Genomic DNA, 57,671 nt, shown 5'->3' with positions numbered 1-57,671 from the left:
TCTTGTGGCTTCCGCTTCTTTAGCTTTGGTTTCTTCTTCTAATTTAATTCTAGCAACTTCATCGGCCTGCGCTTTAACTTCTGCTGCTAACTTAACTCGGGCTGCTTCTATTTCTTGAACTCGCGCTTCCTCGGCTAATCTCACTCTTGTAGCTTCTGCTTCTTTAGCTTTGGTTTCTTCTTCTAATTTAATTCTAGCAACTTCATCGGCTTGCGCTGCTTCTACTTCTCTAACTCTAGCTTCTTCAGCTAAACTCACTCTTGTGGCTTCCGCTTCTTTTGCTTTAGTTTCCTCTTCTAATTTAATTCTAGCAACTTCATCGGCCTGCGCTTTGGTTTCTGCAGCTAACTTAACTCGGGCTGCTTCTACTTCCCTAACTCTAGCTTCCTCGGCTAATCTAACTCTTGTAGCTTCTGCTTCTTTAGCTTTGGTTTCTTCTTCTAATTTAATTCTAGCAACTTCATCTGCTTGCGCTTTGGTTTCTGCAGCTAACTTAACTCGGGCTGCTTCTATTTCTTGAACTCGAGCTTCTTCAGCTAATCTCACTCTTGTGGCTTCCGCTTCTTTTGCTTCAGCGTCTTCTGCTAATTTAATTCTAGCAACTTCATCGGCCTGCGCTTTAACTTCTGCTGCTAACTTAACTCGAGCTGCTTCTATTTCTTGAACTCGAGCTTCCTCAGCTAATCTAACTCTTGTGGCTTCCGCTTCTTTAGCTTTGGTTTCTTCTTCTAATTCAACTTTGGCATTTTCTTCTGCAGTAGCCTCTATGATGGCTGCTTGTTTCGCTTTTGCTTCTTCAATTGTTTTAAGTCGAGCTTCTTTTTTCGCTTCAATTTTAGCTAAAGCTTCTGCTCTAGCTTGTGCTTTTGCTTCTGCAATAGCTGCTCTATCAACTTTCTCTGTAGTTGTTGCCTTTTTTGGTTTCGATGTTGATTTTCTTGATTTATTCGTTGGAGAAATTAACGCCCCCTCATCTTCATCATCACTATAATTATAACGCTGTCTTTTATTAAATTTATAAGCTACGGTTACTTCATGTGAATTTCCAAAAGCAGCCATATCACCCATTTCTTTCTCATAATTATACTCGATAGCAATTTGCTTGGTGATATTAAGTCCTATTCCAGCCGATAAACCATATAACGTATTATAACCGGTTTGTCCCCAAATACCTTTGGTTGTTGTAAACATCATGATACCCGATAAAACTGTTTGATCTTTTTTAAATTCTGAACGCAGCAAACCAGAAAACTTACTTCTATCTAAAAAACCACGACTATCGACAAAACCCGTATACATAATATGAGCTTGTACACTTTGCTCCGGATTTTCTTCAATTATTTGAGACGTATTAAAATTATAAGATACTAGATTATTTAGAGATACACCAAAATCGAAAAAAGTTGTCCCATAATTAATTCCTGGATTTATCGTGGCAACCATGTGAGATGGTATATTTTGCAATGATGGGTCTTGAAAATTAGTAACTACATTGGCTTCATTTATGCCGCTTTTATAAAAACCTAAATTCAAACCAAAGGTTAAATTACTATCTCTATCTAAAACAACATTGTAAGCGTAATTCAATACCCCTCCAAACGTGGTTAATACGCCATAATTTTGCTGAAATAAACCAATACCCATTCCTGTATTTTCAGATAACCTACCCGAATAACCAAACAAATAAGTTTGGGGTGCGTTTTCAAACTGCGCCCATTCTCTTTTATTTGAAAAACTAAGATATTTATTCTGCTCCCTTACAAAACTAAAGGTTGGGTTTATAACATACTTATTGAATTTTAATGAATTTCTAACGGGTATAGATAATGCAACAACGCCATCCTCTTGAGAATGGAGCATCTGTGCAAAACAGAAAAAAATGATAATATGCAGTAGGTATTTATTCATTTATTTCACAACCGTGATGGAGCCTTTTCGAATATTGTTATTTGTAGGCGTAATAATATAATAATAAACAGGATTAACTGATTTAAAATCTAGCTGATTTTCTGGCCAATTATTCTGATACTCGTTTGTTTGAAGCATCACTTTACCTTGAGAACTTAAAATAAGTACTTCTGTATTGGTGCCCACCACATATTCTTGAGGTATTACCCAGGTATCGTTAATTCCATCGCCATTCGGACTTATCAAATTAGGAATATTTGGCACGCTTGGAAAAGGTTCTGTTATTGAAAAACGATATTCGGTACTTGCAGCACAACCTTCTGTTTGTGTAATCACCACTTTATAGTTACCTATTTGAGAAGCCTCATAACTGTTACTCGTTTCATTAGGTATAAGCGTTTCATTAAAATACCATTCAAATGTAGGGTTAGCCGCATCTGTGGTAACGGTCGCTGTTAAGCTATCACCCGTTTCAATTGTATTAAATTCCGAAACATCAATACTGCTTGTAAATCCACTATTTTCAAGATCGATGGTTGCACCTGTAGTGCAACTTCCTAAATCGACGGTTACTGCATACATTCCAGCTTCATTAGTCACATACATTTGGTTTGTAGCTCCATCTATTTCATTTCCATCTTTATACCATTTATAACTATTTCCTTTAATAGCACTTAAAGTAGTTGCACCCTCACTGGAGCAATAGGGATTCCCTAAACTAGAACTTATTGATGAGGTAGAGCTTGAAGTCGCCTCACTTACTGTAACCCGATTTGAGTAGGATTCTGATGTACAGGTACCGTAATTCGTTCTGGCAAAATAAGTCCCTGGAGCATTAACAGCTAAGGTTTCTCCTGCAGCTACAAGTACAGGTGTTGAACCTGTTTCTTTATACCAATTAAAGCTTAATGATGGATATTTTAAAGGAGAGTCGTTATCTCCTGTTCCGGGATTATCGATGGTTAACAAATAACTTCCGCCAGCACAATAAGCACCTGTTGCTATTAAATTATTTATACTGAATGGCGTGTCTTGTAATTTATAATAGGCAGGAAATGCATTTGAAGGTGTACTACTCCCTGCAGGTGATGTTGTTTTAATTCGTATTTTATAAGCTTCACCTCCAGTTGTGGTAGGTAATGAAAAACTTAAAGTTGCGGGAGAAACTGTAACAGCACCTTGAGCAGACGTGAATACAACTGTTGGAGTTGTAAAACTACCTGAAGCATCTGAAAGTTCTATAATGAATTGGTTTGAACCTGTTAGTGACGCTTCCGGAGAAAAAGTAAATGTTGTATTATAACTATTGAATGAAGGATTCGCACAAGCCTGACTAAAACCTAAACTGGGTTTACCAATTACTACTTGTGCACTTATAATTTGAGTAAAAAATGCTACAAAAAAAACAAGGTTAATAAAAGTTAAGTTTCTCATGCGATAGTGTTTTCTTTTGTAAATTAAACTTCTAGAAACCTTTATCGTTATAACAAAACTTGGTGAAAAGAATTCCTAAAACTGCTTAAAAGTATTACAGAAAAGTGTAGGAACCTATTGTTTTATAAACTTCATTAAATTTAATTCATCGGTTAGATTAATCTAATGATCCTAATCCTAAATCTTCGTTTGCATAAACTCCTGCTTTTGAAGCTATTATTTTGTTAATACGTAATCTAAAATCTGGTCTTCTTTCATTTGCAAAGTCAATAAAGGTTTCTGCGTTATTACTTTTAGAATATACATTAAAAAATGAACTATTACCATACCAATTTTCTAAATCTTCATTATTAGAATCATCTTCCACAAAAATATTTCCTTTACAGTTATTGAAATACATGTTTGCAAACTTCACTTTTTCTAAGTTTTCTTGATTAATAACAATCGTGTTTTCTAGCAATACCGCTGGATTGAATCCTGATATAACACTTTTACTCATTTCTAACTTCGCATTCTGTCCTATATATAAAGCTTCTTTAACTAAGCCCATTTCTATATCAGATTTTAAGTTTTCGCTATCATTTAAAAATGTTAAGTTATTAGCACTAACATGTGTTTGTTTTTTAGTAAAGTCTACTTCTTCTCTCTTATTATAAGACGCCACTTGTAAACATCTTGCTGCAGAACTACTTGAAACATAAGGAGATCTAATTGCTAAAGAGTTATCTAATCTACATTGTGCACCATAATTAAACTTAAAGTCGTTACTATTCGATCTATACGATACTACTCTGTTTAAACAAACATCACCACCAAGCATTTCTACAGAATTACCAGCAGAATAACTAACCATTACATTCTCTACAACGGTTTTACTACCAACACAAGCCAATAACAAACCACTAAAATAATCGTCGTTTTTTATTCTTTTTCCTGAGAATTCAATTCTAACATATTTTAAGCTACCTGAATTACTTTCTAAGTTGGTTCCGCCATAGTTTGTGTTTCCGTAGGCAGATTGTGCTAAATCACTATATAAAGAAGCTACAGATCCGTTTCCAAACTTGTTATTAGGCGCATCACCTAATAAAATGATGCCTCCCCAATCTCCAGAACGTTTTACACTTCTGTTTGACGTAAATATAATTGGATCTGTTTCTAAACCGTTAGCAATAATTTTTGCTCCCTTAGTAATAGTTAAAGATGCTTTTGTAGCAAAATCACCTAATATAACCGTTCCTGGTTCTATAGTTAGTGTTGCATTGTTAGTTACAAAAACACTTCCTAATAACATATAGGTTTCTCTTTTAGATAGTTTTGTGTCTTTATCTATTGTACCAGCCAATATCTGAGTAGGTTCATCATATTGTTTTTGGTTTGGCTTAAAGTCTGTCCAGTTATATAACCAATTATTGGCACCTATAATTCCTTTTTCTTGTTGCGCATTAACATTCCCTAAAATAAAAAAGAATATTAACGTGATTTGGGCAAAGTTTTTCATAGTTTTTTTTGTTGTGCATGAAAACCTTAATAAGATTTTCCTACTTATTCATATTCAAATTTACAAAAACACCCCACGAAATACCAAATATTTCGATGAAACGCATAAAATATTCAGCTTTTATGGTCTAACGGCTCGATGAAATACATTTTGACCGTAAATAAAATGTGTTTTCTTACACGGCTTACTAGCACTTATCTCTACTCTTTTATTAAAAATGATGATAGAAACTTTTTGTTTTCATTCTCAATAAACCTAAAAAAAGCCAACCTTAGTTTATAAGATTGACTTTTGTGATATTTAATTTTGATTACATTCTATTTTAATAAAGCAGATAAAAAACCTTTTTAATGATAGACACTGTATTGATGTAGTGATTTCATTATTTCTTCATAAAAGATTATGGCTGAAACTAACTTATTAGTATCTGAATAGGGTAATATTTGTGTATGAAACTCGGTTGTTGCTTCAAAATAATCATCTGTTGCTTCAAACTGATTTTCTAAAATTTTTCTATTATCGTTATCATTAGGAATACCTAAAGTACTCATAGTAACACCAGGTTTTGAAGCAAAAGCAATGTATGGCAATGTTTTAACTAATACTTCTATACGTTCCATATACAAGACTAATAACTCACCTTTTTGCATGCGCTCCAACTCTTCCTTTTTATGGTATTTTTTAATGGTTACTTTTTCACTAATAATACTTTTGGGCTCATTCTTTTTTTGAGCAAAACTTACTCCTGCTATTAAAAATAAGACAACACTAAATAGAATAATTTTGGTTTTCATGTCTGCGATTTAGGGGGTTTAAAAGACAAAGTTATTACAATTAATCGTTAAAAACAAGCGTTTTATCGAGTATTTCAATAAATAAAAGCCTATAACGACATTATTCCTACAATTTAACTTTATTAAATGAATTAATACATTAATTTTTAATCTTTTATATATTAGCCTTTCTTAATCGCAATGCATTCCCAATAACAGACACCGAACTAAAACTCATGGCCAATGCCGCAATCATGGGTGATAATAGTAAACCAAATACAGGATATAACACACCCGCAGCAATAGGCACCCCTATAACGTTATACGCAAATGCGAAAAACAGATTTTGTTTGATATTACGAACAACAGCATGACTTAGCTTTTTAGCCTTAACAATACCCTGTAAATCACCTTTCACCAAAGTGATGGAAGCGCTTTCTATAGCCACATCGGTTCCTGTACCCATAGCCACACCCACGTCTGATTGTGCTAAAGCTGGTGCATCATTAATACCATCACCAGCCATGGCTACAATTTTACCTTGAGCTTGAAGTTGCTTAATTTCATTTAATTTATCCTCTGGGAGACATTCTGCTTTGTAGTGTCTTAAATTTAACTGTTCTGCTACTGCTTTTGCTGTATTCTTATTATCGCCAGTAAGCATGATTACATCTACTCCACTTTCCTGTAACGCTTTAATGGCTTGCACACTTGTTGCTTTGATGGCATCAAAAATACTCACATAACCAACCGCATTATTATTTACAGTGATATACGAAACTGTTTTACCCTGTTCTTGTTCATGAACTACTTGGTTTGCTAAATCACTTGGTATGGCAATCTCTAATTGCTCCAACAATTTAGCATTTCCTAAAGCGACCTTGTGCTCCTTTACAGTTCCCACAACACCTTTTCCGGCGATGGCTTCAAAATCATTTACTTTAACTATTGCGGTTTTCTGTTGTTTTCCATAAGTAACAATGGCTTCTGCTAAAGGATGCTCGCTATATTGATTTAGTGACGCCATATATTCAACTAACACAGCTTCACTAATTTCACTTGTCGAAATCACTTTTTCTACAGATGGCTTCCCTTCTGTAATGGTTCCTGTTTTATCGACAATAAGCGTATCTACTTTATTCATTTTCTCTAAAGCCTCCGCATTTTTTATCAGTACACCAGATTGAGCGCCACGCCCCACGCCTACCATAACAGACATAGGTGTTGCTAAACCCAATGCACATGGGCAAGCTATAATTAATACCGCAATGGCATTTACAAACGCAAAAACATAAGCGGGTTCGGGACCAAAAATAACCCAAGCTATAAATGTTACTATTGAAATAACTAATACAATAGGCACAAAATACTTGGAAATTCTGTCTGCCAATTTTTGAATAGGCGCTTTAGAACGACTGGCATTATTAACCATATGAATTATTTGAGAAAGTAAAGTTTCTGACCCCACTTTTTCCGCATTCATAATAAACGATTTTGTACCGTTAATGGTTCCAGAACTTACAGCATCATCAACATCCTTATCAACTGGAATAGGTTCACCGGTAATCATCGACTCATCAATACTACTACTTCCTTCAACGATACGACCATCTACCGGAATTTTTTCACCGGGCTTCACGCGAAGTAAATCACCCTTATTAATCTTATCAATAGCAATAACTCTATCTGTACCGTTCTCAACAAGTGTTGCCGTTGCAGGTACCAACTTCAATAATGCTTTAATAGCGCCACTAGTTTGACTATGGGCTCTCGCTTCTAGCAGTTGCCCTAACAAAACCAAGGTTAATATAACGGTAGCCGCTTCAAAATACACAAACACATTCCCTTCAGGTGTTTTAAAATCCGCCGGAAACACTTCAGGAAATAGCATCGCAAAAACACTAAATAACCAGGCAATACCAGAACCAATACCAATTAAGGTAAACATATTTAGATTCTGTGTTTTAAGAGAGGTCCATGCGCGTTCAAAAAACATCCAAGTGGCATAAAACACCACAGGAATTGATAATGCAAACTGAACCCAATTCCAATATTTCTGTTCTAAAACAGCGTACAAAGGGTTATTAGGTATCATTTCAGACATGGCTATTAAAAAAATAGGCACCGTAAAACCGACAGCCAACCAAAACTTTTTTAGGAGTTTTTTATATGTTTTATCTTCATCTGAAAGACCTGCTTCCATAGGTACCAAATCCATACCACAAATAGGGCACGCACCTGGCTCCTCTTTTACCACCTCAGGGTGCATTGGGCAAGTAAACTGAGTACTTGATGCCGTAAGTGTTTTTTCTTGCACTAAATCCATTCCGCAAACCGGACAGTCTCCCGCTTCATCAAATACCTTATCGCCTTCACAATGCATAGGACAATAAAATTTCCCTGCGGCATGTTTGTGTGGTGTCGCTGTATGTTTATGTTCTTTATTTTGTGTAGAACAACAAGATGTTTTTTCTTCCTTTTTAGAAGGCTCTGCTCCTGGTATCGAAATTTGATATTTACTACCTGTGCCTCCCAAAGCGTCTTGAAAAACACCCAACGAAACATGCTTATGCATTTCAATAACTGCCTCCTTTTTTTCTTTGGAAACATGTACTTGAAGTACGTTTTCTACTTGGGCCAAATCGCCTTGAACTTTAGCCTCACAGCCAGAACAAGTCATGCCATCTATGTGATATGTATGTTTCATAATTTTATGATTTTATACTACAAAGGTCTGAATCAAAATCCTGAAGTGTTTACACAATTATGGTTTTGATTTGCGAAATTTATAATTGATCTAGTTGTATACGTTTATTCCCTTTCATTTTTTTAAAATAGGAAGGCGAAAAACCAGTTACTTTTTTAAATTGATTGCTTAAGTGCGCAATACTACTGTAGTTTAAATGATTTGCAATTTCTGAAAGTGATAACTCGTTGTAAACAATAAGTTCTTTTACTTTTTCAATTCTTAAATTGATAAAATATTTCTCGATGCTTATGCCTTCAACTTGAGAAAATAGGTTACTTAATTTACTGTAATCTTGGTGTAAATTTTCTTTTAAATAATCGGATACGTTGATAGTAATATCATTGTTTTTATTTTGAACTAAATCGATAAGTACCGATTTAATTTTTTGAATCGTTTTACTGTTTACATCATCTAACAATTCAAAACCCAAAGGTTCTAGGTGTGCTTTTATTAATTCCTTTTCTGTTGAAGACACTATATTTTGAAGCGTAATTTCTCCTAACTCGATGTTTAAAACCTGAAGCCCCAGCTTTTCTAGCTCAGCTTCCACAACCATAATACACCTGTTGCAAACCATGTTTTTGATTGCTAATTTCACCATACTATTCTTTGTTTTCTAAACGTGCAATCATCTCCTTCATTTGTTTAATCTCTTTTTTCTGTGCAATGATAATATCTTCAGCCAATTTTTTAGCTTCGGGATCTTTAAATTCTACTTCGCTACTCGTCATTATAGCAGATGAATGATGCGGAATCATGGCTTTCATATATTGAATATCGCCTACAAACGTTTGTGTTCTTAACAAATATAAGGTTCCCAAAAATGTTATAGCAGAAAATGCCAAAATTCCTAGATTAACTTTAAGCTTGGGGTACATATTCCACATAAATAACAACATGGTTATAGCCATAGCCGCAATCATTAACGTGGTCATGTACACACGGGTTAAACTATTTAAAACGTGATCGGTCTCCGCTAAATTTAAAAACATAACCAAATACATGATTATAAATGAAACTGCCATTATTAAAGCAAATTTCGGATACGGGTTTTTCTTTGAGTTTGAGTGATTTTGTTCCATGTTTATTTAATTTTAAGGTTCATTTCAAAATTAAGTATTACATAAAAAAATGGGTTATATGATTTTTAGAACCATTTATAAAACTTCCATATCAGCCTAAAAATCAAGGTAAAACACTTACATTATTTTAATAAACGAGTGTCTCTATCCAACTAACAACTTCTTTTTTATCTTCTTTAGATAATTTAGCATCGCTATGAATTAATGTGTAAGACTCCAAAGGCATTTCATCATCAGTAATTTGACTCATTATCGATTTTAACTTACTCTTTTGTCTTCGTTTTGAATACTCCCCAAATGTGCTGAAATTAAGTTCAGCTTTTCCTTCGTTGATATGATCTTCCAAAAACCAAGCTACAGGTTGAATTTTATTATACCATGGATAATAGGTGTTATTACTATGGCAATCATAACAGGACACTTTTAATTTAGATTCTATATTTTTTGGCACATCAAAAACAACCATAAAATCGGAATTGGAAACATCCTTACTTAAGTTGCGTGTTGTGGGTATAAATTGAATACCCACAAACACAACTAATAAAATTATACTTATAATTTTAACTAACTTCATTTAGTTAATTTGTTGCTGTACGCTACCACATTTTAACATTTTAGCACCGAAGTATGGATTTTTAATATCTTTTACTTCACTTAACCAAGCACCACCTTTATTGTTATTTGCCATTGGGCAAAAATCTTTATAAAGTGTTTTTTCTGTACCTAATAAAGTTACTAAATCACTAATATCTGTGCTTAGACCTTCAAAATGCTCTCTTTGGTGATCGATAGTGCTTTCTACAATATGTTCTGCATGTTCTTTAGCACTTTCTAAAATTTCCATATATTCATTATGAGTGTCTCCTTTTAATTCAGACATATTAAATGCTGAAAAAGCTTTTAATAAAGCTGTTGCTCCTGCTGCTGCTTTCTCTTTACTATCTGCGACTAAACCATTTTTAATTTGAATGTAAGCATCTAAAATAGGTGTTGTTGCTGCATTTTTTTCAGTAGATGCCTCAACACTTCTTTCATGACTGTCTGAATCTCCATGCATAGTAGCATGGTCATGCCCTTCATTTTCATGGCTACTTGCTTCCATAGCATGGGTATCTTCAGTTTCTGTTTTTTTAGTTTCGCTTTTGCAAGACATCGCTGTTAATGTTAGAAATGCCATTGATAAAATACCTGTTTTTACTGATAAATTTTTCATTTTTACTTGTTTTTTAATTGTTTGAATTGTTGTTATTATAATTATAAATTGATTAAAAACGTATTGATAAGCCCCCACCTGCTCCAAAACGGTTATCATAACTTCCCATTAAGGAAACCGTTCTAGAAAGCATGTATTCTGCGCCTGCACTCCATACGGTATCTGAAGTATAGTCTGTATTTATAGGCAACGTATTTACCCAACCTAGATCTATTTTGTACTCGTAATAACCAAATACCGAAAACTTTGGAAACAACATCACACTTCTTCCTAAAGAAACACGTGGACGTAATTGATTATCGATTCGCGCATCTAACGAAAATAAATACGGCGTTAAATACCGCACCCCAACAACTGCTGTCGTGCTAAATTCATCTAAACTACCATCTATTTCGTTTTCAACATTTACACCACCAAATACACGTAAATAATCATGTAAATACCTTTCATAGGTAACTTCTGCTTCCATATTTTTATTCCAACCGTATTCAAGAGAGAGGTTAAATTGATTTCTAAGGTTAGAGCTCACTACATTAATTGCTGCTACGTTTGAAGCCACATCTACCATTCCCCATGTATATTGGTGGTTTGTTTCATCAATAAGTTTTTGTAACGGGTACGCTTCCAATCGCGCATCACGAGGCGTATCATAACTAAAAACTCGAGCCATTCCTCCCATCATGTGGTATAAAATGTGACAATGGAAAAACCAATCGCCATATTCATCACCATAAAACTCAATAGTTATTTGCTGCATGGGTGGTACGTTTACCGTATGCTTCAAGGGTGAATAATCACCATTTTTATTTAGAACTCTAAAGAAATGACCGTGTAAATGCATGGGATGATGCATCATGGTTAAGTTGTTGAATGTTATCCTAGTAACCTCACCTTTTTTAATTTTTATTTTGTCGGTTTCTGATAATGGCACACCATTCATACTCCAGATATAACGACTCATGTTCCCCGTAAGGTTTAATAACACTTCATTTACAGGTACATTTTTATCATAAGTGGTTTTATTGGGTGATTTTAAATAATCATAGTTATATTCTGAAAACATATCCATACCATCCATTTGCATGCCCGCCATGTTCGTTTCGGTTTTAGGCATGTTCATTTCCTTCATATCCGTTTTTTTATCGGTATCCGTATGGTTCATTTTAGAATGATCCATTTTAGAATGGTCCATAGCCATAGGTGTTTCCTTTGCTTCTGGCTTCATCCCATCCATATTTGAATGATCCATTTTCTTTGAATCAACCGGTTTTTCCATGTCCATTCCTTTCATTTTAGAATGGTCCATCTCCTTAGTATCAGACATTTTCATACCCGCCATATCATCCATCTGCATGCCATACTCGTTTTTCATTTCATGACGTTCATCTTTATTAGGCTGAAATTTTATGGCGTGCGCGCCCATTTTCATTTTCATTTTAGCCATTTTCTGCATCATTGCTATTTTATCTGGCTTCGCAATAACTTCGGCCGGTAAAACTTGACCTGTTCCTAAAAAAGCAGATGCCGTACCAGAACCATCTTGAGCTGTAATTCTAAATTCCATTTTTCCACTATCGGGAATAGTTACAATAAAATCATAAGTTTCCGCAACACCAATAAACGTTTTGTTGTGAGGTACCGGAACCACATCCAATCCGTCCGAGGATATTAATGTAGGTGTTTCACCTCCAAAAGTCATCCAGAAAGAGGTAGACGCTCCACCATCAATAATTCTTAATCGTACTTTTTCTCCTGGTTTAAATTCAGGATACTCGATAGTTTCTTTTCCGTTTATAAGAAAGGCAGGATAGTACACATCGGCAATATCAGCCCCTTCCATACGCTGTCTCCAAAAATCAAGTTGTGCTCCAAAAGCACCACGTGCAATTACTTTATTTAGTGGTGTAGACGTACCCTTTTTTATCCCATACCACTCATTACCACGTTTTAAATTACGCAGTACATTCATTGGCTTTTCATTTGTCCAATCAGAAAGCATTAAAACTAATTCCTTATCATACTTCAATGTTTGTTTTTTAGGTTTGATTACAAAGGAACCATACACGCCACTTTGTTCTTGTAACATGGTGTGTGAATGATACCAATAAGTCCCAGATTGTTTTAAAGCAAACTCATATCTAAAAGTAGCTCCCGCTTCTATAGGTGGCGTAGTTAAATACGGAACGCCATCAAAAAAGTTAGGAAGCAAAAGCCCATGCCAGTGAATAGATGATTCTGTATCCAGATTGTTCTTAACATTAATTACAGCATATTCCCCTTCTGTAAACTCTAAAACGGGTCCGGGAATCGTACCATTAATAGTCATGCCCATAACCTCTTTCCCTGCTTTATTAACCATCGCTTTATCAATAGTTATGCTATATTCTTTAACAGGAAGGTTATCAACATTACCTTCAACATGCGTGTTTGTTTGTGCTTCTAAGTGTATGCTTAGCATAAAGAATGCCAGTAGACACGTAAAGCATTTACTTATGTATTTTATTGTATGTTTCATTTTATTTATGTTTCATTAATTGAGATTTAAAATAGATATATTAAAACTCTAAAATAACCTCAAACGGCTATTCTTTTAACTCTTTTGAAACCTCACCACAGGTAAGCATGGCTTGACCGTAGTATGGGTTTTTAACTTCTTTCGATGTACTTAACCAATCGCCACCTTTATTGCTGTTTGCCATAGGGCAGTGCATCACATAAAGAGTTCCCTTATTTGGTTTGAACGTTATTTCAAGATTAATCACAGCATCAGATATTTGTCCAAGCGACTTTCTAAAATCGTCTAAACTACTAAAGTGATTTACGTGTTCTAGTCCCTTTTTTAAATTACCACTTAAGTCCATCCAAACAGTGTGAGATTCACCTGTAAACAACCCCATATTTACGCCTTCAACCGCTTTAAGCAATTTGTTTCCAGCCTTTTTAGCAGCCGCTAAATCGTCATTAACGAGCGCATCTGATAAAGACATATATTCCGAAATCACTGGTTTTAAAGCATCCTTTGCTTTTTGATTTACCGATATACTTTTCGTTTCCTTTTTCTTAGACGTTTCTGTTTCATTTGAAGAGGACATCGCTTCGCTACCAGGATTCATCATACTTGGTTTACCTGCTAATTGCGATGCTGCATCCACAGTAAAAGTACCTCTAACAACAATTTCATCGTCTTCTAAAAGCCCTTCTTTTATTAGATACGCATCTCCTAAAGAAGCTCCTAGTAACACTTCTCGTAATTTAAAACTCACCTTATTTGCAGTCATACTTTTAACATAAACTACAGAACGCTCACCCGTCCACATCACTGCTGTTTTTGGGATTACAATATCTTTTGAGGTTGATGTCGATAAATTATTACTAACAACCCCAGAAACAAACATTTCTGGTTTTAACTTATTTTCAGAATTTTTAACTTCAACGCGCGCTGATGCCACACGTGTTTGAGGATTGATTAAAGGATCGATAAAAGAAACAGCCCCCTCAAAAGTTTCACCTGGTAACGATTGTACGGTATAGTTTATTTTATTGCCTACTTTCACCCATGACATATCAGTTTCATACACATCAAAAAGCACCCAAAGAGACGATAAATCAGCTATCTCATATATAGGCATTCCTTGACCAACATAGTTACCTAAATCTACCTTTTTAGCAGTAATAATTCCAGAAACATCTGCAGTAATTGGGAATTGCTGAATAGGCTTATTGTTACTAATAATTTTATTTATGGTAGTTGCTCCAATTTTCCAATTACTCAACTTTTGTTTGGCAGCCTCAAATAATTCGGGTTGCGATTCCTTAATACGGTTAGCCTGTAATAACTCTTCTTGAGCAGTCACCAATTCTGGGGAATATACCATGGCCAGAGTTTGACCTCGACTTACTTTCTCACCTGTAAAATTAACGTTAAGCTTCTCTATTCTCCCTGAAATGTGAGACGATTGCGTGTACAACTTACGCTCATCAATCTGCACTTTTCCGTTCAAGGCTAATTTCTTGTTGGCGTCTTTACTTCCCACAACCATGGTTTGGATGTTTGCCAATTTCATAGCATCTTCAGTCATTTGAAATGCATTTGGGTCCATAGCCGATTCATTAGCTTCTAGAGGAATTAAATCCATGCCACATAATGGACATTGCCCAGGTTCCTTCATTTGTATTTGCGGGTGCATAGAGCAAGTCCAGATAGTTTCTGCGCCTTCTACTTCACTATGGTCGTGTTCTTCTTTTGGAGTTTCACTTCCACCAAATACCATCCATCCTAATAGTAGGCCTATAAATAGAATCCCTACCATCTTTAATATATTTTTAATTTTTGTATTCATCTTATTGCTGATTAGCTATTAAATAATCTATTGTTGATTGCGCTACAAACTGATTCTTAGTTTCTAAAACTGTTGCCGTTTGAAGCATTAACAAATCTTGATTCATTCTTAAAATTTCTTCAAAATTGATTCCAGAATTACTGTAAGCCGCTATTAATAAAGAAATGGCTTGTTGTGTACTTTCTGTTTGTTTTTTGTACAAGGCATTTAAGGTATTCGCTTTTGAAAATTTATAATTCGCCATACTGTACATTGTTTGCAGCTTATTTTTTACAGCTTGCTTATCATAGGTTGTTGCCTCTAACATAAAGGCTACTTCATTTTGCTTCGCCTTATATTTTTTTCTGAAAATGGGCAATGTTACCGAAAGCATAGGCATGATAGCATCTTGCCCATTCATTTCTAAGCCAGGAACATCGCGCTTGGAAATAATTGAATAATCTAATCCCAAACCTATCATTGGCAATCCTTCGTTTTTAACTATCTTTTTCTGAGCTTCATAAGATGCTATCATTTTATCTAAACCCAATAATTTAGGATTAGAAACAAATAAACTATCAGACTCAAGAAGCGAAGTAACATCAACCAAAGGCAAAGCGTCTGGTATATTTATTAAAGCGTTTAAATCTCTATTTAGCAAACTATTAAACTCAATTTGAAGCGGTTCATTTTGCTCGTTTAATAACTGAATTTTGGTTTCGCTATCGTTTCTTTTAATATCAATTCGAACCACATCGACCATAGCGCCTTTACCACTTTTAAATTTGCTTAAAGCGAGCTCTCTATAGTTGTCTAGAATCTCAAGATTTCTTTCTTCAATTTGTACCATCCTATTTAGTTCATAAATTTCTGCATAGGACTTCTTAATCATTAAAAAGACTTCATTTTTAGAATCTAAATACTTCTGAAACGTAGCCTCTGCCATTAAATTGGCAGCACTCTTTTTAGCTTCCAAAGTTCCAAACCACGGAAACATTTGCATGAAGCTGAAACGTGCTTCTTGCGTACCTAATCGCGTTTCAATCATCCGCCCAAAGGCACTCATGGTTAAACTAGGATCGGGTAACGAACTTACTTGAGGTGCTTTTTCTAAAGCAGCTTCAAAGGTTTTATATGCCGATTGTATTTCGGGGTTATTTTGAGTAGCCATACTTAAATAATCATTTAAAGTCTGACTTTGAACGCCCGTTGAACACAATACCGCCACAAGAATTAAATATCTTATATGTAATATCTTATATATATTTATTACTCTCATTTTCGATTTCTTTTAATTACTGTTTCTCTCCAAAAGGCTTGTAATACGGGCACAACAAACATGGTCATCAATTGAATAATCATACCACCAAATGTTGGTATCGCCATGGGAATCATAATATCGGAACCTTTACCTCGCGATGTTAATACAGGGAGCAAGGCGATAATAGCAACTGCAGCAGTCATCATTGCTGGTCTCACACGTTTTTTACCGGCTACCAAAACAGCTTCTCGTACTGCTTCTACTGTTTTTGGTTGACGCTCTTCAAACACTTGGTGAATGTAGGTTCCCATAATCACACCATCATCGGTCGCAATACCAAACAAGGCTATAAACCCAACCCATACGGCAACACTTAAATTAATGGGGTGTATTTGAAACAAATCGCGCATATTCACGTTGGCTATTGAAAAATTCAAGAACCAATCTTGTCCATATAACCACAACATGATAAAACCACCCGCAAAAGCCACAAAAACACCTGAAAAATGTATAGATGATGCAATCACTGTTTTAAACTGGAAGAATAATAACAAGAATATCACGACTAAACTTATCGGGATTACAATCGCCAATTTTTTAACTGCTCGAATTTGATTCTCATAACTTCCTGAGAATTTATAACTCACTCCTTTTGGCACCACTAATTCGCCAGAATCAATCTTTTCTTGTATCAGGTCTTGGGCATCATTAACAACATCTACTTCTGCGAATGTTTCGTTTTTATCAAACAACACATAACCTACCAAAAAGGTTTCTTCACTTTTAATTACTTGTGGCCCTCTTACAAACTCCAAGCTAATAAGCTCACCCAACGGCACTTGAACACCTGTAGGCGTTGGTACTAGTATTTTTTTTATTTTTCCCGGATCGTCTCGCAACTCTCTAGGGTAGCGAACACGAACAGGATAACGTTCCCGACCTTCAACGGTTGATGTAATTTTCATGCCACCTACAGCAGCTTCCACAACCTGTTGAACACTTTCTACACTTAGCCCGTAACGCGCTATCGCAGATCTATCAATGTTCATTTGTAAATAAGGTTTCCCAACAATTCTATCGGCAAAAACAGCATCTGCTTTTACAGAAGGAACTTGCTTCAAGATCCCTTCCAACTCCATTCCAAAATCTTGAATGGTTTTTAAATCGGGACCATATACTTTAATTCCCATAGGAGCTCGCATTCCTGTTTGCAGCATTACCAATCGGGTTTCAATAGGCTGCAATTTTGGTGCAGAGGTCACGCCTGGAAGTTTAGAAACTTTAATGATTTCTTTCCAAATATCATCAGAACTTTTAATATGAGAACGCCAGTTTCTATAAAACTCGCCATCTTCATCGGGTACTAAATCGCTTTCTTTTATACTTTGATTTAAAGCATCATTATTTGAAACAACCTTTCCGTTTTTAAGTACAAAATTTTCATCTTTATCAACCTTAAATCGAATGGGTTTCCCTTCTTCTGAAGCTATAAACTCCGGTTTATAATTGATGATATTTTCAAACATCGAAATGGGTGCAGGGTCGATTGCACTTTCTACACGACCTAATTTACCAACAGCAATGTCTACTTCTGGAATATTCGCGAGAAGCATATCTAATTTCTGAACCGTATTTTTACTTTCTTCCAAACCAGCATGTGGCATGGCAGTAGGCATTAATAAAAAGGAACCTTCATTTAAAGTTGGCATAAACTCAGACCCTATTCCTGGAAATGTTTTAGCCATGGAAGTCCAGCCTTTGCTTTCCTTAACATTCCAACCCATTTTATCGAATCCTTTAGCGACAAATCCAAAAGTGCCATTAAATCCTATCCAGATAAAAATACCAAATAGCAATGTAAAAAGTGGCACTAAGAAAAACTTCGCTTTATTATTCAAACACCATTTAAGAACGGGTTCGTAGAAATGTACAATCGCTAATAAAGCGCCTAAAATAACCCCGATTAAAACCAGTACAAATATGTAATTTACAATTAGAAGGTTTTGTGGACCCAATGGCATCCACTCTTCAGCTAAGAAAAAGGTGGCTATAAATAAGGTTAAACCAACATTAATATAGTTTGAATACTTATTGAATTTAAGCGGTAATTTGTGTTCAAATAAAGAATTTAAACCTAAAACACATAACACTAGTGGCAACCACATGTGCATATAAAAGGCCAAAAGCAAACCAGCTACAATAAGGATGATTCCCCAAGTTCTTTTTACTTTCTTTTTATCATAATTTATTCCAAAAACAAAATGTGCTAAGGCAGGCAATACAATAATACCTAAAAGGAAGGTACCTAATAAGGCAAATGTTTTTGTAAATGCTAGCGGTCTAAATAATTTTCCTTCGGCACCCACCATAGCGAAAACCGGTATAAAACTAACCACGGTTGTAGCCAAGGCTGTAGTTACTGCCGATGCCACTTCTTTGGTCGCTTCATAAATAACATTCATTAACACCTTCCCTTTTACTCCATGGTTTTCGGGCATTTCTAAATGTCGGATGATGTTTTCAACAAACACAATACCAATATCGACCATGACACCAATGGCAATAGCAATACCAGATAATGCCACTACATTGGCATCTACCCCAGCATAACGCATGATTATGAAAGTCATTAAAACACCAACCGGTAATAAACTAGATATTATGATGGACGCCCTTAAATTCATCATAAGCACAAGTACCACAATGATACTAATTAGAATTTCGTGAGAGAGCGCTGTTTCTAATGTGCTAATAGTTTCTTCAATAAGGTGCGTCCGATCATAAAAAGGCACGATAGTTAACTGACTAACCGTGCCATCTGCTAATGTTTTTTTAGGTAAACCAGATGAAAACTCTTTTATTTTTGTCTTTACATTATTAATAACTTCTAACGGGTTCGAGCCATAACGTGCCACAACAACACCACCAACAACTTCGGCACCGCCTTTATCTAAAACACCTCTTCGAGTGGCTGGTCCTAAATTTACATGAGCCACATCTTTAACTAGAATAGGCTTATTATCTTTAACACTTACCACCGTATTTTCTATATCTTCGGTAGATTTGATATAACCCAATCCGCGAATAAAATATTCGGCTTTATTAATTTCGATTGTTTTGGCACCTATGTCACGATTGGAATTTTTCACAGCCATCATGACCATGTCAATACCTACGTTATATGCTTTTAAGGCATCCGGATTCACATCAATTTGGTACTCTTTAACATACCCACCTACCGAGGCCACTTCAGAAACGCCAGACACTCCATTTAGAGCGTATTTTACATAGTAATCTTGTACCGAGCGTAATTCATCTAAATCCCAACCACCGGTTACATTACCTTCTGGATCGCGTCCTTCAATAGTGTACCAATACACTTGACCTAATGCTGTGGCATCTGGACCCAAGGCGGGTTTTACTTGATCGGGTAATAAATTGTTAGGTAGCGAATTTAATTTTTCTAAAACACGAGAGCGCGACCAATAGAAATCTACTTTTTCTTCAAAAATGATATAAATACTTGAAAAACCGAACATAGACGAACTTCGTATCGACTTGACATTTGGTATTCCTAAAAGAGAGGTTGTTAGCGGGTAAGTAATTTGATCTTCAATATCTTGAGGAGACCTGCCTCCCCATTCTGTAAAAACTATTTGTTGGTTTTCACCTAAATCTGGGATCGCATCCACAGGAACGGGATCTTTAGGCAGAAAACCGGTATTCCAGTTGAATGGTGATGTAGACACACCCCACACAATGAAAGTAATTAAGATAAGAACAGTTATTAACTTATTCTCAAGAAAATATTTTATAATTTTATTTAACATATAACTTGATTATTAAATCATTAGAAATTGGTGTTAGAAAAACACCGAATACAACAAAACATCCTAACAACATTTCGTTATTGGATGGCCGTGTCTAAAGTTTAAAATCAAATTAAATAAGTCTCGTCAAGCTTGTAGATTTGCCTTATGACGAGTGGTGAGTAGTAATCTCCAAAAGAAGAAACTTTATCTTGTGTTCCTTCAAAAAGATTAATATAAGCGTAAAAGAATGATGCAATGAATACGTGTTGATCAAAAGTAACTGTATCAAAAGAAATTTTAAGCTCATCTTGACCTTTTACAAGAACTTGCTCATCTTTACAACAATCATTTTTTACAACAGGACATCCTGAATTCGATACTGCTGGTTGCATTTCCATGCCACAAGTTTCAACCTTGTGAAAAACTGCCGTATCCATCAAAGTATCACCACAATAATGCATATCAATAGTAAATGACATTGTAGAGACAAGCACTACAAAAGCCATGAACATGGATATTATTTTATGGGACACTTCTTTCATATTAATTGCAAACTTACGAAATTTTAACAAATTATGTATAATTTAACAGAAGTTTAAATGGATTACAGTAGCTAAATTCACATTATTAAAGCAACGAATCAATTATAACATGGCTTGTAATTATTTTCTTTTAAACCAACAATAAACAAAATTCCGACTTGTTTCAAAAGGTGTTCTATGATCTTTTTCTACACATTGTATTTTATTGAAATTCGCTTTAAACAAGGTATTCATTGTAATCTCAGAATATTGTTTTATATTCAAACCACTGCATTTTTTGGGACCATTTTTAGAAAAAGTACCAACAACTAAATGTTCGCCGATATTAATATACTTTTGAACCGTATCTATGTAATTGCTTATACTTTTTTCTTCTTTTCAAAAAATGAAATGCAGCTCTGTCATGCCAAAAATCATAATTTTCAGTTGGAACAAAATTAGTGATATCGGCAACAATCCATTTCACTTGTTTTGCTTGTTCCTTTAAACGCAACTTTGCGCGTTCTAAGGCTGCCTCAGAGATGTCGAGCACAGTAATATCCTTATACCCTAAGCGCTAATAAATTATCTACTAAAAAACTATCTCCACCTCCTACATCCATAATTTTTGCAGATTTAGAAATATTCGATTCTTTAATAAATGATAATGAGGTTTCTGGTTCCATTTCATACTAACTTACTTCATCCAACGCTTTTGTTTTAAATACGTTATCCCAATGTAATTTCTTACTCATGTTATCTTATTTTAATTCCAATGCATTCGTTGTAACCTAACAGCATTCAATATAGCCAATAAAGCGACACCTACATCTGCAAAAACGGCTTCCCACATGGTTGCCAAACCACCTGCCCCCAAAATAAGCACGATAACTTTAACTCCGAATGCCAAACCTATATTTTGCCATACAATTGTTCGAGTAGAACGACCTATTTTTATAGCTTTTACCACTTTTGAAGGTTGATCTGTTTGAATAATTACATCGGCAGTTTCAATGGCCACATCACTTCCTAATCCACCCATAGCAATTCCCACATCGCTTGCTGCAAGAACGGGGGCGTCATTAATACCATCTCCAATAAAAGCTATTTTGTTATTCGAGTTTTGCTTTAATTTTTCAACTTCATTTAATTTATCTTCTGGTAGCAAACCACCTTTAGCTATTTTAATCTTCAATTCTAAAGCCACTTTTTGTGTGATAGAATTTTTATCTCCAGAAAGCATTATTATGTTCTTAATGCCAACTTTATGCAATCCTGAAATAGTTTCCATTGCATCTTCCTTTAGTTCATCTGCAATAACAACATAACCAGCAAACTCATTATCTATAGCCACCAAAACAATAGATTCTACAATAGATTCGGTTTCTTCTGAAACTGATATATTATTAGCAGTCATTAAAGCTTTATTACCAACTAATACCGTTTTTCCGTTTACAACACCCTTTAGACCTTTACCTGCTATTTCTGATACTTCAGTCGCTTTAAAACCTACATCTTGCATTTTATACTCCAAAATAGCTTTGGCTACAGGATGCGTAGATTGTGTTTCCATGGCCATTAGATAGTTCATGAATTCTTTCTCTTCGCTATGAATCACTTTTATTTTAGTGATTTTGAAAATGCCTTTTGTAACCGTACCTGTTTTATCCAGGACTAAGGTGTTAATTTTAGTCATCGCATCTAAAAACGAAGCGCCCTTAAATAAAATACCATTTTTTGAAGCAGCACCTAAGCCTCCAAAATAACCCAGTGGTATAGAAATAACCAAAGCACACGGACAGGAAATCACTAAGAAAATCAATGCGCGATATAACCAATCTCTAAACACATAATCAGGCACAAAAAAATAGGGTAATAGAGTAACACCAATAGCCAAAAAGACCACAATAGGCGTGTAAATACGCGCGAACTGCCTAATAAATAATTCAGTTTTTGATTTTCTGGCAGTAGCATTTTGAACCAAATCTAATATTCTAGCAATAGAACTGTCTTTAAATTCTTTGGTCACTTCTACTTCAATAACACTTTCTAAATTAATGCTACCTGCAAAAACGGGGGTTCCTTTAGTTATAGTTTCTGGTTTACTTTCACCAGTTAAAGCGGCTGTATTTAAAGATGCTTTTTCGGAAATTAGAACACCATCTAATGGGATTTTTTCACCTACTCTAATTTGAATTTTCTCGCCAACTTCTACTGTTTCTGGACTCACGTTAACTACCGTTTGCTTTCTAAAAACATTTGCTTCTTTAGGACGCACATCTAACAAGGCTTTAATATTTCTCTTAGCCTTAGTTACTGCTGCATTTTGAAACAATTCACCTACCGCATAAAATAACATTACCGCCACTGCTTCTGGAAATTCTCCTATTGAAAAAGCACCAATAGTTGCAATTGACATTAAAAGGAATTCCGTAAAAACGTCGCCTTTTTTAATACTTTCCCATCCTTCTTTTACAACAGGAAGACCAACAGGTAAATACGTTATGATATACCAAATTAAGCGCAGCCAATCTTTAAAAAAAGGTGTTTTAAAATAATCTAAAGCAATCCCAATCAAAAGCATAAACATACTTATAATTGCAGGTATATACATCTTTAGCCCACTTTGGTGTTGCCCATGGTTATGATGATGTCCCGATTCGGATGATGGTCTAATATCTCTTAAATTGAGTTTCTTTTTTTTCATAATTAAAAATGATTGGTTCTAAAAACGATTTTATAATACAAAGAATAGAAAACTTAATAGTCTCAATCTGTTAGCAACAACCCTTATTTTCTTGAATTGGAGGACATGCCACAGACCCATATGAGCAATAAACACAACAGTCTCCTTCTTTTGGTTTAAGCACCGTTTGGCAATTATCACATTCATAAAAAAACTGACAAGCATTTGTTGGCATCTCCTCTACTTTTTTATAGTTGCAATTTGGACAGGTAATTTCTGATTTTAATTGAATTTCCATTCGTGCTCTTTTTTAGTTGTTACTGAATAACCAGTTGAATTAATGGCTTTCTCTATGGCTGCTTCATTTGTTTGTGTTTTATCAAATGCAATGATGGCATTTCCATTTTGATAAGATGTTTTGGATTGAACAACTCCATTTATAGTATTTACGGCATGATTTACGTGTGCTTCACAACTTGCGCAAGTCATTCCACTAATTTTAAATTCGGTTGTTGTTAAATCCGATGTATTGACTACTACTTTTTCCTTTTCATTTGTGGGATAAAAAAAACCTGAATAATATGGGAAAGCCAGCATTACAACGGCAAATACCGTTACAATAGCTAAAAAGGTTTTCGACTGTATGAATTTTGGTTTTTCATCCGTTTCACAAGCACAATCCACGCTTTCTACAAATTTTAATTTTTGATACCAGGCATAACCAAGAATCAGAACAGTTAACCCCATAAGATAGGGTCTAAACGGTTCTATCCAAGAAAAAGTAGAAGCAATACCAGTAGTTCCAGCTATGAGTGCTAAAACGGGTGTAACGCAACACAGTGATGCTGTAATTGCTGTGATTACACCCGTAGCTATTAATTTAATATTCATTAGTATTTTATTTTATGCATACAAAGATGCTCTAAAATACCATGCAATGGAAGTGCATTAATACCCGCTACATTTATCGCAGATACCTTTAACAACCAAATTCACATTTTCTGAGACAAAACCCTCTGGCACTTTAATTTGAGGTATTTTATGATCTGTTAAACAAATGGTTTCATTACAATTATTACAATGAAAATGGAGGTGTAAGTCTGTCTCAATGTCACAATTACAACCTTTTTCACATAAAGCATATTTAGTAATTCCTGTACCATCATCTATTTGATGCACAATAACTTTCTCTTCGAACGTTTTAATAGTTCGATACAAGGTTGTTCTATCCGCTTTATCAAAAGCGTTTTCAATATCACTTAATGTAACCGCAATTTGTTTCTCTGCTAGAAATTTATAAATAAGCAAACGCATAGCCGTAACACGAATGTTTTTTGATGCAAATAATTTTTCTATGTTATCCATATTCCATTTTTAATGTCCGTGACCACCTTCTTCTTCACTGTTTTTTGCTTTCGCTAATACTGTAAAGGCTTCTTTTAAAACAATATCTAATTTTGAAATATCTTGAGTTTTATCTACTAAAGAAACAGCTACAAAACCTTCTTCTTCGTTTCCTTTAATCACTTCAAGCATTTCAAAGTGATGCATCATCTGGTCATCCTCTTTACTTTTTCCTTCAGATTTAAAAATATAATGTTTCCCTTCAAACCTCACAACAGCTTCTTCTGGAACTGCATATAGTTCCAAAGTCTCCACTTCAATATTGGCATTTATAAACATACCTGGTAGCAAGGCCTCATTTTCTTCTTTTAAATGCCCATGAATGGTAATAGACCTATCTGTACGCACATTATTTCCCACTAAAAACACTTCTGCTTCCATCCACGCATCGGGAGCGTTTGCGAGTCTAAAACGGATGCGTTGTCCTATCCGAATAAGCGGAATATCATTTTCATAGACTTTCAATTCTACATGCAAATCAGATGCATCTGTAATATCCATTAACACATCTTGTGGAGTGAAATATTTCCCTGTATTGATATACACTTCCCGCACAATGCCATTTATGGACGAATGTATACTAACAACGGAAGATATCTTACCGTTTTTCACGCTTGAAGGGTTAATACCAATCAACCGTAATTTACTTTCCAAAGCTTGAATATTGGCCTTATTTGTTAAATAACTACTTTTTGCTTTTTGGAATACTTTAGTCGAAGTCACTTCTTCTTTATTCAGCGTTTCTTGTCTTTCAAAATCTGATTTAAGATACTCATTGTGCGCTAATGCTTCCAAATAATCTCTTTGAAATTCAATAAATTCAGGATTTTCAACGGTGGCAATCACTTGTCCTTTTTTCAGTTTGGTTCCAGGAAGCATTGTTGTTTGTTTTAAAAACCCTCCGTACGGCACTGTTACCGAAATATTACCCTGTGGCGGCACATCTATCATCCCATTTACAGTAATTTCATGGCCAATGTTACGCTTTTCAATTTTACCAACACGTATATCTGTTTGTGCAAATTGTGCCTCGGTAAACTCTACCACGTTTTCATGTTCAGCTTCATGCATATCTTCCGCCTTGTTAGCCTGTTTATCTTTGCAGCCTGTTGCTAAAACGAGCGTCGTTAATAGCACTAATTTATATAGTATATTTTTCATCTTTTTAATTATTTGATGTCAGTTTTTCAATGGTTATAAGGGTTTGATTATATTGATTGATATAATCTAAATATTTAATTTGTATGGCTAAAGCTCTATTAATGCCTTGCACATATTCAACGTATTGAATCTCTCCCTCTTGGAAACCACGTTGCGAACTTTTTAATAATAAGTCTGATTGGGGTAAGGCGTTCAAACTATAAAAATCTAAATTTTCTTTATCCTTTCTTAAGGATTCCATAGCCGTTTGAAATTGCGATTGCGTATACTTAGTAACCGCTTCTAATTGTGCTTCTATTTCCTTTTCATGAATTTTTGCCGCTTTTATTTTTGATGTATGCGACTTAAAAAATAAAGGTATACTTAACCCTAATTGCACACCCGTAAAACGATCGCCAGAATCGAATACGGTTGGGGTTCCACTTGCAGTTACCCCATTCCCAATAAAAGATTGATTGAAATACCCTAAAGTTATATCGGGTAACATTTTTGCCGTTTCCACGGAACGTTCCTTATTTGAAATGTCTAATTTTGATTTATAGAAGTACACTAATGGGTTATTTGAAACAGCTGAACTATCTACAGATGTTTCTGAAAACATAACGGTTTTCACTTCTAAATCACCCACATAAATATCTACCAAACTATCAGAATTCAGAAGGTTTTGCAACTGTAGTTGATACCCCTTTATACTAGACCTATTGTTTTGCATTGCAATTTCAATATCGGCTAATTCTGCCGTGGCTGTTGCTTTTTCCAAGGCATTGCTTTCACCAGTTTTAAAACGAAGATTTGCCGCATACTGAAATTTTTGATAAATACTATCTTGCTGCACTAACACACGTTCTTTGCTTTTAAGATACCAAAGCCCATAATAAACCGACTTTACCTGTGCTTCCAACTCATTTTCTACAACTTTTTGATTCCATTCCGTAGATGCGATTTTCGCCTTTGAAAGCTTATTTTGGTTGCTATATACTGTTGGAAATGCAAAAGTTTGATTCACACTAAACCGGGTATCATCAGTTACAGCGCTGTTGGTTTGACCATATTCTAAACCAAAATCTGTTTTAGGAAGATTAAAACTCGCTCCTTTTAAAGCCCGTTCTTGGTCTGTTTGTAATTTTGATATTTCGATATTGGGGTTATTCCTCAACGCCGTCTCTACAACAGTTTCTAGATTATTGAATACTTTTACCTTTGGTGCCGTTTGTGCGTTTACAGCGAAAACAGATCCGAAAAAGATTAAAAACACAGGTAAACCCATTTTATTCCCTTTCATTTTCATGTTTTTTTCTGAATAATAATAAATAATAGGCAAGACTATAAGCGTTAAAAAAGTAGCGGTAATTAAACCTCCAATAACAACAGTTGCTAAAGGACGTTGTACTTCTGCCCCGGAGGTTTGAGAAATTGCCATAGGTAAGAACCCTAAAGAAGCTACCGCAGCGGTCATTATTACAGGGCGCAAACGAGTCTTAGTACCTTGGTAAATACGTTCAAAAACATCTGAAACGCCTTCTTTTTTTAGTCGGTTGAATTCTGCAATTAACACAATTCCATTTAATACGGCGACTCCAAAAAGTGCAATAAAACCAACACCCGCAGAAATACTAAAAGGTAAATCGCGAAGCCAAAGCGCAAACACACCTCCAATAGCAGATAATGGTATGGCTGTAAATATTAAAACACCTTGCTTTATAGATCCAAAAGTGAAATACAGTAAAATGAAAATAAGCAACAATGCCATAGGCACCGCAATGGATAAACGCTGCCTAGCTTCTACCAAATTTTCAAATTGCCCACCGTAACTAATGCTATAACCGGGTGCTAAATTTACTTGACTGTCAATTTTTTGGCTTATTTCTTCCACGACACTTTCCACATCCCGATTACGCACATTAAACGCTGTAATAATACGTCTTTGAGTATCATCGCGTTGTATTTGATAGGGGCCATCTATGATGGAAACTTTAGCTACTTGCTGCAATGGTATTTGCTGCCCATTCACACCATTAATATATAGATTTTGAACATCTGAAAGACTGGTTCTATGGTCTCCTTCCAAACGCACTACCAAATCAAATTGTTTTTCTCCTTCATAAACCAACCCCGAAGATGCCCCAGCAAAAGCAGCTTGAATGGTGGTGTTTACAGATTGAATATCCAAACCATATTTTGCTAATTGTGCTCGGTTATAATCAATTACAATTTGGGGAATACCGGTCACTTCCTCCACATAAACATCTACAGCACCATCAACAGTTCCTGCAATTTGTCCAATTTGATTGGCGTACTTGGATAGTTGTTCTAAATCTTCACCATAAATTTTTACGGCTACATCTTGGCGCACACCCGTCATCAGTTCATTAAAACGCATCTGAATAGGTTGTTGAAAACCAAAAGTTACACCCGGAATCACCTCTAAAGCCTCAGCCATTTTATTTGCTAATTCTTCTCTGTTGGAAGCCGAAACCCATTCCGATTTATCTTTGAGAATAATCATTAAATCGGCCGCTTCCACAGGCATCGGGTCTGTAGGTATTTCACCAGAACCAATTTTGGAAACGACTTGTTCCACTTCCGGAAAGTTATCTAAAAGTATTTTTTCTGCTTTGGTTGTAGCCTTAATGGTATTGGAAAGTGAACTTCCCGTCATCACCCGTGTTTCAACTGCAAAATCACCTTCTTCTAGTGTTGGAATAAACTCACCTCCTAATTTTGTAAACACCATAAAAGCCAACACAAATAATAGAATGGTTACTGAAACAACGAGCATACGTGCTTGCATGGCTCTTTTCAAAATAGGTTCATAAATTTTATAGAAGAAATGCATTATCCTATCGGAAATATTCTTTTTATGATTGGTATTTTTACTTAAAACAAGCGCAGACATCATAGGAATATAGGTTAGGGACAGTATAAAAGCACCCAAAATGGCGAAACTAACTGTTTGAGCCATAGGTCCGAACATTTTTCCTTCTGTTCCCACCAAAGCCAATATAGGTAAATACACAATAAGGATGATAATTTCTCCAAAGGCTGCCGAGTTTCTAATTTTGCTGGCAGATTGATAGACTTCTTCATCCATTTCTTCTTGTGTAAGCCTCCTCTTTAATTTTAATGCACCTAAATGGAATAAAGTCGCTTCTACTATAATAACAGCACCATCAACTATAAGTCCGAAATCAATTGCACCCAAACTCATTAAATTGGCTGAAACCCCAAAAATATGCATCATAGAAAATGCAAACAATAAGGCTAATGGAATTACAGAAGCCGTAATTAATCCTGCCCTCCAATTACCTAATAGTAATAGTAAAATAAAAATAACAATTAGTGCCCCTTCCACCAAGTTTGTCGTAACGGTTCCAATCGCATTATTTACTAATTTCGTTCTATCCAAAAAAGGTTCAATAACGACACCTTCTGGTAATGTTTTACTAATCGTTTCAATTTTATCTTTAACATCTGTAATCACTTGGGCTGAATTTGCGCCTTTTAGCATCATCACAATAGCACTAACAACTTCACCTTCACCATTACGTGTCGTGGCACCATAACGAATCGCTGTTCCTATTTGTACTTTTGCCACATCGCTTATTAAAATGGGGTTTCTTCCGCTAGTTTGTTTAACAAGAATATTTTCAATGTCCTCTATGGAAGCAACAAAGCCCTCACTTCTAATAAATAAAGCTTTATCATTTTTTTCGATGTAGGCACCACCCGTATTTTGATTGTTCGTTTCTAAAGCTTTAAAAATTTCAGAAATTGAAACATTCATAGCGTTTAAGCGTTCCGGACGTATGGCGATTTCATATTGTTTTAAATAACCACCAAAACTACTCACATCTGCAACCCCTTTTGTGCCTAAAAGTTGTCTTTTAATAACCCAATCTTGAATGGTTCGCAATTCTATGGCGTCATAACGATCTTCATAACCAGGCTTGGTTGTAACCACATATTGATAAATTTCTCCAAGCCCCGTAGTTAATGGTGCGATTCCAGGTTTCCCTATACCTTCTGGTATTTGAGATTGCGCATCTGCAAGACGCTCGTTCACTTGTTGACGTGCCCAATAAACATCGACATCTTCTTCAAAAACAATAGTAACCACAGATAAACCAAAACGTGAAAACGAACGAATTTCTTCTATTTTCGGAATGGTTGCCATGGTGATTTCAATAGGAAAAGTAATGAGGCGCTCCACCTCTTGCGCCGCTAATGTGGGTGAATTGGTAATAACCTGTACTTGGTTATTGGTAATATCGGGCACAGCATCTACAGGAAGCTGACGTAACGAATAAACGCCCGTAATAATTAAAGCCAAAGTGAGTAGCCCTATAACCAATTTGTGCGTTACAGAGTACCTAATAATGTTATTAAGCATATAATTTGTTTAAAAATGTTTGTAAAATAATTTAGCCTTCTAGAATAGTAAGACCATAAAATATACAGCTTCTATTTTATAGAAACGAGCATTTTTAAACCCGAGGCGGTTGAAATAAAGTATCTAAATAGGTGGAAGAAAGTGATGTATTGTAATAATCAAATTTTAAAATTTCCTTATAATTAAAAGCTTCTAAAATGAATTGAGCTTCTTGAGAAAAAAAGAAAGTAACATGGCCACATTGGTGCGAACTATGAAGTGGTGTTTCGTGATGGTTGGAATTTTCATGGTGCTCTGCCCCACTTCCATCATCAAGAATGTAATCTTCTAAAACAAAATCTAGAAACGTGTCGCCATCAAATGTTTTGTGTTCTAGATAATGTGAATATACTGCAGCAATTTTTTGAAACTCACACCCCATGTCTATGTTTGGCATGGCTGCCTGAAACATAAATAGTATGGACATGGATATGGATGTAATTACTTTCATTGCATACAAATATATAAATTATTTAGTGCACTGGTGTTGCAAAAATGGCTTCCTCTGCGCAAATTCACTTTCGATACCTTACTTTTGAAGCATATTATGGATTCACTCACACAAATTGTTTTAGGAGCTGCCATTGGCGAAGCTGTTTTAGGAAAAAAAACAGGCAATAAAGCCATGTTATATGGCGCCATCGCTGGTACTATTCCAGATTTAGATGTTTTTGCTTCTTATTTTACAGATACTGTTTCTGCTTTATCCATGCACCGCGGGTTTACCCATTCCATATTATTCTCAATACTTTTCGCTCCAATTTTCGGGTGGCTAGTATCACGGTATGAAGCTTATAAAAATTTTAAAGACTGGTCTTGGCTATTTTTCTGGGCATTGCTAACCCACCCCATTTTAGATGCGCACACTACTTGGGGCACACAACTTTTTTGGCCTATAGATTTAAGACTCGCGTTTAAAACCATCTTTGTTATAGACCCACTTTATACCTTGCCTTTTTTAGTGTTTTTGATTTTAACGATGTTTCAAAATAAAATCTCAAAAAAACGTCGCTTTTATAATGATATCGGACTCACAATTAGCACTGCATATTTAGCACTCACATTTCTTTTAAAATGGTTTGCATTCCAAAAGTTTGAAACAGCATTACAAAATAAAAATATTGCATATAAACAAATTGACACCAGACCGTCACCATTAAACACCATTTTATGGAGTGCAAACATTGAAACCGAAGATGCCTATTTATTAGGAAACTATTCGTTTTTTGACACTCAAGCTATTCGCTTTGAAACGTACCCCAAAAATCATGACTTATTGGGCGATCTTGTCAAAAATGAAAAAGTAAAACAAATGATTGCTATTTCAGAAGGTTGGTACACCATTAATAAAACAGATGGTGAGTTATACTACAATGACTTACGTTTTGGGTTATTAAGCTTAGAACCTCAATCGCAAGATTTCGTTTTTAAATACAGAATTGATGTTAACAATAACGGAGAAATCAATTTTATTGAACAAGAAAAAACACCTCGTGATGGTAAAAAACTGATGCTTCATTTATGGCAACGGGTGAAGGGGAATTAATCGCAATTATCTATTCAATTACTCCATTAAATTAGACATAGAGATCAGAGTCACTAATAACTTCAACTACAGTAACATACACCACCATTTGTGCATGATAATCTCTTTACATCATAAGTCATGAGTCGATTACATTAAATAATTGGACAAAACACTTAAAATGATAAGCCTATTAACAAAACTAATCGGCTCTTTACCGTTTCTTTTAATATTCCCCCTTCTATCTATCTAACAAATTTACAGCTTTATAATAGTATGCCTCATGCTAATTTTTCAATCTAATTTATTAAACTAACTTCTCCTACTCTTCATATTACTTCAATTATAAATGAGAAATCTCTTTTTTAAATAGGTATGATATTTATCATTTTTTAAACTCCCATTGTGTCTGAAATTTGCATCATAATTAAAACCAAAGATTATGAATCCAAATAAAAAAATGTACAAAATAGTTTTAAGCTTTATGGCTTTTTTTATTTTAGCATCTCACTTAATTCAAGCACAACAATTCAATTTAATAAACTATGAATCCACACTTTCTGTTTTAGGAACTTCAAGTTTACACGATTGGCATATTACTGCCGAACAACAACGTGGAAAAATAGTTTTTAAAAACATGGAAGCTGGCGAGATTGATAAATGCAACATTGATATAGTAGCCGAAAGCTTAAAAAGTGGTAAATCCAGCATGGATAAGAATACTTATAAAGCTTTAAACACGAGCAGCTATAAAACCATTTCTTTTCAATTAACCCAAGTTAACGAAATTATAAACAAGGGAAACGGCAAATTTTCATTAAAAGCTGAAGGTGATTTAAGTATTTCTGGGGTAAAAAAACAGATTCCCTTGGAACTTTCATTAAGTATTCTAGATAATAAAATAACGCTTATTGGCGAACAGAAAATTAAAATGACAGACTTCAAAATAGAACCTCCAAAGGCCTTGTTAGGCACTATTACTACAGGCGATGTTATTACAATTAAATTTTCAACCATATTCAAATAGCCAAACAACAAAAATTTAAAAACAAAAATTATGAAAGCAATATTAAAAAAAGTAATACTGTTAGGAATCGTACTCATTGGATTCAGTATTTATGGACAAAACAGAAATTTAGATCATTTTAAACCACAAGATAAAGATGGTATTGGCATTTTTGAAGAGCCTAAAGATTCTATTTCAACCTTTAACGGTGTAAAAGTGAGAGTTGGGGGTGCTTCTACACTTCAGTTTCAATCTTTAGATAATGGGAACTCTGGAGTTATTCCTTTAGGAGAAATTGGAAGCAACTTTAACTTAGCTACTGCTAATTTAGATTTAGACGTAGCACTTTATGATGGTGTGCGAATGCATTTAAGAACATATCTATCTTCTAGACATCATCCAGAACCTTATGTTAAGGGAGGATACTTTCAAATTGATAAATTAAATTTTATTAGTGAAGGCTTTTTAGAAGAGCTTATGAAACATACCACTATTAAAATTGGACATATGGAAAACAACTATGGTGATGCGCATTTTAGAAGAAGTGACAATGCACAAACACTTTTCAACCCGTTTGTAGGCAACTTAATTATGGATTCTTTTACAACTGAAGTGGGTGCAGAAGTTCTGTACCAATGCGATAGTGGTTTATTAGCTATGATAGGGTTTTCTAATGGAAAATTAAACCAAAATGTTAAGATAGCTAATGGTACTACTGGAGGTGCAGCTTTCTTAGCAAAAGTTGGTTATGACAAGCAAATTTCAGATGATTTTAGATTTAGATTAACAGGCTCTTTATATAATACAGGGTACGCACAGTCTGTTTATTTATACACAGCAGATAGAGCAGGGTCTAGATATTACAGTGTTATGCAAGATGCCACTTCAACTAGCGATAATTTTAGATCTGGACGTTTCGACCCAGGATTCAAAAATAAAATCACAGCAGTTATGATTAATCCTTTCCTAAAATACAACGGGTTGGAAGTTTTTGGAACCGTTGAATTGACATCAGGAAAAGCCTTAACTGAAATAGACAGAAGAAAAGCAACCCAATATGCAGGTGAAATAATATATAGATTTGGAACTTCTGAGAGCTTTTATTTAGGAACGCGATACAATACTGTAAGTGCTGAATTAACAACTGGCGATGATGTAAATGTAGACAGGTTCCAACTAGGTGCTGGCTGGTTCATGACTAAAAACATTTTACTAAAAGCCGAATATGTAAACCAAAAATTTAACGATTACCCTAGTGGGAATTTATTAGAGGACGGTAAGTTTAACGGGCTTGTGCTAGAAGCCGCTATTAGTTTCTAAGTTCATAAAAAAAAGCCAACCTCATTCCATAAAAAAAATGAGATTGGCTTTTTTTTAATTTTCATAATCAAATAATTAAACTACTATGTCATGAAAAGATTCAGTTTCATCTTATCATTTCTTTTAATGGTTTCTTTTTCTTCAACAAAAGTACTAAAACACAGGAAATCTATACTCATTACGCCTAAAAGCACATTGTATATTACAGGCATAAGTAATGTTACCGACTTTAAATGTATATACAACATAAAAAATATAGATGCACCTATTCCTATCCTTTATGAAAGTGTAAATGATGTTATAAAATTTGAAAAATCGACGTTAATTCTAGAAAACAATGGTTTTGATTGTGGTGGAAAAGGAATCAACAGAGATTTTCATGGATTGTTGAAATCTGATATTTACCCTAAAATCAAACTTAAATTAAAAGAAATCAAACTATATCCAAACAAAAAGAATACTGCTGATGCTTTATTAGAAATAGAACTAGCAGGAAAATCTAAATCCTATCATATGAAAATAGCATACGATAAAGATCAAAATTGGATAATTAAAGGAGACCTTAAATTGAATATTAAAGATTTCAACCTAGAAGCACCAAAAAAAATATTAGGTCTAATTGTAGTGTCTGAAAACATTGTAATTAACTTTAAATTAGTGCTTCAGGAATACGAATAAAGTTTTTAGAGCGTACACTCTTCAACAAGTTTGGTAGTTATAAAATAAGAATTAAGTATTCCTCTTTTTCCCTGTCATTTCCTCTATCTCAATTAAAAAAACGACGGCATGACCTTCATCACTCACCTTGCTCGAAAATTCGTGAATAAAATCTAGTACGGCCTTTTCTTTTTCCATGATAAGATCTTTAACTCCCAATGAAAATTGATGCAAGCAAGCTTTGGCATTACTTCCAAATTGTTGTTCAAATTTTCCATGTACCAATACAGATTTCCAATCGTTTACCGTGTTTATGTCACTTATTTGAAGGCAAACGTCTTTATTTTTCCTCATGGCTTTCATTTTATGGCCATCGCCAGAGTAGCAAATAACAGCATTTCTCTCTTTATCAAAATAATATGTAATGGGTACTACAAAAGGTCTGTTTTGATAAACATAACCTAATTGACCAACATAATTGTTCTCCAAAATAAATCTCATTTCTTTCTCTTCAATGTTCTGTATCATTTGTTTGATATTTTAGTTTATAATTTTCACGATTGATTTCCCGAATAAGCTGTCGTTAAAAATCATTTTCCTTATTTTTGTTATAAAATTACTAGTAAACTAAAACCTGTTCAATGATATTTGTCACATTTGCAGCATTTATTATAATAGGTCTCTTTACAAAAAACCTTAAAACATTGTTTCATTTTATCACATTTCATACCTAAGTCTATGTTTACCAAAGAGCACGATGTTTTTAATGTTTTATTAGGTTCGGTTTCAGAAGGTGTTGTAGTGGTTGATGCGCTTCAAACCATTACCGAAACCAATGCGTCGGCAGACAAGATGTTTGGTTACAACCGTCATGAGCTTATTGGTCAACATCTTAATGTATTAATACCGAATAACTACCACCCTTCTCACGCTGCACATTTTAAAGGTTTTATGAAAGACCAAGAACGCCGCCAAATGGGACATGGCAGGGATATTTTTGGCAAACGTAAAGATGGAAGCATATTTCCAGTAGAAGCTGGACTAAATCCTTTTCAGTTAGAAAACAAAGACTACGTTATGGCTTTGGTTATTGATATTTCTGTTAGAAAGGAACACGAACGAAAAATAACGGAATTAAATACTGAACTAGAATTAAAAATTGAGAAACGCACTAAGGAACTTAATGATTCTGTTTTACTATTAAAAACACTAAACGAAGAACTCCAAATAGAAAACAATAGACGGATAGACGCTGAAAATAAAACAAAAAAAGCGCTCCAAAAAGAAATTGAATTAAACGAACTTAAAACAAAATTTCTGTCATTGGTTTCACATGAGTTTAAAACGCCTTTAAGTGGTATTTTAACCTCTGCCATGTTATTGGGTAAATACCAATTATCAGAACAGCAAGAAAAGCGCGATAAGCATATTAAGACTATTACAGAGAAAGTACATTACCTTAACAACATACTTAACGATTTTCTTTCTTTGGAAAAACTGGAACTGGGGAAAGTAGACTATAAATATTCAAATTTTAAAATCAGTAAAATTGTTAATGAGGTTGTTTATAATGCCAATATGCTTTTAAAAGAAGGCCAGCAAATAAAATACCCCGAGCATATTGATGATTTATCGTTAATACAAGACGAAAAGATAATGGAACTGGCCTTATCTAATTTAATTCACAACGCCATAAAATACTCGCCAGAGCATTCCATTATCTACCTAGAAATTAAACAAAACAACACCGAAACTACTTTTAAAGTGATTGACAATGGTATGGGCGTTCCTGAAAAGGACCAAAAAAATATTTTCAATCGTTATTTTAGGGCTGAAAACGCGTTGTTAACACATGGCACTGGTATTGGCTTAAACATTGTACAAACCCATTTAGAAAATTTAGGTGGCCATATTTCATTTGAAAGTGAAGAAAACAAAGGCTCAAATTTCATTATAACCATCCCAAACCAATTTACCCCATGAAACGTTTACTACTTATAGAAGACGATGTTATTTTAAGAGAGAACACCGCAGAATTGTTAGAGCTTTCAAATTTTGAAGTTATAACAGCTCCTAATGGTAAAATTGGTATTGAAGTTGCAAAAAAACAACTTCCAGACATTATAGTTTGCGATATTATGATGCCTGAAATTGATGGCTATGGCGTTTTAGAAGCCTTGTCTAAAGACAGTGCAACGCGTTTTATTCCTTTTATTTTTCTTTCAGCCAAAACCGAACGTAAAGATGTTCGAAAAGGTATGGATATGGGGGCAGATGATTATATTACCAAACCCTTTACTGAAGACGAACTTGTAAGTGCTATAGACAGCCGTTTGGCAAAAGTTGCTATTTTAAACGAGGAAAATGAGCTTCTAAAAAATAGTAACACCAACGTTGAAGATGAGTTACGCACCCTAAACGATCTTAAAAATTTCTTTGAAGATAACGGTCAGCAGTTTTCAATCGAAAAAGGCGATACTGTTTATGAAGAAGGCCAAAACAGTAACTATATTTATTTAATTAGCAAAGGTGCTGCAAAATGCTACAAGTTTGATGAACAAGGCAAAGAATTAACTACCGCATTACATACTGAGGATGATTTGTTTGGATATACGTCTTTTATCCAAAATATACCTTATCAAGAAACCGCCATCGCTATAAAATCGTTAGAGTTAGTTGGTATTTCAAAAGACCAGCTTAAAGATGTTCTAAATAACAACCATAAAGTAACTTTGGAATTGATTCAATTATTAACGGATGATTTAACCAGCATTAAAGATCAGCTCTTACAAATGGCATATAGTTCTGTTAATAAAAAAACCGCAAATACCATTCTAAAATTTGCCGATAAACTGAATCGTCAACCAAATGACTCCATTAAAATTTCAAGAAACGATTTGGCTAGTACCGCTGGTATTGCTACCGAATCTTTAATAAGAACGCTTTCAAATTTTAAAAAATCAGGATTGATTGATATTGAAGGGCGTACCATTAAAATTTTAGATATTCAAAAATTAAAGGATATTCACTAAACCTATTTACCTTAAATTGGTAAACATGACACTTATCATATTTTAAAATTTACTGTAATTATAGCTTTGTATCGTTATAAGGCCCAATTACAATGAAACATATTTTATTGCCAACAGATTTTTCTGAAAATTCATGGAATGCCATAGTGTATGCCATTCATTTTTATGAGAAAATGGATTGTCATTTTTATTTGTTACATGTAGATAAAGCAAGCGCTAATAACACAACACCTTCCGTTTACGGGGTTTCTACGGGTGTTTTAAATGATACTTATATAACTAACGCTAAAGAACACTTAAAGCAGTTTATTAAACGTATTAGCCAACAATTCCCAAGAAACAATTCACATAAATTTTTCACACTTTCAGATACTGGCTCCTTCATTGAAACCATTAGAAGACACATTTATGAAAGAAAAATTGATACCATTGTTATGGGGACTAAAGGTGCCACAGGATTAAAAAAATTATTAATTGGGAGTAACGCTGGTGATGTAATTACGAAAGTAAAATGTACCACATTAATAATTCCAGAGAATGCCATATACACGCCTATTAAAGAAATTGCATTTCCTACTGATTATTCATTATCCTATGAACTTGGGCATTTACAACCAATTGCCGAAATTTTAGAACGCTACCAATCGGCTTTAAGTGTGGTTCACATTAGTAAAAAAAACGACTTATTAAGCATAACCCAGCAACGTAACAAAGACCTGTTGGAAGAGTATTTTACTCCGTATACTAAAAGCTTTCATCAGTTAACCAATTCTAAAATTGAAGAAGCCATTCAAAGCTTTATTGCAAGCCGAAACACTACTATAATTGCCATGGTAGCAAAAAACTTAAACTACTTTCAACAAATTCTTTTTCATTCAAAAATTAAAAACATTAGCTACCACACCGACATTCCTTTTTTGGTAATGCACGATACATAGAAAGTAAAAAGAACTAACTGATTTTTATCATAGTTTGAGTTCTAATAGTACGCTAATTTTGAATATTAAAAACGCTTACTATGCACACTTCTTTAGTTAATAAATATAATATTGCTGGCCCAAGATACACCAGCTATCCCACTGTACCTTATTGGAACAATGAAACGTTTTCATTAAAAAATTGGAAAAATTCACTCATTAAATCCTTTAATGAAAGTAATACCGAAGAAGGTCTTAGTCTATACATTCATTTACCATTTTGCGAAAGTTTATGTACTTTTTGTGGTTGCAACAAACGCATCACCAAACGCCATGAAGTGGAATTGCCATACATAAATGCGGTATTAAAAGAATGGGAATTATACTGTGATTTGTTCGATACCAAGCCACTAATAAAAGAGTTGCATTTAGGCGGTGGAACACCCACTTTTTTTTCTTCAAACAATCTAGAAATACTGATTAATGGTCTATTGAATAAAGCAATTCTTGCTGAGAATTATGATTTCAGTTTTGAAGGCCATCCAAATAACACAACAAAATCACACCTACAAACCCTATTTAATTTAGGTTTTAGACGTGTTAGTTTTGGGGTTCAAGATTATAATGAAACCGTACAAAAGGCCATTCATCGCATACAGCCTTTTGAAAATGTAAAACGTGTAACCGAGGAAGCGAGACAAATTGGATACACCTCTATTGGCCATGACCTTATTTTTGGATTGCCCTTTCAAACTATGACACATATAGAGGAAACCATTAACAGAACTAACCAATTAAAACCAGACCGTATTGCTTTTTACAGCTACGCCCATGTACCTTGGATAAAAGGCAACGGACAACGCGGATTTAATGATAACGATTTACCATCGCCTGAAACCAAACACCAACAATACGAATTAGGAAAATCACTACTAGCGAAAGCAGGCTATAAAGATATTGGCATGGACCATTTCGCTTTAGAAACCGATTCATTATACAAATCCATGAAAAACAAAACATTACACAGGAACTTCATGGGGTATACGGCATCTAAAACCAAAGTTATGATTGGACTTGGAGTATCTTCCATAAGTGATAGTTGGTATGGATTTTCACAAAATGTAAAAGGACTTGAAGCATATTACGATTTAATAATGCACAATATCATTCCAGTATATCGAGGTCATATTTTAAATAATGAAGATCTCACAATTAGAAAACACATCCTGAATTTGATGTGCCAATTTGAAACATCCTGGACACACGATGCGTTATATTTTAATAAGCTTCCAGAAGTTTTAATTCGATTAAAAGAAATGGAAGCAGATGGGTTACTGCATATACTTTCAAATTCTATTAAAGTAACCACCAAAGGCCAACCATTTGTTCGAAATATTTGTATGGCTTTCGATTTATTATTGCAACGAAAACAACCCGACACACAACTGTTTTCAATGACTATTTAATTTAAAACATAAACAGATGAAAAAAATTATTGTACCTGTCGATTTTTCCGAACATTCAGAAAATGCCTTGCACGTGGCAGCAAAACTTGCAACAAAATACAACGCAGAGGTACTGGCTTTGCATATGTTAGAAATGTCCGATACCATGCTAACAACATCCGATGGCCTTCAATATGAAAAGGCAGCTTATTTCTACAAATTATCTGAACAAAAGTTTGAAACTTTTTTAAAGAAAGATTATTTAAAGGATGTGAAAGTAACACCAATTATTAAACATTTTAAAGTTTTTAGTGAAGTTAATGATGTGGCTCAAAAAAACGATGCCGACCTTATTATAATGGGTTCTCATGGTTCTAGTGGTTTTAAAGAGTTTTTTGTTGGTTCCAATACCGAACGTGTGGTTAGAAATGCTGATATTCCGGTTTTGGTTATAAAAAACAAATTAAAGGATATTAATTTTGAATCGGTAGTATTTGCTTGCGATTTTACAGAAGAATCTATCAATCCGTATAAAAATGCCATTAAAATGTTCGAGAAAATGAATTCTAAAATATATATGGTTTATGTGAATTTACCCAACGAGCGTTTTAAAACTTCTGTAGAAATTGAAAAAAGTGTCGTTAATTTTTTCACCAAAGCCGGTACAAACCTGGATAGAATGAACGACGTACATTACGTATCTGATTATACTGTTGAAGAAGGCGTTATAAACTTTGCTTTAAAAGTAGGTGCCGATATTATTGCCATACCTACACATGGCAAAAAAGGCTTAGCACACTTTTTAGAAGGAAGTATTGGCGAAGACGTTGCAAACCACGCCAACTTACCGGTAATAACATTTAAAATTTAATAAAATAAAAGGGAGACTAATCTTGGAAAAGGGACTGTTTATAAAAAATAATCCCTTTTTTCATGCTTTAATGACAGTTCAAGGCTCCTGAAACCATTTCTTGCACAGGAGCAGGAGAAATATAAGGAATACCTAAGCCTAAACCTCGAAGAATAAACAAAACACCCATAAGAACCACAAATACAGGTACCGCTTTTTGAATGCGCTGTTTCACTTTAGCATTCAGAAATTTACCCAGATAAATAGCTGAAGTCATTAACGGTATGGTTCCTAAACCAAAAAGTGCCATATACAAACTACCTTCAATAGCATTTTGCATGGTTAAAGATGCGAATACCGCCATATAAACCAACCCGCATGGGAGAAACCCATTAAGAAAACCTATTGTTAAAAAAGTATCGACGGTTTTCTTTTTTAACGCTTTACCTAAAGCCGATTTTATTTTAGAAATAAATGTATAAAGTGGTTTTGAGAAATTGTAGTTGTTGAATATTTTTGTTGGCATGAGCACTACAACAATCATTAAGACTCCAATGATGATAGAGAGTTGTTGTTGCATTCCAAAAATGTAAAGACTCTTACCTACCAAGCCAAAAAACAACCCTATCAAACTGTAAGCTAACAAGCGCCCTAAATGATAAGTCCCTATTTGGATTACTTTTCGAAAAGAATGACTTCTGTCTACAGGCAACATAAAGGCAATTGGCCCACACATTCCCACGCAGTGAAAGCTTCCTAATATTCCAAATATGAATGACGACCACAACATTTTAATAAATAATTTCTTTTTTGTATAAATAAGCTTCACCATGCACTTTCCAATCAACCTTTAAATTCCAGCGTCCGTTCAACAAACGTTTATCTGTTATTAAAATAGTATGATTTGATAATGCTATGACAATTTCAAAATCAAACAGTTTATTCGATGGTCTGTATAAAGCTATTGTTCCTGAAATATCTTCGGGTTTGAAGTTTTCCGGAAACTCAATAAGCAAACCTTCAGAGGTGCGTTTCCAAATAATATCCTGCTTTAATGTTTGGGAATGAACTTCTTTATTGATAGCATTTTGAAACTCCAATTCTTGTCCGTAATAATTTTCTATAACCAAGTCGTGTTCATACTTTTTATTGGTACTCATTGTAATAACAAAATACAATATAAAGCTTATGAAGCCCACAAATGCCACTACAATACCTGTTCCCCAATTGAATTTCATATGCTATTATTTTTAGTGTTATTTATTAAAATTTACTTGTAACTACGTGGTCCTAAAAAGTTTACCGTGGTGGTTTCTAACAAATCTTTACCACTATAAACCTCTATCATCAGTTTGTTTTTATCGCCATCCAATTCACTTTGCGGCAATTCTATAAATAGGGTTCCTTCTGCAAGACCTTGTGATGGAACTACAAATGTTTTTTCTGTTGAAACAATTTTAATAGTGCCTTTATATTTTCGTAATTTAAAACTGATATCGTTAACATCTTTGGTTGTTTTATTAATCAGTTTATAAGTGAATACGTTACTAATAATGTTATACTCCTTATGCTCGTATAACTGACCAGGTAAACGCAGCACTCTAGCTTCTACATCATTTCTTAAAAGAAGCATCCCTATTAAAACACCAGTAAGAATGAGTAAAACAGCACTATACCCTTTTAATCGAGGTGTAAATTCAAACTTCTTTTTCTCTTCTATATCTTCTTCACTGGTATAACGTATTAACCCTTTTGGAAGGTTGACACTTTCCATAATATAATCGCACTCATCAATACATGCGGTACAGTTCACACACTCCAACTGCGTACCATTTCTAATATCAATTCTTGTAGGGCACACATTAACACATTGAAAACAATCTATGCAATCTCCAAAACCAAGAGCTTCCCTATCTTCATTTTTCCTGAATTTCTTCCTGCCGTTTTCAGCTTCACCACGTTTATAATCATAAGCTACTACAATTGATTTAGTATCGAGTAGTACGCCTTGCAGCCTTCCGTAAGGACATGCTATGATGCAAACCTGCTCACGAAACCAGGCAAAAACAAAATAGAAAACAGCTGTAAAAATCAATAATGAAACTAAAGTGCTTAAGTGATTCAAAGGACCTTCTAAAACATATTTAAGAACTTTGTCACTTCCGATTAAGTAAGCTAAAAACACGTTGGCGATAATAAATGAAATAACCAAAAACAGAAACCATTTGATGCCTCTCTTTTTTATTTTATCCGTATTCCAAACTTGTTTATCCAAACGCATTTGCGCACCTCTATCCCCTTCTATCCAATATTCAATACGTCTAAACACCATTTCCATAAAAATGGTTTGTGGGCAAATCCAGCCACAAAAAATACGCCCAAAAGCAACCGTAAATAAGGCTATAAAAATAACTCCAACAAGCATTGAAAGCACAAACAAATGAAAGTCTTGTGGCCAAAACGGGAATCCTAAAATATTAAATCGACGTTCCAAAATGTTGAACATCAAAAATTGATTACCATTGATTTTCACAAATGGTGCTGCCATCAAAAAAACCAATAACACATAACTTACTGTTTTCCGATAACTATAAAACTTACCGTTTGGTTTTTTTGGAAATACCCACGCACGCTTCCCGTCATTGGTCATGGTGCCAAGAGAATCTCTAAAACTTTCGTTATCTGGTGTATTCATGCGTTTTTATTGTTCTTCCTTTTAAGAATCTAATTAAGGCGATTATTAATTTAAATCTTTGGCTTGATCAGATGTCCAAATATCACCTTCTGGAGCTTTTGGATTTGCAGGAACTGTACCTTGCAAAGACAATATATAATTTGCCACTTGTGCAATTTCGGAAGGTTTTAAGCTTTGTTTCCAAGCAATCATCCCTTTTCCTGAACGTCCTCCTTCTGATATGGTATGGAATACATTTTTAATACCTCCACCCAAAATCCAATGCGTATCTGTAAGATTTGGACCTATACCACCTCCACCATCAGCCATATGACAAGCGACACAATTAGATTGAAAAATCTTTTGTCCATTGGACAAATCACTAACATCAAGAGATACTACAACCGTATTATAATCTACCAGATCTTTGGCCGTTTTCTTGTATTCTTCAAGGTCTACTTTTGCCTGCTCTAAAGTAACTTGTAATTCATCATATTGATTATCGCCATTAAAGACATGGTATCGCAACATATATATAAATGCAAACACAATAGATGCGTAAAAACCGTATAACCACCAAGGTGGTAGATCGTTATCTAATTCTCTAATACCATCATAATTATGGTCGAGAATAATTTCACCTTCAGCTTCCATAGGTTTGGAACCTAACATTTTAATATAAGTTCTTTTTACCCATGAAACCATTTTAGGGGTTTTAGTTTGTACTGATAAGTAACGTGCTTTTGCCGCTTCATCCAAACTTTCAAACATCACTTTTTCCAACGCTTCCACAACGGCTTCTATAGCGATCAAAATAAGTACTACTAATAATAGAAACAGCATAATAATTGGATATCTTAAAAAAGCTGGTTGGTTACCAGAATCTACAAAATATTCAATGCTGCCAAAAATGATAAAGAACACTAATGGAACTCTTATATATGAAGGAAGTGAGTGTTTCATAATTTACTATCGTTTTGATTATCTAATGGGATATGACTCATTTTACTTACATAGTCTTTTTTGGCTGTAAAAACCCACCAAAATAACCCTACAAAAAAGGTAAAGAAAATCAATAATGAGATGATAGGATAGATTTCTATACCTTCAATACTATCCATATAGTTTTTGACAAATTTTAACATGATTTATTCGTTTTGTGTCGTTTTAACTTCTACATTTTTCACTTTAATATCAGTACCCAAACGTTGCAAATATGCAATAACCGCAACCACTTCACGATTGCGCATTTCTATAAAATTGGCACCACCATTTTTCTTATCGTTTTCATAGTTTTTCTCAAAATCTGGGTCAGAATAAAGGTTGCTTTCAATAGTTGCACCTTGTTCTGTCATACTTTTTTGTGCATTCGCAATATCAAAATCGGTATAAGGCACACCTAAAGACACCATGGCTTCCATCTTTTTTTCTGTATCAGATTTATCCAATGCATCGGTTACCAACCATTTATATGCTGGCATAATGGAACCACTGGAAGTACTTTGTGGATCATAAAGATGATTCAAATGCCAATTGTCTGAATATTTAGCGCCAATTCGATGTAAATCGGGGCCTGTTCGCTTACTTCCCCAAAGAAATGGATGATCATAAACATATTCTCCGGCTTTTGAATATTCACCATAACGTTCTACTTCATCTCTAAAAGGGCGTATCATTTGTGAATGACAACCAACACAACCTTCTCGAATGTAAATATCACGGCCTTCAAGTTCTAGTGGCGTATATGGTTTTACACTAGAGATTGTTGGAATATTAGATTTCACCATAATGGTTGGTACAATTTGGATAACCCCACCAATAAGAATGGCGATTGTAGCACCAATTGTCAATTGAATTGGTTTTCGCTCTAAAACCTCATGCCATCCCTCTCCTATAGCACGTTTTTTGGATACTCGTTGTAATGCAGCAGCTTCAGCCAATTCATCGGTTACTTCGCTACCGCGTTTCATGGTTACTACAACATTATAAATCATGACAAACACACCAATAATATATAATGAACCTCCTATGGCACGCATCCAATACATGGGCATAATTTCAGTAACAGTTTCTAAGAAATTACCATAAACTAAGGTGCCATCTGGATTAAATTGTTTCCACATACTGGCTTGTGTAAAGCCTGCAACATACATGGGCAGTGCGTACATAATGATACCCAATGTGCCTATCCAGAAATGTAAATTAGCTAAACTGTTTGAATATAATTTTGTTTTGAATAAACGAGGTACTAAGAAGTAGATCATTCCAAAAGTTAAGAATCCGTTCCATGCCAAGGCACCTACGTGAACGTGAGCAATAATCCAATCGGTATAATGCGCAATAGCATTTACATTTTTTAAAGACAGTAAAGGGCCTTCAAAAGTTGCCATACCGTAACCTGTTATCGCTACCACCATGAATTTCAACACAGGATCAACACGTACTTTATCCCACGCACCACGAAGTGTTAGTAAACCATTAATCATTCCTCCCCATGAAGGCATTAAAAGCATAATGGAAAAAGCAACACCTAAATTTTGAGCCCACTCTGGTAAAGCTGTATACAATAAGTGATGAGGGCCTGCCCATATGTAGATAAAAATTAAGGACCAAAAGTGGATGATAGATAAGCGATATGAATAAATAGGTCTATCCGCAGCTTTAGGTACAAAATAATACATAAGACCTAAAAAAGGAGTTGTCAAGAAAAATGCCACAGCATTATGCCCATACCACCATTGCACCAACGCATCTTGCACACCTGCATATACGGAGTAACTTTTCATACCACTAACTGGCAACTCCAAACTATTAAAAATATGTAAGACTGCAACCGTTACAAACGTGGCGATATAAAACCATATAGCCACATATAAATGGCGTTGGCGGCGTTTAAGAATAGTGGCTATCAAATTCCAACCAAAAACGACCCAAACTAGAGTAATAGCAATATCAATAGGCCATTCCAATTCGGCATATTCTTTTGATGATGTGTAGCCTAATGGTAAAGAAATCGCTGCGGCGACAATAATTAATTGCCAACCCCAAAAGTTTATATTACTCAAAACATCGCTTGCCATTCTAGCTTTTAGTAAACGTTGTGTTGAATAGTATACCCCTGCAAAAATAGCATTACCTACAAAGGCAAAAATAACAGCATTGGTATGTAAAGGCCGTAATCGCCCAAAACTCAACCAAGGAATACCATCTGTAAGGTTAGGAAACAAAAATAGAAACGCCAGTAATAAGCCTACCAACATACCCACAACGCCCCATAACATGGTGGCTATTAGGAATTTTTTGACAATCTTATTGTCGTAATAGAATTGTTGTACTTCCATAATAATTAATTGGTCTTTTTAGGTTTTACGGTTAATTTTGTTTGGTCTTTAACAAGTTCATCTTCAAAAAGCATACGAACGGAAGGTGTATAGCTATCATCATATTGTCCTTTTTTTACAGCAATTATAAAAACGGTAAAAAAGAGGACTGCAACAACAACACTAATGGTTAATAAAATATAAATAGCACTCATTTTACATCTGTTTATAATGCAAAACTACCATGGAACACATTTTTAAAATATGATATATGTCATGTTTGACTTATTTGGAATTATTTTAATTTTCTGCAGTACCAATTGGTGGATATCGTTGTAAAAACAACAACACTAATAGAACTTAAAGGCATTAAAATGGCCGCAATAACTGGTGCCAATTGACCAGTAACGGCATAATACAACCCAATACTATTGTATAGTAGCGACAACAAAAAACTCCATTTTATAATTTTGATGGCGGCTTTTGAGGCTTTGATATAATCATATAACTTATTGAATTTTGAAGCTTCCAGAATAGCATCACAAGCAGGTGAAAATACATTAACATTTTCAGAAAGCGCAATACCAACATCACTCTGTGCCAAGGCTCCAGCATCATTCAACCCATCCCCCATCATTAATACTTTAGCACCTTCCGATTGATGGTATTTGATGTATTCCAACTTATCATTAGGTTTTTGATTAAAAATCAGTTTTGTTTTTGATGGTAATAGCCTCTTTAAGTTATCGCGTTCCCCTTCATTATCTCCTGAAAGAATTACCAAATCAAAATGTTTTTTCAGCTTGTTAAACAGTTTAGATAAGCCTTTTCTATAACTTGAATGAAATACAAACTTTCCCTTGTACTGATTATTAGCGCTAATAAAAACTGAAGTATCTAAAACAGTAGATGTTTCCATTTTACCTACAAATTTTGAAGACCCCACTTTTATGCTATTATTAAGATATCTTGCTTCTATACCATAGCCCAAATGCTCCTCAAAATGATTAAGCGTTACTATATTATGTGTATCCAATAAATTATAAAGCGACCTACTGAGCGGATGGTTAGAACCTCGTAAGGTGTTTTTAAGAAGGATTTCTTCAGAATTTGAAAGTGTTTCACCTTCATAAACTACCTTATTTTTTAGGCTAGATGTAATAGTTCCTGTTTTATCAAAAATAAGGGTATCGATACTTGCCAATTGTTCTATAACGGTAGCGTTTTTTAAATAGAATTTAAGTTTCCCGAAAATACTCAACACATTCCCTAAGGTAAAGGGTGCTGCCAATGCAATGGCGCAAGGACATGCAATAATTAATACAGAAGTAAACACGTTTAATGCTTTAGAAGCATCTACGAGTAACCAATATGCAGTAGAAATAATTGCTATTGAAAGAACCCCAATAGTGAAACGCTTACTAATTACATTGGTTAATGTTGTGAAACTTTTAGCTTCGGTTTGGTTGAAAACATCATTACTCCAAAGCTGGGTAAGGTAACTTTGCTCTACTGTATGAAGCACCTCCACCTCAATAACACCTGTGGTTTGCTTCCCTCCCGCAAAAAGTTTATCACCCGAATTTTTGATGACGGTTTCTGATTCTCCAGTAACAAAACTATAATCTATTGATGCATTTCCATACATCAAAATACCATCTACAGGAATAAGCTCTTCGTTACGTATTAATAACCGATCTCCTTTTTGAATATCATAAACCTGAATGGGACTTTCCTTTCCTTCAGCATCAATTTTAGTTACCGCAATAGGGAAATACGATTTATAATCTCTTTCAAAAGATAAAAATTGGTAGGTTTTTTGCTGAAAAAATTTTCCGAGGAGCAGAAAAAATACTAACCCTGTAAGGCTGTCAAAAAAACCTGAACCAATATTAAGTATAATTTCAACAGAACTTCTAATAAACAAAACTGCAATACCCAACGCAATGGGGACATCTATGTTAAGAATTTTAGAACGCAACCCTTTATATGCCGAAATAAAATAATCCCAACCAGCATAAAACACAACTGGCAATGAAAAGAAAAACATCAACCATCTAAAAAGATGCTTGTATTGTTCCAACCAAAATTCACCCACTTCAAAATACTCAGGAAACGATAAAAACATCACATTTCCAAAAGCAAACCCCGCAATGGCAACTTTATAAACTAAGGAACGATTTATGGTTGTTTTTCCTGTTTTATAATCTTCTAATGAAATATAGGGTTCATAACCAATACTACTTAAAAGTAAAACAACATCTTTAAGTGAACAGTTTGAAGTTTTGTAGGTAACTCGCACCTGTTTTTTTCCAAAATTTACTTGAGATGCGTTAATATTAGGATTGAGTTTGCTAAGGTTTTCCAAAATCCAAATACAAGAACTGCAATGAATGTGCGGAATGTACAACGTTACTATTTGAATGGAACCATCATTAAATTCAGTAAGTTTCTCGATGATATTTGGTTGTTCTAAAAACTCGTACTTCCCTACTATGTCTTTCGGTGTTGCTCCTGGAGTGGATTGTAAATCGTAATAAGAGCCCAAATCATTCTCATAAAAAATCTCATATACCGTTTTGCAACCATGGCAGCAAAATAATTTATCGTCAAAATTCACAATTTCATTTTGACATGAATCTCCGCAATGAAAACAGTTTTTTTCTGTCATAGTAATTTAATATTCAAAAGTATTGTACAGGTTGATAAGATATATCACTGAGAAAATGATAATTCTCAGGTTTGATAATTATCATTTTCTAGTCACTCTTTAGTTTCAGTTTTAAGAAACCTTATTTTTAAAACCGAAAATTTATTTTTAGTTAAACGTTAGTTGATTTTTTGATTTAGCTTCAATTTTTAAATGAATTTGCTGTAGTGTTAGTGTACATTTATCTAACTCATTTAAAACATCTTCTTTGGCACTTTTGAATACATCAGTCAATTCATTAAAAAGACTTTGATAATATTGAACACCTTCCTTCATGTTCATAGTAAAAGTCAATAAATACTTTTCTTCCTTTTTGTTCATGGAATCTTTAAGCTCGTCTAGTTTCGTGTTTAGATAATCGATATAAATGTTTAATTCTTTAATGAACAAATTTGGGCGATCAGTTCTGGTTACCATATTATCTCTGCCATAAATATGATCGGTCATGTTTTTCAAACTCATAATTTTAGAATAGTATGCCATGTTGGGTCCTGGGCATATGGAAACACCCGTTCCTTCAACCTTAGTATCTAAATTATATGCTAATAAAGCCGAAGTACCAAGTCCCACACAGGTACACGATTTCTCAACGATTTTATTAAACTTACTGCTATACTCACTCGAGGTTAAATTTTGGACATCTAACTCTTTTATTTTATGATGCTGATACTCTCTAGATGCTGTGCAAACGCCCGTTGCTTTAAACTCTTTATTTAACGCAACAAACTTTTTAGGGCATGAACTCCCTGGTCTTCCCTTGTTAATTAATCGCTCTTTTTCAGCATCTTTAGTATTATCTCGAAGGTTATTGAATGGCACGCCTAAAGGAGAAATATCACTTAAATACAAATCTGCTTCTTTTGCTTGCACCAGTTTACTTAAAGTTAAATTATCTACCGTGGTAGCCTCTGGTACTAACAGAAAAGGAGTTCCCCAACCAATAGCATCTAGTTGGTAATAGTCAAGTAAAAATTCATGCTCTTCACTTGTTCCCACGCCTCCTTGTGCCGTAATTTTTATAGGTAAAGAATCTTTCACGACCATACGATTTTGATGCTCTAATTCCTGATTTAAAATTACTTGGATAGACGCTCTTAGCTCTTCACGTTTTTCTTTAAATTCTTGTAAAACCGGACCTAGAAGATACCCATCAGTAGCAAAAGCATGGCCTCCACAATTAAGTCCAGATTCAATTCTATATTCTGAAACCCACAACCCTTTTTTTGCTAGAAACTTACCTTGAATTAATGCTGATCTAAAATCGCTAACCTTTAAAATAATTTTCTTGTTAAAATTACCATCTGCATCTGGATAAAAATCTTCAAACTGACTCATGTAAGCATACAAACGAGGATTCATACCTGCGGAAAGTATTACTGACGATTTTAGTTTACTTTGAGCAAAACCTCTTAATGCCGCGTGAGCATCATTATATTCTACTGGTAGTTTAACATCTTTTTTATAATTATCCTTATCAACCTTGGTCATAATGTTGACATCAATATGCCCCATGCTTAAATTTTTGTTTGCCCAACTTTTAAGTTCTAATATATCAGAATTACTTCCCGTGAGTTTATTGAACTCGGCTTTTAAAGTAGAGCCATCTGGAAGCATGGCTATATACTTTTTAATTTCGGCGCTTTTTTCAATGGAAACATTTTTTAAATTTTGGATTTTTTTTTCGACCAAATCACTTATTAAATTCAAATAAGATGTAATTCTTTTGGCTCTAAAATCTTCCATTTTATCAGTGATTTCATTATAGGGTAGTTCAAATTTATCACTATACATTTTTCTAAGTTTCTCTAATAGAATATCGTCAACTAAAGAAATAACCGAATCTATACCATATTGCGCAATCTTTAATGGGGTGTCTATAGTAAATCCAATTCCCATAACAGGAACATGGAAGGAATGTGTGTTTTTCATAAACTTAAATAACTAATTATTAAATCTCTATATAATTTATTGCCAAATGTACTGACATCAATTATTTGAAAATATGATAATTATCATGTAGCATTTACATGCATTCATTCCTTTGTATAATACTCTAATAAAAAACACAAACACTACAATTTCACACATTCATTTAGTTTTAGCTTTATTGAAACATTTTATGAAATCTGATAAATATCATATTATAATTTATATATAGGTTTTACTTTTGAATCTACAATTAAGACAAAATCATCTTAATTAAGTATTCCAGAATAAACCAATTAATATCACTTAAACCATTAAAAAATGAAAAAGCCACATTTAATACTTGGGTTTTCAATAGCTACCATGCTACTTTTAACATCTTGCTTCGACAAAAAAGAAACAGGTTACGCTAACGCTGTAGACATTCCTGTAAACAGAGAAATGCTTGCAGAATTAACATCACCTCCTAATGTACCAACACCGGTGGGAAAGAGAAAAGCTAAAAAGCTTGTGGTTAAGATGGAAATTCTAGAAAAAGAAGGTGAAATAACCGATGGTGTAAAATACATGTATTGGACATTTGGAGGCACCGTTCCGGGTAGTTTTATTAGAACTCGTGTGGGAGATGAAGTTGAATTTCATTTACAAAACCATCCAAATAACAAATTGCCGCATAATATCGATTTACACGCAGTAACTGGCCCTGGTGGAGGCGCAGAATCATCGTTTGTAGCGCCTGGTCACGAAAAAGTATTTTCATTTAAAACCTTAAACCCTGGATTGTATGTATATCACTGCGCTACCGCTCCAGTAGGGATGCATATTGCTAATGGTATGTATGGTTTAATTTTAGTAGAACCAGAAGGCGGACTACCAGTAGTTGATAAAGAATATTATATTATGCAAGGTGATTTTTATACCAAAGGTGCAAACGGCGAACGTGGTTTACAACCTTTTGATATGCAAAAAGCAGTGGATGAAAAAGCCGACTACGTTGTATTTAACGGAAAAGTAGGCGCACTTACGGGCGATAATGCCATGACCGCTAAAGTAGGAGAAACCGTTAGACTTTTTGTTGGTAATGGTGGGCCAGGATTAGTATCATCTTTCCACGTTATTGGTGAAATATTTGATAGAGTACATATTGAAGGTGGCCATTTGATAAACGAGAATGTACAAACAACATTAATCCCAGCTGGTGGCGCTGCCATGATAGAGTTTCGTGTCGATGTACCTGGCACCTTTATTTTAGTAGACCACTCTATTTTTAGAGCTTTTAATAAAGGGGCTTTAGGTATGTTGAAAGTAGAAGGTGAAAAAGATAAGAAAATTTACTCTGGTGAAATTCGTGATGACATTTATTTACCTGAAGGTCCTGGTATACAATCCATGCCAACAACTGGTGAAATTATTGCTTCAGAAATCCCTGCTAAATCGTTCGAAGAACAAATGGAATTCGGAAAACAAGCTTACATGCAAACCTGTTTTGCATGCCACCAAGCCGAAGGTCAAGGCATACCTAACGCATTTCCTCCACTAGCTAAATCAGATTATTTAAATGCGGATGTGGATAGGGCAATTGGTGTTGTGCTTCACGGGTTAACTGGTGAAATTACAGTGAATGGGCAAAAATATAATAGTGTAATGACACGCCAAATGTTATCTCCAGATGAAATTGCCAACGTATTAACCTATGTATACAATAGTTGGGGCAATTCCAAAAAAGTTATTACTAAAGCCATGGTAGAAAAAGTGAAAAACAGAAAATAATTATAATGAAAAATAAAGCCTTTATTCTGTTGTTGACATTAATAATTCAACCCTTACTTTTTGCACAGACTAAAGGCATGGTTTCTATTAAAGGAAGCCGTTACATTCCACTTTACGGGCGCGATTCTTCCGTTGTTGAAGTTAAAAATTTTGAAATGGACGTCTTTCCTGTTACCAATGCCGACTATGCGAATTTTATAAAGCAATATCCTAAATGGCAAAAATCTAAAGTCATCAAATTATTTGTTGATAAGAGCTATCTCACTAATTGGGAAAACGATCTAGAACTAAAGGATTCAGAAAAACCAGATAGCCCAGTAACTTATATATCTTGGTTTGCGGCCAAAGACTATTGTGAATGCCAAGGAAAACGTTTACCAACCATTGATGAATGGGAATATGTAGCCATGGCTGATGAAACCACAAAAGATGCCCGAGTTAAATCTTCATACAACAAACAAATTTTAGCTTGGTATGAAGCGCCACGATCTAACGAAAATAAGATTGGAGAAAATCAAAAAAACATTTGGGGCGTACATGATTTACATGGTTTGGTTTGGGAATGGACTTTAGATTTTAATTCGGTTTTAATAACAGGAGAATCGAGAAAAGATGTAGATAAAGACAGTAATTTATTCTGTGCAAGTGCCGCCGTTAACGCTACCGATTTAATGAATTATGCCGCCTTTATGCGATACGCCATTCGTGGCAGTTTAAAAGCAAAATACTCAATGAAAAATTTAGGGTTTCGATGTGTAAAAGACATTCCAACAAAATAAAAATTATGAAAATTTCAAGATATATAGTAATCATATTAATAACAATCACTAATGTTTTAAGTTGTAGATCTGATAAAAAAACAACAAGTGATTTAGCCCAAGCATATCAATGCCCCATGAAGTGTGAAGGTGAAAAAACATATAATGAAACAGGCAGTTGCAAAATTTGTAACATGGACTTGGTACTTGTTGCCAATAGTCCGAAAACTTTAGAATCAGGAGTTATTTCTGAAGAATCTATATTCAATTTAACATCAAAATGGAATACTGAAGAAGGTAAAACTATTCAGCTAAAAGATTTAAAAGGTAAAACATTAGTGATGGTTATGATATATACTTCGTGTAAAGCAGCATGTCCTCGTTTGGCAGCAGATATGCGCTATATTGAATCCACAATTCCTGATGAAAAAATAAAAAATATTCAGTTTGTATTAGTGAGTATAGATCCTGAAACCGATACTCCAGAAAAACTAAAAGCTTTTGCAAAAGAAAATGGTATGCAGAACAACCAATGGACATTCTTACAAGGTTCTGTGAGTGGTGTTAGGGAGTTTGCTAATGTATTATCGGTAAAATATAAAGAAATTTCACCTATAGATTTTTCACATTCCAACATCATATCGGTATTTAATACCCAAGGCGAGTTAATACACCAACAAGAAGGTTTGGGAGTTGATAATAAAGAAACCATTGAAACGATTATAAAAATCACACCATAAAAAGAGTAATTATTTCCAAAATTCATCATCAAGATTATCTACAAAACCAGATTCTTGATGAATTTTTTCTATGGCTAGTAATTCTACTTCGGTAGCTACTTGTTGTATTTCAGGAAATAGTACCCGTTCTTCAAAACGAATGTGTTTAACCAATGCTTCTTCAATTTTACTTAATGCCAGTGGTAAATCATCATTAGCAAATAAACGTTCTAAAAGCCTATGTTCTGCCAGTGCTTTTTTAACCAACTCATTATCGGGTTCTAAAACAGAAAAAACATAACGTTCTTCCAATTCAAAGTGTGGTATTAAATGAGTTTTAAAAAACCAATCGGCATACTTTTTTATTCGTTCTGGCTCTATATTTTTACTAAAACCTGCTCTAATTTTCCAAGACAATAATAATCCGTGGTGATGCTCTCTACTTAAAGGTTGTAATGCCTTGTGGCGTTTAAGTGGTTTATGTGACATATTTTTTAGTGTTTAAAATGGTGAAAATAAAGCTAGAAATACCCAAAGGCAAGAATATACTGCATAGAAATAATATAAAATAGAAGTTTGGTAACAGCCCTTTCCCCAAGTAAAACAAAATACCATAAATAAACAAAATAAGTTCTGTTAATATAAAACCTAAAACAAATATGTAGCTCCCAAAAACCAAAGTTTTTGTATGTTTTATTGAATTGTTCTGTAGTATTAGGGCAAATAAAAATCCGGAAAACACAAAAGCAATCTTCCGGAATTTATTCAATAACTAACAGAGATATGTTCTGTGCTATTAATTAAATTGCTGTTCTAGTTTAATAGCTTCAGGGAATAAAATATTATTCTCTAAGTGAATGTGTAAATGCAAATCCTTTTCAAATTCATTTAACATAGCGAAAGTTACTTTATAAGTATTACATGCATCAGCAGGCGGATTGTAATTGTTTGTTAACTCGGCTATGTGTCTGAAGCGTTCTCCTTCCGTATCATGTTCATGCATCATCATGGCAATGGGGTTTTCAACCGTTCCAAATTGTGGTGATTGAATAGCACCTGCCTCTAATTTTGCTTTCACCATTCTTTTTACAAATGGAAAAAGGATCAATTCTTCCTTTTTCATATGGCTCGCTAATTCTCCAGCAGAAGTAGAAAAAAGTTCATTGATTTTAAATAATTCTGGATGTCGATCACCATGAACTTTACATAACTTATCTAAAAACTGACGTAGCACAGGAATTTTTTCTTCCACATATCGGTGATGTTTTTTTTCAATATACTCTGCCAATAAATCTAATGGCCAGGATTTATAGTCAATGGTTTCGCCTGTTTTAGAGCTTAAAATGGCTTGAAGTTTATCTAATAAATCATTGGCATCAATTCCTTTTTTCTCGCAAACCTCTTCAACTGTTCTATGGCCTTTGCAGCAAAAATCAATCCCGAAATTACTAAATACCGCTGCCGTTCTAAAATCGTCTGTTACAAACTGCCCTATTTGTTTTTGTGATTCTTTTTGTACTGTTTCCATAACGTTTTTTTTTAATTCGGATAAACTTATCCTATTTATATTCAAATTTTTTTTAGAGTTTCAAAAATGCTGATCCCGATTTTATATTTAGAGCAAGTTCTTCTAAACTCGTGTTTTCCAGCATTTGTTTTAGTTCATCCCGCACACCTTTAAACTTATCGTGCACAGGACATGGGTGTTTTTCATCACATTTTTCTAGCCCCAAACCACAACCGTTATAAATACGATCACCATCAATAGCTTTTACAATTTGAGCAAGTTTAATATGTTGAATTTCATTTTTACTAACTTCGAAACCTCCATATGCCCCTTTAACAGAATCAATCACACGTTGCCTCACCAAGGCTTGCAAAATTTTAGCTGTAAATGCATGTGGAGAATTAATTTCTTCTGCTATTTCTTTAGGACTCACCCGCTTCCCTTCATACGAATTTATCGCAATGAAAATACACGCTTTAATACCATACTCACAAGCTTTTGAAAACATAATAATCACTTAATTTAAAACAAATGTATAAATTTTTTTTTAATTAGGACAAATTTATCTTAATTAAATGTATTGATAATTTTAAGTTATTTTATTTTTATCTTTTTTACACATCAAACGCTTAGATTCTTTATTAATAAATTGTTTTGCAAAGCAACATATTATAATTATTTACCAAGGTAATCTTAAAAATATTTTTCTTATATTTATATTCCATTATTCAAAGAACCCAATTCTTCCCTAAAGAATTTTTATCATTGTAATTTAAGATACTCTCTTTCTTATTTTTTTCTATGATTGAATTAATATCATTCAAATTTTTAATTAAACTTAAGGCTAGACTTACCTCTATTTTTAAATATTAAGATCAAACTATTGGAGTCTTACAAATCTAGAATTCTTTTAAAATAGGAATATACGCCATTGTGGATATCGAATAATTATCAGTCATTATGAATGAAGAACAATACATATCAGAAAGAGTTGACGACCAAATCAATTGGTATGGTCATAAATCAAAAATAAACAAAAATTATTATTTACAGACTCAAATACTAGTAATCGTATTTTCAGCTTCTATTCCTTTTTTAGTTGGACAAATTCAATCAGACTCTGAATTAATATCTATAATTACAGGTCTTCTTGGAATTTTCATTACCATACTAACAAGTATTAATACACTCTTTTTATTTAAAGAGGCAGTATCTCATAAACTGTGTAAGTTTTAAAATCTCAGGTTAAATTTTAATCTGAGATTTTTTTATTTATTAATTT

At 34.3% G+C, this 57,671-nt stretch carries 49 protein-coding genes (1 of these 49 running past the window's edge); 13 read left to right on the top strand and 36 right to left on the bottom strand.

Going from position 1 to position 57,671, the window contains the following annotated elements; translation table 11 throughout:
* The 23 genes from Q5N74_RS02980 to Q5N74_RS02875 form a co-directional block, all read right to left on the bottom strand.
* Window positions 1-1,908, bottom strand: partial view of a PorP/SprF family type IX secretion system membrane protein gene (locus tag Q5N74_RS02980; RefSeq protein WP_304387220.1) — the 5' portion only. It extends 1,368 nt beyond the left edge of the window; only the first 1,908 of its 3,276 coding nucleotides appear in the window; the start codon lies at window positions 1,906-1,908; the stop codon falls past the left edge of the window.
* On the bottom strand, window positions 1,909-3,342 hold the full coding sequence (locus Q5N74_RS02975) for a gliding motility-associated C-terminal domain-containing protein (RefSeq protein WP_304387219.1): 1,434 nt from the start codon (window positions 3,340-3,342) through the stop codon (window positions 1,909-1,911). It abuts the gene before it with no gap.
* 157 nt (window positions 3,343-3,499) lie between these two features.
* The gene (locus Q5N74_RS02970; RefSeq protein ID WP_304387218.1) at window positions 3,500-4,843 is read right to left on the bottom strand and encodes a hypothetical protein; all 1,344 of its coding nucleotides are present in this window, start codon (window positions 4,841-4,843) and stop codon (window positions 3,500-3,502) included.
* Between the two features lie 347 nt (window positions 4,844-5,190).
* Complete coding sequence (locus tag Q5N74_RS02965; RefSeq protein WP_304387217.1) at window positions 5,191-5,637, bottom strand: hypothetical protein; 447 nt, start codon at window positions 5,635-5,637, stop codon at window positions 5,191-5,193.
* 154 nt (window positions 5,638-5,791) lie between these two features.
* Window positions 5,792-8,323 carry a heavy metal translocating P-type ATPase gene (locus tag Q5N74_RS02960; protein WP_304387216.1) on the bottom strand — a complete coding sequence of 844 codons (2,532 nt, stop codon included), beginning with the start codon at window positions 8,321-8,323 and terminating at the stop codon, window positions 5,792-5,794.
* Between the two features lie 79 nt (window positions 8,324-8,402).
* Window positions 8,403-8,966 carry an AraC family transcriptional regulator gene (locus Q5N74_RS02955; protein ID WP_304387215.1) on the bottom strand — a complete coding sequence of 188 codons (564 nt, stop codon included), beginning with the start codon at window positions 8,964-8,966 and terminating at the stop codon, window positions 8,403-8,405.
* A 1-nt stretch (window position 8,967) separates the two neighbouring features.
* Window positions 8,968-9,447: a DUF305 domain-containing protein gene (locus Q5N74_RS02950; protein ID WP_304387214.1), complete on the bottom strand. Its 480-nt coding sequence runs from the start codon at window positions 9,445-9,447 to the stop codon at window positions 8,968-8,970.
* A 127-nt stretch (window positions 9,448-9,574) separates the two neighbouring features.
* Window positions 9,575-10,021, bottom strand: a complete 447-nt coding sequence (locus Q5N74_RS02945; RefSeq protein WP_304387213.1) for a heme-binding domain-containing protein — start codon at window positions 10,019-10,021, stop codon at window positions 9,575-9,577.
* Window positions 10,022-10,660 (bottom strand): DUF3347 domain-containing protein, encoded by a 639-nt coding sequence (locus Q5N74_RS02940; RefSeq protein WP_304387212.1) that lies wholly within the window; start codon window positions 10,658-10,660, stop codon window positions 10,022-10,024. It abuts the gene before it with no gap.
* A gap of 52 nt (window positions 10,661-10,712) precedes the next feature.
* A complete protein-coding gene (locus tag Q5N74_RS02935) occupies window positions 10,713-13,118 on the bottom strand; it encodes a multicopper oxidase domain-containing protein (RefSeq protein ID WP_304387211.1) in 2,406 nt (801 codons plus the stop codon).
* A 124-nt stretch (window positions 13,119-13,242) separates the two neighbouring features.
* Window positions 13,243-15,000: an efflux RND transporter periplasmic adaptor subunit gene (locus tag Q5N74_RS02930; RefSeq protein ID WP_304387210.1), complete on the bottom strand. Its 1,758-nt coding sequence runs from the start codon at window positions 14,998-15,000 to the stop codon at window positions 13,243-13,245.
* A gap of 1 nt (window position 15,001) precedes the next feature.
* Window positions 15,002-16,258, bottom strand: a complete 1,257-nt coding sequence (locus tag Q5N74_RS02925; RefSeq protein WP_304387209.1) for a TolC family protein — start codon at window positions 16,256-16,258, stop codon at window positions 15,002-15,004.
* On the bottom strand, window positions 16,255-20,070 hold the full coding sequence (locus tag Q5N74_RS02920) for an efflux RND transporter permease subunit (RefSeq protein ID WP_304387208.1): 3,816 nt from the start codon (window positions 20,068-20,070) through the stop codon (window positions 16,255-16,257). The genes Q5N74_RS02925 and Q5N74_RS02920 overlap by 4 nt, the downstream gene beginning before the upstream one ends.
* A 107-nt stretch (window positions 20,071-20,177) precedes the next feature.
* Window positions 20,178-20,558 carry a hypothetical protein gene (locus tag Q5N74_RS02915; protein WP_304387207.1) on the bottom strand — a complete coding sequence of 127 codons (381 nt, stop codon included), beginning with the start codon at window positions 20,556-20,558 and terminating at the stop codon, window positions 20,178-20,180.
* Window positions 20,559-20,919: 361 nt separating this feature from the next.
* Window positions 20,920-21,126, bottom strand: coding sequence for a trans-aconitate 2-methyltransferase (locus Q5N74_RS18955; RefSeq protein WP_369686015.1), 207 nt, complete (start codon window positions 21,124-21,126; stop codon window positions 20,920-20,922).
* A gap of 10 nt (window positions 21,127-21,136) precedes the next feature.
* Window positions 21,137-21,259: a hypothetical protein gene (locus Q5N74_RS18950; protein WP_369686014.1), complete on the bottom strand. Its 123-nt coding sequence runs from the start codon at window positions 21,257-21,259 to the stop codon at window positions 21,137-21,139.
* A gap of 80 nt (window positions 21,260-21,339) precedes the next feature.
* Window positions 21,340-23,280, bottom strand: a complete 1,941-nt coding sequence (locus tag Q5N74_RS02905; RefSeq protein ID WP_304387206.1) for a heavy metal translocating P-type ATPase — start codon at window positions 23,278-23,280, stop codon at window positions 21,340-21,342.
* A 70-nt stretch (window positions 23,281-23,350) separates the two neighbouring features.
* The gene (locus tag Q5N74_RS02900) at window positions 23,351-23,557 is read right to left on the bottom strand and encodes a GDCCVxC domain-containing (seleno)protein (RefSeq protein ID WP_304387205.1); all 207 of its coding nucleotides are present in this window, start codon (window positions 23,555-23,557) and stop codon (window positions 23,351-23,353) included.
* Window positions 23,542-24,150, bottom strand: a complete 609-nt coding sequence (gene merTP, locus Q5N74_RS02895; protein WP_304387204.1) for a mercuric transport protein MerTP — start codon at window positions 24,148-24,150, stop codon at window positions 23,542-23,544. Before merTP ends, Q5N74_RS02900 begins: the two co-directional genes overlap by 16 nt.
* A 57-nt stretch (window positions 24,151-24,207) precedes the next feature.
* Window positions 24,208-24,624, bottom strand: a complete 417-nt coding sequence (locus Q5N74_RS02890) for a Fur family transcriptional regulator (RefSeq protein WP_304387203.1) — start codon at window positions 24,622-24,624, stop codon at window positions 24,208-24,210.
* 9 nt (window positions 24,625-24,633) lie between these two features.
* The gene (locus Q5N74_RS02885; protein WP_304387202.1) at window positions 24,634-25,824 is read right to left on the bottom strand and encodes an efflux RND transporter periplasmic adaptor subunit; all 1,191 of its coding nucleotides are present in this window, start codon (window positions 25,822-25,824) and stop codon (window positions 24,634-24,636) included.
* Between the two features lie 4 nt (window positions 25,825-25,828).
* Window positions 25,829-30,214: a CusA/CzcA family heavy metal efflux RND transporter gene (locus Q5N74_RS02880; RefSeq protein ID WP_304387201.1), complete on the bottom strand. Its 4,386-nt coding sequence runs from the start codon at window positions 30,212-30,214 to the stop codon at window positions 25,829-25,831.
* Between the two features lie 94 nt (window positions 30,215-30,308).
* A complete protein-coding gene (locus tag Q5N74_RS02875; protein ID WP_304387200.1) occupies window positions 30,309-30,704 on the bottom strand; it encodes a hypothetical protein in 396 nt (131 codons plus the stop codon).
* 96 nt (window positions 30,705-30,800) lie between these two features.
* Between Q5N74_RS02875 and Q5N74_RS02870 the strand changes: the two genes are divergently transcribed.
* The 4 genes from Q5N74_RS02870 to Q5N74_RS02855 all read left to right on the top strand — a co-directional run bounded on the left by Q5N74_RS02870 (window position 30,801) and on the right by Q5N74_RS02855 (window position 34,782).
* Entirely contained in the window at window positions 30,801-31,799 is a 999-nt protein-coding gene (locus Q5N74_RS02870) for a metal-dependent hydrolase (protein ID WP_304387199.1), read from the top strand.
* 421 nt (window positions 31,800-32,220) lie between these two features.
* Complete coding sequence (locus Q5N74_RS02865; protein WP_304387198.1) at window positions 32,221-32,805, top strand: YceI family protein; 585 nt, start codon at window positions 32,221-32,223, stop codon at window positions 32,803-32,805.
* 30 nt (window positions 32,806-32,835) lie between these two features.
* Window positions 32,836-34,104, top strand: a complete 1,269-nt coding sequence (locus Q5N74_RS02860) for a hypothetical protein (protein WP_304387197.1) — start codon at window positions 32,836-32,838, stop codon at window positions 34,102-34,104.
* Window positions 34,105-34,194: 90 nt separating this feature from the next.
* Window positions 34,195-34,782: a hypothetical protein gene (locus Q5N74_RS02855; protein ID WP_304387196.1), complete on the top strand. Its 588-nt coding sequence runs from the start codon at window positions 34,195-34,197 to the stop codon at window positions 34,780-34,782.
* Window positions 34,783-34,833: 51 nt separating this feature from the next.
* Here Q5N74_RS02855 and Q5N74_RS02850 read toward each other — a convergent pair whose 3' ends face one another.
* A complete protein-coding gene (locus Q5N74_RS02850; protein WP_304387195.1) occupies window positions 34,834-35,289 on the bottom strand; it encodes a pyridoxamine 5'-phosphate oxidase family protein in 456 nt (151 codons plus the stop codon).
* 210 nt (window positions 35,290-35,499) lie between these two features.
* Between Q5N74_RS02850 and Q5N74_RS02845 the strand changes: the two genes are divergently transcribed.
* The 5 genes from Q5N74_RS02845 (at window position 35,500) to Q5N74_RS02825 (ending at window position 41,026) form a co-directional block, all read left to right on the top strand.
* The gene (locus tag Q5N74_RS02845) at window positions 35,500-36,744 is read left to right on the top strand and encodes a PAS domain-containing sensor histidine kinase (protein ID WP_304387194.1); all 1,245 of its coding nucleotides are present in this window, start codon (window positions 35,500-35,502) and stop codon (window positions 36,742-36,744) included.
* Entirely contained in the window at window positions 36,741-37,793 is a 1,053-nt protein-coding gene (locus Q5N74_RS02840; protein WP_304387193.1) for a response regulator, read from the top strand. The genes Q5N74_RS02845 and Q5N74_RS02840 overlap by 4 nt, the downstream gene beginning before the upstream one ends.
* Window positions 37,794-37,885: 92 nt before the next feature.
* Window positions 37,886-38,731: a universal stress protein gene (locus Q5N74_RS02835; RefSeq protein WP_304387192.1), complete on the top strand. Its 846-nt coding sequence runs from the start codon at window positions 37,886-37,888 to the stop codon at window positions 38,729-38,731.
* A gap of 80 nt (window positions 38,732-38,811) precedes the next feature.
* Window positions 38,812-40,176 carry an oxygen-independent coproporphyrinogen III oxidase gene (gene hemN / locus Q5N74_RS02830; RefSeq protein ID WP_304387191.1) on the top strand — a complete coding sequence of 455 codons (1,365 nt, stop codon included), beginning with the start codon at window positions 38,812-38,814 and terminating at the stop codon, window positions 40,174-40,176.
* A 16-nt stretch (window positions 40,177-40,192) separates the two neighbouring features.
* Window positions 40,193-41,026, top strand: coding sequence for a universal stress protein (locus Q5N74_RS02825; RefSeq protein ID WP_304387190.1), 834 nt, complete (start codon window positions 40,193-40,195; stop codon window positions 41,024-41,026).
* A gap of 67 nt (window positions 41,027-41,093) precedes the next feature.
* Here Q5N74_RS02825 and Q5N74_RS02820 read toward each other — a convergent pair whose 3' ends face one another.
* From Q5N74_RS02820 to Q5N74_RS02780, 9 genes are all read right to left on the bottom strand, one after another.
* Entirely contained in the window at window positions 41,094-41,795 is a 702-nt protein-coding gene (locus tag Q5N74_RS02820) for a sulfite exporter TauE/SafE family protein (RefSeq protein ID WP_304387533.1), read from the bottom strand.
* A 1-nt stretch (window position 41,796) separates the two neighbouring features.
* Complete coding sequence (locus Q5N74_RS02815; RefSeq protein ID WP_304387189.1) at window positions 41,797-42,243, bottom strand: FixH family protein; 447 nt, start codon at window positions 42,241-42,243, stop codon at window positions 41,797-41,799.
* Between the two features lie 32 nt (window positions 42,244-42,275).
* Window positions 42,276-43,700: a cytochrome c oxidase accessory protein CcoG gene (gene ccoG / locus Q5N74_RS02810; RefSeq protein ID WP_304387188.1), complete on the bottom strand. Its 1,425-nt coding sequence runs from the start codon at window positions 43,698-43,700 to the stop codon at window positions 42,276-42,278.
* A gap of 45 nt (window positions 43,701-43,745) precedes the next feature.
* Window positions 43,746-44,642 (bottom strand): cbb3-type cytochrome c oxidase N-terminal domain-containing protein, encoded by an 897-nt coding sequence (locus Q5N74_RS02805; protein ID WP_304387187.1) that lies wholly within the window; start codon window positions 44,640-44,642, stop codon window positions 43,746-43,748.
* Window positions 44,639-44,824, bottom strand: a complete 186-nt coding sequence (locus Q5N74_RS02800) for a CcoQ/FixQ family Cbb3-type cytochrome c oxidase assembly chaperone (RefSeq protein ID WP_304387186.1) — start codon at window positions 44,822-44,824, stop codon at window positions 44,639-44,641. The genes Q5N74_RS02805 and Q5N74_RS02800 overlap by 4 nt, the downstream gene beginning before the upstream one ends.
* A gap of 3 nt (window positions 44,825-44,827) precedes the next feature.
* Complete coding sequence (gene ccoN, locus Q5N74_RS02795; protein WP_304387185.1) at window positions 44,828-47,020, bottom strand: cytochrome-c oxidase, cbb3-type subunit I; 2,193 nt, start codon at window positions 47,018-47,020, stop codon at window positions 44,828-44,830.
* A 5-nt stretch (window positions 47,021-47,025) separates the two neighbouring features.
* Entirely contained in the window at window positions 47,026-47,214 is a 189-nt protein-coding gene (ccoS, locus tag Q5N74_RS02790) for a cbb3-type cytochrome oxidase assembly protein CcoS (protein ID WP_304387184.1), read from the bottom strand.
* Between the two features lie 80 nt (window positions 47,215-47,294).
* Window positions 47,295-49,670: a heavy metal translocating P-type ATPase metal-binding domain-containing protein gene (locus Q5N74_RS02785; RefSeq protein ID WP_304387183.1), complete on the bottom strand. Its 2,376-nt coding sequence runs from the start codon at window positions 49,668-49,670 to the stop codon at window positions 47,295-47,297.
* 147 nt (window positions 49,671-49,817) lie between these two features.
* Window positions 49,818-51,638, bottom strand: a complete 1,821-nt coding sequence (locus tag Q5N74_RS02780; RefSeq protein WP_304387182.1) for a hypothetical protein — start codon at window positions 51,636-51,638, stop codon at window positions 49,818-49,820.
* A 318-nt stretch (window positions 51,639-51,956) separates the two neighbouring features.
* Between Q5N74_RS02780 and nirK the strand changes: the two genes are divergently transcribed.
* From nirK to Q5N74_RS02765, 3 genes are read left to right on the top strand one after another with little or no spacing between them, the layout of a single operon-like run.
* On the top strand, window positions 51,957-53,405 hold the full coding sequence (nirK, locus tag Q5N74_RS02775; RefSeq protein ID WP_304387181.1) for a copper-containing nitrite reductase: 1,449 nt from the start codon (window positions 51,957-51,959) through the stop codon (window positions 53,403-53,405).
* A gap of 5 nt (window positions 53,406-53,410) precedes the next feature.
* Window positions 53,411-54,184, top strand: a complete 774-nt coding sequence (locus tag Q5N74_RS02770; protein ID WP_304387180.1) for a formylglycine-generating enzyme family protein — start codon at window positions 53,411-53,413, stop codon at window positions 54,182-54,184.
* Window positions 54,185-54,189: 5 nt separating this feature from the next.
* Window positions 54,190-54,903, top strand: a complete 714-nt coding sequence (locus Q5N74_RS02765; protein ID WP_304387179.1) for an SCO family protein — start codon at window positions 54,190-54,192, stop codon at window positions 54,901-54,903.
* A 9-nt stretch (window positions 54,904-54,912) separates the two neighbouring features.
* Here the strand turns inward: Q5N74_RS02765 and Q5N74_RS02760 are convergent, their stop codons facing one another.
* From Q5N74_RS02760 to Q5N74_RS02750, 3 genes are all read right to left on the bottom strand, one after another.
* The gene (locus tag Q5N74_RS02760; RefSeq protein ID WP_304387178.1) at window positions 54,913-55,371 is read right to left on the bottom strand and encodes a hemerythrin domain-containing protein; all 459 of its coding nucleotides are present in this window, start codon (window positions 55,369-55,371) and stop codon (window positions 54,913-54,915) included.
* Window positions 55,372-55,678: 307 nt separating this feature from the next.
* On the bottom strand, window positions 55,679-56,410 hold the full coding sequence (gene ric, locus Q5N74_RS02755; RefSeq protein ID WP_304387177.1) for an iron-sulfur cluster repair di-iron protein: 732 nt from the start codon (window positions 56,408-56,410) through the stop codon (window positions 55,679-55,681).
* Between the two features lie 52 nt (window positions 56,411-56,462).
* The gene (locus tag Q5N74_RS02750) at window positions 56,463-56,897 is read right to left on the bottom strand and encodes an Rrf2 family transcriptional regulator (RefSeq protein WP_304387176.1); all 435 of its coding nucleotides are present in this window, start codon (window positions 56,895-56,897) and stop codon (window positions 56,463-56,465) included.
* A gap of 452 nt (window positions 56,898-57,349) precedes the next feature.
* Here Q5N74_RS02750 and Q5N74_RS02745 point away from each other — a divergent pair, with 452 nt between their 5' ends.
* Complete coding sequence (locus tag Q5N74_RS02745; RefSeq protein WP_304387175.1) at window positions 57,350-57,625, top strand: DUF4231 domain-containing protein; 276 nt, start codon at window positions 57,350-57,352, stop codon at window positions 57,623-57,625.
* Window positions 57,626-57,671 lie beyond the last annotated feature (46 nt).

The sequence above is a fragment of the Mariniflexile sp. AS56 genome (assembly GCF_030552475.1).
GTDB lineage: Bacteria > Bacteroidota > Bacteroidia > Flavobacteriales > Flavobacteriaceae > Mariniflexile.
The sequence above is the reverse complement of the archived record's forward strand: the minus strand, read 5'-3'. Positions and strand labels throughout refer to the sequence as shown.

Bases quoted from the DNA above. Each gene is read 5' to 3' on its own strand.
- Q5N74_RS02975 (WP_304387219.1), bottom strand. From the start codon at position 3,342: ATGAGAAACTTAACTTTTATTAACCTTGTTTTTTTTGTAGCATTTTTT.
- Q5N74_RS02970 (WP_304387218.1), bottom strand. From the start codon at position 4,843: ATGAAAAACTTTGCCCAAATCACGTTAATATTCTTTTTTATTTTAGGG.
- Q5N74_RS02965 (WP_304387217.1), bottom strand. From the start codon at position 5,637: ATGAAAACCAAAATTATTCTATTTAGTGTTGTCTTATTTTTAATAGCA.
- Q5N74_RS02960 (WP_304387216.1), bottom strand. From the start codon at position 8,323: ATGAAACATACATATCACATAGATGGCATGACTTGTTCTGGCTGTGAG.
- Q5N74_RS02955 (WP_304387215.1), bottom strand. From the start codon at position 8,966: ATGGTGAAATTAGCAATCAAAAACATGGTTTGCAACAGGTGTATTATG.
- Q5N74_RS02950 (WP_304387214.1), bottom strand. From the start codon at position 9,447: ATGGAACAAAATCACTCAAACTCAAAGAAAAACCCGTATCCGAAATTT.
- Q5N74_RS02945 (WP_304387213.1), bottom strand. From the start codon at position 10,021: ATGAAGTTAGTTAAAATTATAAGTATAATTTTATTAGTTGTGTTTGTG.
- Q5N74_RS02940 (WP_304387212.1), bottom strand. From the start codon at position 10,660: ATGAAAAATTTATCAGTAAAAACAGGTATTTTATCAATGGCATTTCTA.
- Q5N74_RS02935 (WP_304387211.1), bottom strand. From the start codon at position 13,118: ATGCTAAGCATACACTTAGAAGCACAAACAAACACGCATGTTGAAGGT.
- Q5N74_RS02930 (WP_304387210.1), bottom strand. From the start codon at position 15,000: ATGAATACAAAAATTAAAAATATATTAAAGATGGTAGGGATTCTATTT.
- Q5N74_RS02925 (WP_304387209.1), bottom strand. From the start codon at position 16,258: ATGAGAGTAATAAATATATATAAGATATTACATATAAGATATTTAATT.
- Q5N74_RS02920 (WP_304387208.1), bottom strand. From the start codon at position 20,070: ATGTTAAATAAAATTATAAAATATTTTCTTGAGAATAAGTTAATAACT.
- Q5N74_RS02915 (WP_304387207.1), bottom strand. From the start codon at position 20,558: ATGGCTTTTGTAGTGCTTGTCTCTACAATGTCATTTACTATTGATATG.
- Q5N74_RS18950 (WP_369686014.1), bottom strand. From the start codon at position 21,259: ATGGAACCAGAAACCTCATTATCATTTATTAAAGAATCGAATATTTCT.
- Q5N74_RS02905 (WP_304387206.1), bottom strand. From the start codon at position 23,280: ATGAAAAAAAAGAAACTCAATTTAAGAGATATTAGACCATCATCCGAA.
- Q5N74_RS02900 (WP_304387205.1), bottom strand. From the start codon at position 23,557: ATGGAAATTCAATTAAAATCAGAAATTACCTGTCCAAATTGCAACTAT.
- merTP (WP_304387204.1), bottom strand. From the start codon at position 24,150: ATGAATATTAAATTAATAGCTACGGGTGTAATCACAGCAATTACAGCA.
- Q5N74_RS02890 (WP_304387203.1), bottom strand. From the start codon at position 24,624: ATGGATAACATAGAAAAATTATTTGCATCAAAAAACATTCGTGTTACG.
- Q5N74_RS02885 (WP_304387202.1), bottom strand. From the start codon at position 25,824: ATGAAAAATATACTATATAAATTAGTGCTATTAACGACGCTCGTTTTA.
- Q5N74_RS02880 (WP_304387201.1), bottom strand. From the start codon at position 30,214: ATGCTTAATAACATTATTAGGTACTCTGTAACGCACAAATTGGTTATA.
- Q5N74_RS02875 (WP_304387200.1), bottom strand. From the start codon at position 30,704: ATGAAAGTAATTACATCCATATCCATGTCCATACTATTTATGTTTCAG.
- Q5N74_RS02870 (WP_304387199.1), top strand. From the start codon at position 30,801: ATGGATTCACTCACACAAATTGTTTTAGGAGCTGCCATTGGCGAAGCT.
- Q5N74_RS02865 (WP_304387198.1), top strand. From the start codon at position 32,221: ATGAATCCAAATAAAAAAATGTACAAAATAGTTTTAAGCTTTATGGCT.
- Q5N74_RS02860 (WP_304387197.1), top strand. From the start codon at position 32,836: ATGAAAGCAATATTAAAAAAAGTAATACTGTTAGGAATCGTACTCATT.
- Q5N74_RS02855 (WP_304387196.1), top strand. From the start codon at position 34,195: ATGAAAAGATTCAGTTTCATCTTATCATTTCTTTTAATGGTTTCTTTT.
- Q5N74_RS02850 (WP_304387195.1), bottom strand. From the start codon at position 35,289: ATGATACAGAACATTGAAGAGAAAGAAATGAGATTTATTTTGGAGAAC.
- Q5N74_RS02845 (WP_304387194.1), top strand. From the start codon at position 35,500: ATGTTTACCAAAGAGCACGATGTTTTTAATGTTTTATTAGGTTCGGTT.
- Q5N74_RS02840 (WP_304387193.1), top strand. From the start codon at position 36,741: ATGAAACGTTTACTACTTATAGAAGACGATGTTATTTTAAGAGAGAAC.
- Q5N74_RS02835 (WP_304387192.1), top strand. From the start codon at position 37,886: ATGAAACATATTTTATTGCCAACAGATTTTTCTGAAAATTCATGGAAT.
- hemN (WP_304387191.1), top strand. From the start codon at position 38,812: ATGCACACTTCTTTAGTTAATAAATATAATATTGCTGGCCCAAGATAC.
- Q5N74_RS02825 (WP_304387190.1), top strand. From the start codon at position 40,193: ATGAAAAAAATTATTGTACCTGTCGATTTTTCCGAACATTCAGAAAAT.
- Q5N74_RS02820 (WP_304387533.1), bottom strand. From the start codon at position 41,795: ATGTTGTGGTCGTCATTCATATTTGGAATATTAGGAAGCTTTCACTGC.
- Q5N74_RS02815 (WP_304387189.1), bottom strand. From the start codon at position 42,243: ATGAAATTCAATTGGGGAACAGGTATTGTAGTGGCATTTGTGGGCTTC.
- ccoG (WP_304387188.1), bottom strand. From the start codon at position 43,700: ATGAATACACCAGATAACGAAAGTTTTAGAGATTCTCTTGGCACCATG.
- Q5N74_RS02805 (WP_304387187.1), bottom strand. From the start codon at position 44,642: ATGAAACACTCACTTCCTTCATATATAAGAGTTCCATTAGTGTTCTTT.
- Q5N74_RS02800 (WP_304387186.1), bottom strand. From the start codon at position 44,824: ATGTTAAAATTTGTCAAAAACTATATGGATAGTATTGAAGGTATAGAA.
- ccoN (WP_304387185.1), bottom strand. From the start codon at position 47,020: ATGGAAGTACAACAATTCTATTACGACAATAAGATTGTCAAAAAATTC.
- ccoS (WP_304387184.1), bottom strand. From the start codon at position 47,214: ATGAGTGCTATTTATATTTTATTAACCATTAGTGTTGTTGTTGCAGTC.
- Q5N74_RS02785 (WP_304387183.1), bottom strand. From the start codon at position 49,670: ATGACAGAAAAAAACTGTTTTCATTGCGGAGATTCATGTCAAAATGAA.
- Q5N74_RS02780 (WP_304387182.1), bottom strand. From the start codon at position 51,638: ATGAAAAACACACATTCCTTCCATGTTCCTGTTATGGGAATTGGATTT.
- nirK (WP_304387181.1), top strand. From the start codon at position 51,957: ATGAAAAAGCCACATTTAATACTTGGGTTTTCAATAGCTACCATGCTA.
- Q5N74_RS02770 (WP_304387180.1), top strand. From the start codon at position 53,411: ATGAAAAATAAAGCCTTTATTCTGTTGTTGACATTAATAATTCAACCC.
- Q5N74_RS02765 (WP_304387179.1), top strand. From the start codon at position 54,190: ATGAAAATTTCAAGATATATAGTAATCATATTAATAACAATCACTAAT.
- Q5N74_RS02760 (WP_304387178.1), bottom strand. From the start codon at position 55,371: ATGTCACATAAACCACTTAAACGCCACAAGGCATTACAACCTTTAAGT.
- ric (WP_304387177.1), bottom strand. From the start codon at position 56,410: ATGGAAACAGTACAAAAAGAATCACAAAAACAAATAGGGCAGTTTGTA.
- Q5N74_RS02750 (WP_304387176.1), bottom strand. From the start codon at position 56,897: ATGTTTTCAAAAGCTTGTGAGTATGGTATTAAAGCGTGTATTTTCATT.
- Q5N74_RS02745 (WP_304387175.1), top strand. From the start codon at position 57,350: ATGAATGAAGAACAATACATATCAGAAAGAGTTGACGACCAAATCAAT.